Below are 56,102 nucleotides of genomic sequence, written 5' to 3' on the forward strand. Positions count from 1 at the left end.
CGGTCGGGTCGGCGCCCATCCGGCGGGCGAGTTCCTCCGGCGGGATCCCCCGGGCGAACACCACACCGCCGACCTCGCCGTCCGCGTCGGGCCCGCCCGTTCCCGGCAGTCCGGTGCCCGGCCGACCGACGTCCGGCCGACCGACGTCCGCGAGCCACTGGATGCCGTCGCCGTCCCTCCCGGCTCCCTCGCGCGTTCCGTCGGTCATGCCGCCCTCCCCTCGCGCCGGCCTGCGGTGGCCGGGCGCGCCGGTGGGCACCCTAACCGACACCGCCGACGGCCGGAGCCCGGTCGCCGGAACGGTGCCGGATCAGGGCCCGGCGTGGGCCGGCACCCGACGCCGACCGGGCGTCGGGGCGGTGGTCCGATCGCGGAACTCACCGGTCCGACAGGCCCGTTCGCCCCGACATGGGCGCCGTCCGGTTCACCCGGCGCCGTACGGCTCCTCCTGGGCGGCCGCGGCCTCGAACAGCAGCTTCGCGGCCACCGTCGCCCCGTCGGCGCGGATGGTCCCGGCCACGGCCAGTGCGCGGGTACGGGTCTCGGGGGCCAGGGCCGTGGCCAGCGCGGCGGACAGGGAATCGACGGTGGGCGCGGGGTCGAGGTGGGCCGCACCGATGCCCAGCTCGGCCACGCGGGCGGCCCAGTAGGGCTGGTCGGCGATCCGGGGGACGACCAGCTGGGGCGCGCCGGCCCGGGCGGCCGTGGTGGTGGTGCCCGCGCCGCCGTGGTGGACGACGGCGGCGACCCGGCGGAACAGCGCCTGCTGGTTGACCTCGCCGACGGCGAAGCAGTCGTCCCCGTCGTCGACCGGGGCCAGGCCGGCCCAGCCCCGGGCCAGGATCACCCGGCGGCCGTGGGCGCGGGCCGCGTCGATCGCGATCCGGGCGATGCCGTCTGGGGCGTGGGCGGCCATGCTGCCGAAGCCCACGTACACGGGCGGTTCGCCGGCCTCCAGGAACGCCTCCACGTCGGCCGGCAGCGGACGGTCGTCGGGCAGGATCCACGCCCCGGTCTGCACCGGGTCGAGCTCCGTCATGCCCTTCGACGGGCAGAGCACCGGGTCCGCCGCCAGCCACGGCCGGTCGGTGAGGACGTGGTCGCGGACGTTGTCGACCGGCGGCAGGCCGAGCGCCGCCCGGTGCCGGTTGAGCGCCTCGCCGTACAGCCCGTTCACCCGCTGGGCGTCCTGCTCCCACAGCACCCGGTGGTCGGTCTCGCCCTCGGGGGACGGCGTGCCGGGCCGGGCTCCGGGCCGGAAGTGCCGCGAGGGCAGTCCCAGGGTGTGGAAGCAGGCGAGCACGTAGCGGATGCCGAGGTGCTCGGCCACGTCCCGGGCGCCGGCCGGCATCAGACCGGTGGCCAGGATGACGTCGCAGCCCTCGGCCGCGGCGGTGAGCACCTCGAACCGCGCGGCGACCAGCTCGGGGGCGAGCCGGAACGCGTCCTGCATGGTCGGCGGCTTCGGGCCGGCGACCACCGAACGCACCGTCGGGCCGAGCGGCACCAGCGGCACCCCGATCCGGGCCAGCAGGTCCACGAACTCCTCGTCCGGCGGCGCGCACACCCGCACGTCCGCCCCGAGCCCCAGCAACGCTGCCGCCAGCCCCGCCAGCGGTTCGACATCTCCGCGCGAGCCCCACGTCGTCAACAACACACGCATCTCACGACTCCGTTTCCGCAGGTCATGGCCTTACAGCCGTCGATTCTGCGGGACGACCGGGGCCTTGCCGCAAGCCCCCTGGGGGGCGATAATCTGGTAGTGGCAGGGGGGGTTCCGCAGCGAGCACCACGACTTCGGCAGCCGCCTCGTCACACCCGGCGGCGCATCAGCCGACCGGCCACGCGGCTCTGAACACCGGGCAATCCCGCTCCGCACCCCTGAACGGGGGCGCGGGGCCGCCCGGTCCCGCGTACGTGCCCGACCGAGGAGGCACGATGCTTCGTACCGCAGCCACCGGGCTGCTCGCCGGACTCCTCTGCCTGGGTGGCGCGTCCGTCGCGTTCGCGAACCCGACCCCGAACCAGCCGGGGCCGCCGAACCAGACCTGCCAGGACTTCCTGGCGGTCGGCGGACACACTCCGGGACACACCAGTTCCTCCCCCGGCTCCCCCTTCGACGAGCCGGGCTTCGGCAGCCAACCGAACGGTGGCAAGGGTGGACAGGCCTACAGCAATGCGGGCGCGCCCTCCCAGTACGACGTCGCCTGCTACCAGCAGTTCGTCCACTCCACCTGAAACGCCGGCGACCGGCGTCAGGCGCCCGAGGTCTCGACTCCTGCCGCTTGACGCCTGACACCTGACGTCACGTCACATCCCTATCCGATCATCTGACAACCGCACAGCGGCCACGGGCCACGACAGCCCGGCCCTGGCCGCCGACCACCCGTGCGCCTCCACCTCTACCTCCACCCGCACCTGGCCCATGCGACCCGCCTTCGCCGCACTCCGGACCTTGTCAGTGGTCGCTGTTAGCGTCCCTCTCCATCAGCTACGGGTCGCGGAACGAGTGCCGCGCCACCGACGGGGAGGTAGCAGCAAGTGGTGGAAGTGACGTGCCACACGGTGGTCCACCAGCGGATCCGCGACGCGTTGGGGGACATCCGAGGGCGGATCCTCGGCCACTGGTACGACATCGAGGACGAGTTGACCATCGGGTCCGTCCGCTCGATGGGCGAGGAGCTGCTCGACCACCTCGGCGCCCTCACCCTGGAGGACCCGACGCTCGCCGGCGCCGACGCCCGCGCGGCCCTGCGGACGGCCGCGGAGTGCGCCCTCGGGGTGCTCCAGCTCGGCTGCTTCCCCCGGGGCGACTTCGACGTCCCCTTCCCGTACATCGGCACGACGCTGGACAGCGAGGACATCCGCTTCGGCGCCACCGTCGACTTCGCACCCACCGCCGCGACGTGGGTGGAGGCCTTCGCGATGTGCGTGATCAGCGGACTGATCCGGAACCGGGAGCGGATGCTCGGCCCGCTGCTCACCGACGACTACGCGCCCGCGGTCCGCGACGGCCTGCCGCACTCGGACCTCACCTCGGTCTCCGACCCCGCCGCCCTCGCCGAGATGGAGGCGCTCCGCTCGTACCTCTTCGTCGTCCCGACGGAGCGGTCGCCGTGGATCGCCCCCGGGCCCGTGCCACTGCGCAAGCCGGACGCCGACGGGCGCGCGGCCGCCGCCCGGGCCCTGGACGCCGCCGGCGAGGCGGCGCCGGAGGGGTTGAGCCCGGACCAGCAGTTGCTGCGGGTTCTGCTGGACGACGACCGGGCGGCCTTCGAGGAGGCGCTCACCGCCCGTCTGGCCCGGCACCGCAACAGCACGCCCTCGACGGCCTGGCCCCGGACACTGCTCCCGGTCGTCCCGATCGCCCTCGCCGCGCTCGCCGTCCAGGCCCACGGCTGGGAGCTGGGCATAACCTCCGGCTACCTCCCGACGACGCTGATCAGCGCGGGCTGACCCGGCGCGCCGGGGTCGCCCGGCGCGTACCGCCGGTGGGGGCAAGGCGACCCCGGTCGACTCGGTCGGGGCGATCTTGCCCACCAGGCAAAACATCCCACCTTTTCCTCAACAGTCTGTTTATCATCTCCGGGTCCGTATCCCCCATCCGGAGCACTCACGCATGCCCACGCCCTCGCCCGCCGCCACGCCCGGACCGCACCGGCTGCACGCCCTGCGGGCCACCGTCTTCGCCATCGGCGCCCTGCTCCTGCTCGTCGCGGTGGGTGTGCTGCTCCGCCAGCCCCTGCTGATCCCCCCGTTGGCGGCCAGCGCGGCACTGGTGCACGGCGCGCCCGGCCTGCCGATCTCGCAGCCCCGCAACCTGGTCGGCGGTCAGCTGATGTCGGCCCTGATCGGCTATGCCACCCTCGCCGTCACCGGCAGCACCGCCTGGGGCGCGGCCATCGCCGCCGGGCTCTCGCTGGGCGCGATGATGCTCACCCACCTTTCGCACTCCCCGGCGGCGGCCACCGCCGTGATCGTGGTCCTGCAGGCGCCGCATCCCGTGCCGTTCCTGCCCCTGCTGGCACTGGCGACCGGGCTGCTGGTCGTCATCGGCCTGCTGCCCGGCCGGATCGGCGGTCACCCGGTCCGCTACCCGCTGTCCTGGTGACCGCGACGGGCCCTCGCAAACCGCACGACCACCCGCCTGCACACCTGCACGACTACCCGCCCACGCTGTCGCGGTGATCGCCGACGGCCGGGTCATCCGATCGGATGACCCGGCCGTCCTCCGTTCCGCCCGACTCGACCGACCGCCCCGCCGACGCCGGAACGTGCCGCAGAGGTCAGGCTGGAAGCACCCGCCGACCGCCCACCCAGTGGAGGAACCCCCGCCATGACCGACCGCCCGCTCTCCCCCGCCGACCGGTCGCTGCTGGAGGCCGCCGAACGCGGCGACCTCGGCGCCGCCGGCGCGGCGCTGGCCGCGGGCGCGGCCGTCGACGCGCGGGACGCCGAGGGCCGCACCGCGCTGCTGCGGGCCGCCTTCGCCGACCGGGTCGCCGTCGCCCGGCTGCTGGTCGGGGCCGGCGCCGACGTCAACGCGCAGGACCGCGCGCTGAACAGCCCCTGGCTGGTCACCGGCATCACCGGCAGCGTCCCGATGATGCGCGCCCTGCTTCCCGGTCGGCCCGACCTCACCCGCCGCAACCGCTACGGCGGGGTGTCGGTCATCCCCGCCGCCGAACGCGGCCACGTCGCCTACGTCCGCGCGGTGCTCACCGAAACCGCGATCGACGTCGACCACGTCAACGACCTGGGCTGGACGGCCCTCCTGGAAGCCGTCCTGCTCGGCGACGGCGGTGCCGCCCACCGCGAGATCGTCGACATCCTCCTCACCCACGGCGCCGACCCGCTCCTTCCCGACGCCGACGGCACCACCGCCCGCGCCCACGCCGAGCGCCGCGGTTTCCACGCCATCGCTGCAGCGCTCGCACTCCGCGAGGCCGAGACCGAGGCCGAAGGAAAGCCTCGCAACCCCCGCCCGAGCAGCGGCCGCTGACCCCGCACGGGAAGGCCGGACGCCCCTTCAGGCCCCCAGGTACCGCAGCACCGCCAGCACCCGCCGGTGGTCGTCCGGCGCCTGGGGCAGGTCGAGCTTGGTGAAGATGCTCGCGATCCGCTTGGACACCGTGGCCTCCGTGACCACCAGGCGCCGGGCGATGGCCGCGTTGGAGCGGCCCTCGGCGATCAGCCCGAGCACCTCCTGCTCCTTGGGGCTCAGCCACTGCAGCGGGTCGTGAGCGGCCGACAGCGCGTCCGACAGCATGATCAACAACACCCTCTACGCGGCCATGGCGCTGATCGTCGGCCTCGCCCTGTTCCTGCCCGCGATAGTCCCGCCGGTCGTCCGCGCCGTCTGGTGGCCGCTGTCCGGGCTCCGCGGCGCCACCGGCCTGGTGGCCCGGGAGAGCGCGCTGACCGCCGTCCGGCGTACCGCCTCGACCGCCGCGCCGGTGCTGGTCACGGTCGGCTTCGCGGTGCTGATCGCGGGCCTGTTCCAGCTGCGGGCCACCGGCTACGCGCTGGAGGAGACCGTCCGTCAACAGGCCACCGCGGTGGTCACCCCGCACCATGCCCCCGGGCTCTCGGACGCCGCGCCGTCGCCGCGGTGCCGGGCGGCGCCTCACTGCTGCCCACCCGGCTCTACATCGGCGGCACCGACCACATCGGCGCGGTCGGGATGAGCGAGGCGGCCTTCCGCAGGGCGCGCACCGGGATGACCGTCACGGCCGGCGCGCTGGACGGCCTGACCGGCGAGAACACCGCGGTGGTCAAGGCCTCCACCGCGCGTTGGCTGGGCTGGTCCACCGGCCGCAGTGTCCCCCGGTCACCTTCGAGGACGGGCGGACCGTGGACCTCACGGTCGTCGCCGAGATCACCGACGACTCCGCCACCGCGAGCGTCCTGCTGACCACCGGCACCGTCCGGGCGCACGACCCCTCGTCACTGACCTGGCCGTCGCGCTGGTCACCCTGCTCGGGCTGCGCTCCGGCCTCGCCGCGCAGCTCGGCACCCGGGTCGACCTCGACCTGCCGTGGTCCACCGTGGCGCTGACCGTCGGCGTCTGCCTGGCCATCGCCCTGGCGGCCGGCCTGCTCCCGGCCCGGCCGGCGCTGCGCCGCACCGGCGCCCGGGTGAGCACCTGACGGCCGCTGCCGCCCCCGGGCCCGACCCGTCCGGGTCGGGCCCGCTGCTCCCGGTCGACCCCCTCGCTCCCGGGGCGTCGCCGCTGTTGCCGACCGGACCGGTCTCACACCCAGTCGTCGGTGCCGCCCAGCAGGGCGACGACGTCCAGTCCCGGATCGTCGGCCTCGGCCGCCCACAGGTCGTAGGTGGCCGCCCAGAACGGGGCCGACCGGATCGGCCACGGCAGCCGGTAGCGGAACTCGACCAGGGGCCGGCCGGGTTGCTGCACCACCAGGCGGTGGTGCAACAACCCGGTGCGGTGGTGGACGGCGGTCCGCTCGTCGACCACGGTGGACCAGTCGTCGACCTGGAGGATCCGCTGACCGTCCACCTCACCGCTCCTTCGGCGAACCCGCGCCCGTCTCACCCGGCCGGGGCGGCCCGGGCACCCGGATAGCCTCGACAGCCCGGGAGGCCCGGGGGCCCGGACAGCCCGGATCGATCGTCGGACGGGAACTACTCCCCCTGCTCGGCCAGCGACTTGATGCCTTCGAGGGCGGCCGTCATGGCCGTGCGCAGCTCGTCCAGCCGGAAGTCGACGACCTTCTCCTCGATCTCGGGCCTGGCGTCGATGATGCTGCTCATGCCGCTGCGGCCCGGGCCGATCACCACCGACTGGCGCAGCCGGGTGCCGCCGTCCTCGGGGGTCAGGTCGAAGCGCCAGCGCGCCAGCGCACCGGCCGGCTCGGACACCGGCTCGCCGTAGCAGCCGTCGGCGTCCATCACGGCCCAGGCGAAGGCGCGGGGGCGGGTGGGGTCGACGGAAACGGCCGGCTCGGCCGGCTCGGTTACCCCTGCCGGCTCGGTCAGCTCGGTCACCTCGGAGACCGTCCGCCAGTCGGGCAGGCCCTCACGGCGGTTGTGGCCCTCGAAGCGGGCGCCCGGCGCCGGTCCGTCCGCGCCGTCCAGCCAGGCGACGCGCTGGAGCTCCGGGCTGAGCCGGGTGGGCAGGTCGATGTCCGTCACCAGCTCCCACACCCGTTCCACCGGTGCCTGGACGAAGATCTCGCAGACCGTCCCCGGACCGTCGGCGTAGCGCATTCCGTTCCCCCTTCTGGTCATCCACGTGGTGCACGTCGTGCAGGTAGCGATTCGATGCGGGTCGACACCCGCCCGCTGCCCCCGCCTGTGCGTCCGGAACGCTACGGGGGCAGCGGGCGGGTTGCCGCCCTGGGCCCGGAATCGATGATCGAGCCCGCCGGACACCCAAGTCAATCCGCCGGTTTGCTGGGGCATCTCCAAGCGATACCTTGGGTCCCCGTGACCATCGACGATCTCCGCGTCTTCGCGGCGGTCTGCCGGGCCGGCTCGCTCAGCGCCGTCGCCCGCGACCTCCACTGCACCCAGTCCGCGGTCAGCCAGCACGTGAAGCGGCTCGAACGCGAGCTCGGTCTCGCCCTGATCGAGCGCCACTCGCGCGGGGTGGTGCCCACCAAGGCGGGCCGCCTGCTCCAGGCGGCCGTCTCCACCGGCCTCGGCAGCATCGACCACGCGCTGCACCGAGTGGCCGAACTCGCCCGCGGCGAGGGCGGATCCGTCCGGATCACCACCGGCGCCACCAGTATCCGCCACTTCATGTCGGCGGCCGTGGTGGCCTTCCGGCGGCGCTTCCCCCAGGTCAGCCTGGAGTTCCAGACGGAGGTCTCCAGCCGCAGCTGTCTGGAGGCGCTCACCGCCGGACGGGTCGACCTGGCCTGGATCACCCTCGGCACCCCGGTCCGCGGCATCGACCAGCGGCCGGTCGTCGACCTGCCGTGGGTCCTGGCCGTCGCCGCGGGCGACCCGCTCGCCACCAGGGCCCGCATCGAACCCGCCGACCTCCAGGACGCCCGGCTCATCGGGCTGCCGCAGAACTCCGTCGCCCGTTCCCAACTCGACGCCTGGCTCGGGAAGTCGGGCATCCGACCGGTCTTCGACACCAGCGTCGCGGACTGGGACACCGCGATCCTGCTCGCCGAACTCGGCCTCGGCCACGCCGTCGTCCCCGCCCTCCCCCAGTGGCAGGGACCCGGCCACCCCGGCCTGCGGCTGCTCCCGCTCCCCGACCTGCCCGCCCTCACCGCCGGCTGGGCCATCCGCGACTGGGCCAATCTGTGCCCCCTGGCCCGCGCCTTCGCCGACACGGTCGCCGCTCACTGCGGCGCCGGGCCCGCCCTCCCGGCGCGGCACCCGGGAACCGTCTGACCGCCACTGTCCGACCGCCCGCGCGCCAGGCTCCGCGACCACCGGCACGCCGCCGGCGGCCCCCGGCCCCTACGTTCTCCCGCGAGGTCCCCGTCCGGTGCCCGAGCAGATCCCGGGTTTGCCCGACGTCGCCCGATTCCTCTCCATTGCCCGCCCGTTGGCGCCTTCCACTCGTCCTGGCGACCCGGGCGGCCCCGGAAGCGCGACCCCGGGAGCGCGACCCCGGGAGCGCGACCCCGGGAGCGCGACCCCGGGAGCGCGGCGCCTGCCGAACCGCCGTCAGCGGGAGCCGGACGAACGATCCAGGAAACGCCGCAGTCCGTCCCGGACGCCCTCGGTCGGCACGGTCGCCGCGAAGGCCGCCGCCTCGACCGCGAGCCCCTCGTCGATCGGGAGGTTGATCCCGCGGGTCACCGCCCGGAGGCAGGCGGCCACCGCCGTCGGCGCGTGCCGGGTGATGCGGTCGGCCAGGTCCCGGGCCGCGTCGAGCAGTTCACCTGCCGGGACGACCGAGTTGACCAGGCCCAGCTCGGCGGCCCGGGCGGCCGGGATCGGGTCCCCGGTCAGGATCATCTCCAGGCCGCGCTTGCGCCCGACGTGACGAGGCAGCCGCTGCGAACCACCGAAGGGCGGCGGAAAGCCGAGCGAGATCTCCGGCTTGGCGAAGGTCGCGTGCTCGGCGGCGACGGCCAGCGGGGCCGCCTCGGTGATCTCGCAACCACCACCGTACGCAAGGCCGTTGACGGCCACGATGATCGGCTTGGGGAACTCCTCGATCCGCCGCGTGAGGGTGTGGCCGCGCCGGACGACCTCGCGCAGCGCCCGCTCGGGCCCGCCCGCGATGTCGGCCGCCAGGGACGGGATGTCGGCCCCCGCACTGAACGCCCGCCGCCCGGCGCCGGTGAGGATCACCGCGCGGACGGTGTCGTCCGCGTCGATCCGGTCGAACTCGGCGAGCAGCGCGTCGATCGTCGCGTGGTCGAGGGCGTTGAGCTTCTTCTCCCGGTCGATGGTGAGGGTGACGACGTGCTGGTCCCGCTCGCTGCGGACGGTCATGGGCGCGCTCCGTTCCCGGCTCGGCTTCCCCGCTCGGTTCCCCGGCTCGGTTTCCCGGCTCCACCGCCGGACGGATCGAGGCTAGGAACTCCACCCCATGACAATCCAGTTATTGTCCTGGATACACGTCCACGCGCATGACGCCCAGGAACGGCAGCTGACCGGTGCGACCGCCCTCCTACAAGGCCATCGTCGACGAGTACGCGACGGCCATCCGCTCCGGCGCGCTCCCCGCCGGCACGCGACTGCCGACCCACCGTGCCCTCGCCCGCGAACGACGGGTCGCCCTCGCCACCGCCACCCGGGTCTACGCCGAACTCGCCTCCGCCGGAATGGTGGTGGGCGAACAGGGCCGGGGCACCTTCGTCCGGCTGCGCCCGGGCCACGACGGCCTCGAACCCTCCCGCGCGCTCCCGGTGCCGCGGCTGGCGGACCTCTCCTTCAACCAGCCGCTCGCCCCCGGCCAGGGCGACCTGCTGCGGCAGGCCCTGCGAGCCCTCGCCTCCTCGGGCGACGCCGAAGCCCTGCTGCGCCAGCACCCCCCGGGCGGCCACCGGCACGACCGGGCGGCCGTCGCCGGGTACCTGCTCGACCGCGGCGTCGACACGGCACCGGAGAACGTGCTGGTCACCAGCGGGGCGCAGCAGGCGCTGGACTGCGTCCTGCGCACCCTCACCCGCCCCGGGGACGTCCTGGCCGTGGACGCGCTCAGCTACCCGGGCATCAAGCTGCTCGCCTCCGCGCACGGGCTCGACCTGGCGCCCGTCCCCGTCACCCCCGCCGGCCCGGACCTCGACGCGCTCGACCGGCTCTGCCACGCCCGACCGGTACGCGCGGTGTACACCATGCCGACCGTCCACAACCCGCTCGGCTGGGTGCTCGACCGGCAGCGGCGCGAACGCCTGGTCGACCTCGCCGCCGAACACGGCTGCACGCTGATCGAGGACGGCACGTACGCCTTCCTGGAGGCCGCGCCGCCACCACCCCTGCACGCCCTCGCGCCCGAACGCACCTGCTACGTGGCCGGACTGTCCAAGAACGTGGCGCCGGGCCTGCGGTTCGGCTTCGCCGTCCTGCCCGAGCACCTGCTGCGACCGGCGACCACCCAGCTGCGCACGGCGGCCTGGGGCGCACCCGGCCTGATCACCGCCCTCGCCACCGGCTGGCTCGCGGACGGCACGGTGGCCCGGCTGGAACGGGAGCGCCGGACGGACGCCGCGGCTCGCCAGACCATCGCCCGCGCCGCCCTCGACGGCGTCACCACGACCGCCCACCCCAGCTCCTACATCCTCTGGCTCACCCTCGAACCGCACCAGCGCCCCGACCACGCGGCCGCCGCGCTCGCGGCCGAGGGCATCCTGATCTCCACCGCCGATGCGTTCGCCACCACCGCCCACCACCCCAACGCCCTCCGCCTCGCCCTCGCCACCCCCCCACTCGCCGACCTCCCCACCGCCCTCACCCGCCTCCGCACCACCCTCGACACCATCGCCCCCTGACCCACCAAAAGTCGGCCCACCCGACTTCCCACGCGCGCTCCGCCCCCGGCCCCGGCCCCGGCCCCGGCCCGCCCCAGAAAATATGTAGACCGATCTGCATATTCCTACGCCCACCCAACTTCACCATCTGCGCAGGAAGTCGGCCCACCCGACTTCCTATGCGCCATCCCACCCACCCCACATCAATCAGTAGACCGATCTGCATAATTCGCCCCACCCCCACGCCCACCCCACATGAGAAGTCGACCACGCCGACTTCCTGCGCAGGCCACCTCAACCGCCAGGCCTCCACCGGGAGAATCAGTAGACCGGTCTGCATATTTCTCCCCGAGGCAACACCACGGCGGCGCGCCCCGCCCCTGAAGGCGCGCCAGAAGTCGGCCCGCCCGACTTCCTACTCCGATCGCCCCGCATCCTCCCCGGCCTCCCCGGCCTCCCCCACCTCCCCCGCCTCCCCCACCTCCCCCGGGGCGGCCATGGCGGCCATGGCGGCCGCGCGGCTGAAGCGGGTGCTCCAGTCCTCCAGCAGCGTTCGCAGGCCGGGTGGGCCGATCACCTCGAAGTCGGCTCCGAGTGATCCCAGGGCCATGGCGGGCCAGTCCAGGGAGTCGGCGGTCATCAGCAGCCGGCAGCGGCCGGTGGCGACGGGCTCGACGGTGCCCCAGCGGCCGACGCGCGCCCGGACGTAGTCGGCGGGCGCGCCGACCAGCGCCTCCACCCGGTGCGGCCGGGGCACGCCGTTGAGGCCCGCACGGACGAACTCCGCCGCGTCGGCGGCCGGGAGGGTGCGCGGGGCGAAGCGGGCGCCGCTGCCCTGCGGGACGCCCAGCCGGTCGAGGCGGAAGCTGCGCCAGTCGGCGCGGTCGAGGTCGTACGCGACCAGGTACCAGCGGCGGTTGAGGCAGACCAGCCGGTGCGGTTCGACGTGCCGCTCCGAACCGCGCCCGTCGGCGGCGGTGTACGCGAACCGCAGCCGTTCGTCGTCCCGGCAGGAGAGCGCCACCACCGTGAGGACGTCCGGGTCGACGCCCACGCCCCCGTGGGCGCCCCAGTCGACCGGGACGGTCATCGCGCGCAGCGCCTCCACCCGGCGGCGCAGCCGGGCCGGCATCACCTGGACGACCTTCGCCAGCACGCGCACCGAGGCCTCGGCGACGCCCTCGACCGGGCTCTCCGCCGCCGCCTGCAGGCCCACCGCCAGGGCCACCGCTTCCTCGTCGTCGATGACCAGCGGCGGCAGTGCCGCGCCGGCCGCCAGTTGGTAGCCGCCGTCGACGCCGCGCTGTGCCTCGACGGGGTAGCCGAGTTCGCGCAGGCGGTCGATGTCCCGGCGCAGGGTGCGGACGGAGACGCCGAGCCGGTCGGCCAGTTCATCGCCGGGCCAGTACCGGTGGGTCTGGAGCAGGGAGAGCAGCCGAAGCGTCCGGGTGCTGGTGTTCGCCATGGGTCCCATTCTTCCCGGGATTCAGGACAGGAAGTGGCCGCAATGGTCCGTAACGTTGTTCCTGTCCGAGGGAGCAGGAACCGAACGGAAGGCCAGAACCATGACCGCGACCACCAACGCGACCACCAGCACGACCGCCGAGACCACGACCGCGACCACCACCAACGCCGCGAGCAGCGTCACCACCGCCACCGCCGGCGCCGTGCCGGCGAACGTCACCGGCGAGCGCGCCGACTTCCTGGAGGCGCTGGCGAAGCACCGCTACTTCCTGCGCTTCACCACCCGCGACCTCACCGACGAGCAGGCGGGCCTGCGGACCACCGCGAGCGAGCTGTGCGTGGGCGGCCTGGTCAAGCACGTGACCTCGATGGAGCGGCTGTGGGCGGACTTCATCGTGGAGGGCCCGTCCGCGATGCCCGACTTCACCACCTGGACCGCGGAGGACATCGCCCGCCGGGCCGACGAGTACCGCATGCTGCCCGGGGAGACCCTGGCCGACGTCCTGGCCGCCTACGAGGAGGTGGCGCGCCGGACTGACGAGCTGGTGGTCACCCTCCCCGACCTGGATGTCGCCCACCCGCTGCCGAAGGCCCCCTGGTTCCAGGCGGACGCCTCGTGGTCGGCCCGCCGGGTGCTGCTGCACATCATCGCCGAGACCTCCCAGCACGCGGGGCACGCCGACATCATCCGCGAAGCCCTGGACGGCGCGAAGACGATGGGCTGAGCCGGACGTCGGCGGGGTCCGTCGGTCGCGACCGACGGACCCCGCTCCGTGCGAACCCGCCGTCAGGCCGGCCCGACCAGGGTGAACCCGGCCCCGTCGACCGCGCCGCGGACCACGTCCTCGTCCAACGGCTGCGCGGAGGCCACGGTGACCCGCCCGTTGGGCGCGTCGGCGACGACGTCGGTGACGCCCGGCAGCTCGGAGAGCCCGGCGCTGACCGTCCTCTCGCAGTGGCCGCAGCTCATCCCTTCGACGGCGAAAACAGCGGTGGTGGACATGACGGCGCCTCCCAAGACGTACCCGTGACGGACCGGTGGAACGGATCGACCCGCCCACCACACCCGAATCCGGGGCCCGGTCCCAGGGACACGCCGCACGGGTGACACCATCGAGCGGTTCCGGGAACCGACCGGGACGTACATCCGACAGGGCCCTGAACCACCGCCCCTCCCCTGCCCGTTCCTCCCAATACGACCCGAACACGCACGACCCGAACACGCACGACCCGAACACCCGAACACGAACGACCCGAACACGCACAACCCGAAGAAGCACGACCCGAACGCACTCACAACCCGAACACGCACGACCCGAACACGTGCCACCCGTACCGACCAGGCCGTGCCGGTCCCCGCACTGGAGCCGTTCCACCATGTCCACACTGGCCCCGATACCCGACCGACCGGAAGCCACCGCCGTACGCCCGCCGTCCCACACGGCGGCCCCGCACGCCGGGAGCAGCCGTTGAGCACCCCGGCCGAGCCGAACTCCCGCCGCCCCGGCTTCCGCCGCCCGGGCCCCCGACCCCCGAGGCCCCGCCGCCCGAGCCTGCGCCGGCTGCGCCCCCGCAAGCCCTGGCACGGCGCGCTCGCCCTCGCCCTGGTGGCCGCGGTGACGGCCGGCCTGCTGTGGTGGCAGCCGTGGAGCGACCGGAAGCGCGGGCCGGCCCCGCTCGCGTTCACCACCGCGCCCGGCGGCTCCGCCCGCTTCGGTACCGGCGAGCACTTGTACCGGTACAAGGTGCGGGTGGAGAACGGGATCGCGGAGAGCCCTGAGCAGTTCGCCGCCGAGGTGGACGCGGTCCTCGGTGACGTCCGGCACGGCTGGGCTGCCGGCGGCACGGCCTCCTTCCAGCGGATGCCCGCCGACCCGGTGGACTTCACGGTCTACCTGGCCACCCCGAAGTCCACCGACCGGATCTGCGGCCAGTACGGGCTGGACACCGGCGGCTGGGTGAACTGCGGCGTGACCCACCAGGTGGTCGTCAACCTCAAGCGCTGGACCGAGCTGTCCGAGTTCTACCAGGGCAAGCCCGAGCTCTACCACGCGCTCGCGATCAACCACGAGGTCGGCCACATCCTCGGCAACGGCCACGTCGACTGCCCGGGGCCGGGCGAGCCGGCACCGGTGATGATGCAGCAGATCAAGGGGCTGCACGGCTGCGTCCCCAACGGCTGGCCCTACTCCGACGCCGGCACCCTGCTCACCGGCCCGCCCGTCCTGGCCCCCACCAACGCCCCGTAGCCCGTCCCGGCGGCGCGACCCCCCACCCCCTGCCGAAACCGTCCTCCCGGAACACGGATAATCCTGGTCGGACCGGACGCCGCCCCCACCGCGCGCGCCCGGTCCGAGCCGCGGTCCGCCGCGAGCGGGCCGCCCGCACTGAGCAGGACACCGTCCCGAGCGCAGCCCAGCCCGGAGACCGCGTCCGTACCGACGCGGCGGCTCCGACGGCTGGTGAACGTGGCAGAGCATCGCAGAACGCGGCAGAACGTGGAGGACGAACGGTGAACGGTGTGCCCGGCGGGGAGAACCTGGACTGGCCGGTGCTGCTGGCGGCCGCGGAGACGGCCGCCCGGGCGACCCGCGGCCGGGGCAGGGTCGCCGACTACATCCCGGCCCTCGCCACCGCCGACCCGGAGTCCTTCGGCATGGCCGTCGCCACCGTCGACGGGGAGCTGCACGGCGTCGGGGACTGGGAGCAGCCGTTCTCCGTCCAGAGCGTGTCCAAGCTGTTCACCCTGGCGCTCGCGGTCGCCTACGGCGGTGACACGCTCTGGCGGGGCGTCGGCCGCGAGCCGTCCGGCAACCCCTTCAACTCCCTGGTGCAGCTGGAGACCGAGCACGGCATCCCGCGCAATCCGTTCATCAACGCGGGCGCCCTGGTGGTGACCGACCGCCTGCAGACCATGACCGGCGACGCATCCGGCGCGGTACGGGAGTTCCTGCGCCGCGAGTCCGGCAACCAGGAGCTCGACACCGACCCGGTGGTCGCCGCCTCCGAGGCCGAGCACGGCCACCGCAACGCCGCGCTGGCCCACTTCATCGCCAGCCACGGCAACCTGGAGAACCCGGTCGAGACCGTCCTGGAGCACTACTACGGCCACTGCGCCCTCACGACGAGCTGCCGGGACCTGGTCCTGGCCGGCTCCTTCCTCGCCCGCTACGGGGTGCGCGCCGACGGCACCCACCTGATGTCCCGCAGCGAGGCCAAGCGGATCAACGCGGTCCTGCTGACCTGCGGCACCTACGACGCCGCCGGCGAGTTCGCCTTCCGCGTCGGCCTTCCCGGCAAGAGCGGCGTCGGCGGCGGCATCCTCGCCATACTCCCCGGTCGCGCGGCCGTCTGCGCCTGGGGCCCGCGCCTCGACCAGGCCGGCAACTCGGTCGCCGCGGTCACCGCCCTGGACACCCTGACCACCCTGTCCGGCTGCTCGGTCTTCTGACCGGCCCGCCGTACCCCGCCGATCTCCCCGCCCGGTCGTCGGACCGGCCCACCGCACCCCGCCGACCCTCCCGCTCGTTCAACTGGCAGGCCCACGCACCCCGCCGATCTCCCCGCTCGGTAACCTGACTCCGGATCACGCCCGCAGGACCGGGCACACAGGCGGCGAGTTGGGGGACGGCCGGTGCAGCACCGTGCGCTCGTGGTGGGGGTCGAGGGCGAGGCGGGCGATCCGGCGGACGAGGTGCCGCCCGCGTGGCCGCGGCTCGCCTACGCGCCGGACCGCGCCGAGCGGCTGCGCGGCATCCTGACCGAGCGGTACCGCTACACGCCGGTGGAGACCACGGCCGATCCGGCCGCCACCGCGGCGGCCCTGTCGGAGGCGGTGCGGGCCGCGCTGCACAGCGGGCCGGGCTTCGTGGTCGTCCACCTCCTCGCGCACGGGAAGCCGTCCGACCGGATCACCAACGGCCTCCATGTGGTCGGCGGCGACGGGCTGCTCACGGACGAGCTGTCCACCTGGATCACCGGCGTGGAGTCCCGGGCGGGCGAGGACGGCCCGACCGTCCTGCTCCTCCTCGACCTCTGCTACTCCGGCCGGGTCGTGTGGGGCCACTTCGAGCGGCTGGTGCGGCCGGAGCTGCGCCGGGTCTGGGTGGTCGCCGCGAGCCTCCCCGAGGACCCGGCGTACGACGGCCGGCTGAGCTCCGCCGTGGCCGAGGTGCTCGGCGGGTTCGCGGACGGGACGCTGCCGCTGGACGAGTCCCTGGAGTACATCCCGATCGACCGTTTCTGCCGCGAACTCGCCCGCCGGGTCGAGGAGCTCGGCCGGGGCGGGCCGGAGCAGCGGATCGAGCGCCCGCTGGCGGCGCTCGGCGCCGACCTCGGCCACCTGCGGTTCTTCCGCAATCCCCGCCACCGCGCCGGCGGCGGCGGGACGCACCCCGAGCTGGCCGCCCTGCTCGACGAGACCGCCGACGCCGGACACTTCGTCAGCCGCGCGCTCGGCCACCAACAGGCCTACGGCACACAGGGATTGACTTCCTTCACCGGCCGCACCGAGGAGCTGAACCGGCTCTGCGGCTGGCTCGACGGGCAGGGCCCGGCGCTGCAGGTCGTCACCGGCAAGCCCGGCGTGGGGAAGTCCGCCCTGCTGGGCATGCTCGCCTGCGCGGCGCACCCCGCGCTGCGCACGCCCACCCAGCACGTCTGGGGCACCCTGCGGAGGTCGGCGCCGCGGAAGGTCCCCGGCCTGGCCGTGGTCCACGCCCGCCGACGCCGCCTGGCCGCCGTCGTGGCGTCGCTCGCCGCCCAGTGGGAGCTGCCCCTGCCGCCGGGCAACAGCGGCAGCAGCGGCAGCAGCAGCCACTGGACGGCCGATCGACTGATCGACGCCCTGCGCGCCCGGCCGACCGCGCCGGTGCTGCTGCTCGACGCGCTCGACGAGGCCGAGCATCCCGCCGACCTGCTCACCGCACTGCTGTCGCCACTCATCTCCCGCCGTCGGACGGACGGTTCACCGCTGTGCCGGGTGCTGGTCGCGACCCGCCCGGAGCCCGGGCTGAAGCTGCTCCTCGACACCGCCCGCGGCCAGGACGGCCTGCTCGACCTCGGCGAGGTGCCCGGGGACCGCCTGCGGGAGGAGCTGGCCGACTTCGTCGCCGACCTGCTGGGCCGCGCGGAGCCGTACGACGCCCACGAACGCGGCCTGGTCGACCGGCTGGCCCGCACCGTCGCCGACACCCTGGTGTCGGCGGAGCCGGAGTGGGGCGAGTTCCTGGTCGCCGGCCTCTACACCCGGTATCTACTGGAGCAGCGACCGCCCCTGCAGACCCCGGCCGATGCGGAGGCGCTGGGCCGGGCCGTCCCCCGCACCCTCGACGCGATCCTCGACCTGGACCTCGGCCACCAGCCGGACCAGCGCCTGCGGTCGGTGCTGACCGCCCTCGCCCGGGCCGAGGGCACCGGCATGCCCGAACGCCTGGTGGGCGTGGTGGCCGACACCGACGCGACCGACGCGCTCCTGGACACCGCCCGCTTCTACCTGCGCCGCTCCCCCGACGGGGACGGCACCCCGCTGTACCGGATCTTCCACCAGGGCCTCGCCGACCGGCTGCGCGCCCGCCCCGACCTGGACGCCCGGACGCTCTGGGACCGCCTGCTCGCCGATGTCCGGCCCGTCCCCGACCGCCCCGCGCAGTGGGCCACCGCCGAGCACTACCTGCTCCGGCACGCCGCCCGCCACGCCGCCGACGCGGGCGCGCTCGCCGAGTTGCTGGACGATCCGGAGTTCCTCGTCCACGCCGATCCGGCGGCCCTGTCGGCCGAGCTGTACCACAGCGGTGAACAGCACCCCCACGGCGTCGTCTACCGCGCCTCCCTCGGCGCCCACAGCGCCGCCGCCCCGGACGAACGCCGCCAGATCCTCGCCCTCGACGCCGCCCGCTACCAGCTGGGTGAACTGTCCGCCGCGCTGTCCGCCGACGGTCCGTGGACCGTCACCTGGACGGCCGGACGTCCGTTGGCCACCCGGCTGCTCACCACCCTGATCGGGCACCGGGGCAAGATCTGGGACCTGACCACCCTGGAGATCAACGGCCGGGCCCACGCGCTCACCGCGGGCCAGGACGGAACGGCCCGCCTCTGGGACCTGCGAACGGCCACCACCGTGCTCCAACTTCCCGACCACGGCGCCGCGGTGGGCTGCGTGGCCGCGGCCGAGCTGCCCGGCGGGCCGATCGCCGTCACCGGCGACGACAACGGCAGGCTGCACGGCTGGGACCTGACCAGTGGTCGCCCGCTGTGGACCGCCGAAGCGCACAACGGCCCGGTCTGGGCGGTCGTCACGCTGTCGGTCGACGGCGTACCACGGGTCGTCAGCGCCGGGGAGGACGAACGGCTCCGCCACTGGGACGCGGAGACCGGGCACGCGCTCGCCACCGTCGCGCTGCCCAGGTACGGCGGCACCGTTCGGCGGCTCGCGCGGTACCGGGACACCGGTGTTCTCGTCCACCAGGAGAACGGAGGCGTCACGGCCTGGGACGCGGACGGCACGCGGATCGCGGTCCGCCACGTCGACGGCCGGGAGGATCCGGTCACCGCGGCCGCCGCCCTGGACGAGGACGGACCGGACGTCGCCACGGCCCACGAGTCCGGAGCCGTGAGCCTGTTCGGACGCACCGTCCGGCCGAGGAGCAGGGAGTCCGGGCACGCGGGTGAGATCACCGTGCTCTCCGCGACGCGCCGACACGGCGGCGCTCCGAACCGCCGGCTCCTCACCGGGAGCAACGACGGCACCGTCCGGATGGCGCACGTCGACCACGTCTTCGTGTACGGCGCGGCCAAGGAGCGCTGGCGGATGGTCGCGACCCACACCACGGCGATCACCGCAGTCACCGACGCCACCGTGGACGGCCGTTGGTGCCTCCTCACGGCCGGCGAGGGCGGTACCGTCCGGATCTGGAACCCGGACGGCGAGTTCGCGCTGCGCCAGCGCCGGGGCCACCGGCACGCGGTCACCGCGCTGGCGGTGCTGCCGGACGGCCGTCTGGTGTCGGCCAGCCGCGAGGGCGAGATCGGCGTGATCGATGCGCAGCGCGCCGACGACCGCGACCGGTTCTTCGTCCTCACCGGAGCCTGGCCGAACAGCATCGCGGTGAGTCCCGGCTCCGACGGAACGCTCGTCCTGGTGGCCGGTCAGGCCCATGGAGTCCTCGGCGTCGATCCGGACGGCAGGAACCTCTGGCTCTCACCGGCCCAGCCCAGGTCGAACACCGCGATCGCCGCGCTCTCCCTCGGTGGGGGATCCCGGCACGCGGTCACCGGCGACGAGGACGGCCACGTGTGGCTCCACCGCCACGACCGGCCCGGCATCACCCGCCTCATGCGGGCCTCGGCCGAGGTCACGAGCCTCACGACCGTGGGCGGCACCGTGCTCGTCGGGGACCGGCGCGGGGTCGTCTGGAAGGTGGCCCCGGGCCGCCGGACCCGGCCGGAGCGCGTGTTCCAGAACGCCGCTTGGGACGTCCACGCGCTCGCGGTGTGCACCGTCGACGGCCGTCCCCACGTCCTCAGCGGCCACGAGGACGGCAGCGTCCACCTCACCGACCTCGACGGCACCCACCGCCGTGAACTCCTCGGCCACACCGAGGCCGTCTTCGCCGTCGCCCCCGCCGTCCTCGACGGCCGCCCCTGCGCCCTGACCGGCGGCTTCGACCGCACGCTGCGCCTCTGGGACCTGACCACCGGCACCCAGCTCCACCGGCTCTGGTTCCCGGACAGCATCTTCGCCGTCGCCGTCGGCCCGGACGGCGGTGTCTTCGTCGGCATGGGCCCGGACGTCATCCGCCTCGACCTCGACCCGAACGGCCCCGTCCTGCGCCCGACCCCGCCAACCCCAGGAGGTACCCCGTGACCCCGATCGTCGCCGTCCACGGCGTGGGCCACCACGCCCCCGACCACGCCCCGCAGGACGTCGTCACCGCCCGCTCCCGCCGCTGGGCGGAGGACCTCGCCCGGGGCCTCGCCCTCTCCCCCGAGCACATCGACCTCACCTACGCCTACTACGCCCACCACCTGCACGCGGACCGGCCGACCGCCCAGGGCGGCGGGGACGAGGACGCCGCCCTCGACCGCCTGGAGCGGGAGGACCCCGCCGCCGCGGCCCTGGCCGCCGACTGGGCCGAGGCCCTCGGCCTCCCGCAGGCGACGGCGCAGGGACGGCTGACCGTACCGCTGCGCCACCTCGCCGGCATGGTCGCCGAGCACCTGAGCCTGGACGGCAGACTGACCCGGGCCTTCGTCGCGGCGCTGTTCCGCGACGTCGCCCGCTACCTCGGCGGCGCCGGGGCCCGCGAAGCCGCCCGGGAGGGCGTGGCCGACGCCATCGCCGGCCGCAAGGCGCGGATCGTGATCGCGCACTCCCTCGGCAGCGTCGTCACCTACGAGGCGCTGCACGCCCACCCCGAGATCGAGGTCGACCTGCTGCTGACGCTCGGGTCCCCGCTGGCCCTGCCCCACGGTGTCTTCCACCGGCTGTCGCCCGCCCCCGAGGACGGCATCGGGCGGCGCCCGCCGGGTGTGCGCCGCTGGGTCAACATCAGCGACCACGGCGACCCGGTGGCCGTCCCCCGTCCGCTGACCCGTCGCTTCCCGGAGGTCGACCGGGACCTCACCGAGAGCATCGCGCTGTTCGACTTCCACACCGCGGCCCGCTACCTGCGCTCCGCAGCGGTGGCGGCAGCCGTGCGCGAGCACCTCTGAACCGCGGGCACCTCTGAACCGCGGGCACCTCTGAGCGCGAACACCCCCGGAACCGGACGGGCCCCGGTCGTCCGCACAGCGACCGGGGCCCGACGACTTCACGCGCCGACTGCGCCGGCTGCCACGACGGCGCCGACTGCAATGACGGCGCCGACCGTGACGGCTACTCCACCGTCACGCTCTTCGCCAGGTTGCGCGGCCTGTCCACGTCGCGGCCGAGGGCGACGGCGGCGTGGTAGGCGAGCAGCTGCAGCGGGATGTTGAGCAGCAGCGGGTCCAGCTCGGGCTCGCTCTTGGGCACCAGGATGCAGTGGTCCGCGAGCTTCTCCTCCGGGCGGCGGTGCGCGACGGCGATGACGCGCCCCGACCGGGCCTTGATCTCGCCCAGCGTGGTGAGGTTCTTCTCCAGAAGCTCGTCGTCCGGGACGAGGGCCACGGTGGGCAGTTCGGGGCTGATCAGCGCCAACGGGCCGTGCTTCAGCTCGCTCGCCGGGTAGGCCTCGGCGTGCACGTAGGAGATCTCCTTGAGCTTCTGCGCGCCCTCCCGGGCCACCGGGTAGCCGCGCACCCGGCCGATGAACATCATGCCCGCGGACTCGGCGTACTCGGCGGCGAGTTCGGCGATCGACTCGCTCTGCTCCAGCACCTCGCGGATCTGGTCCGGCAGCGCCTGCAGGGCCGAGACGATCCGGCGGCCGTCGGCGGGCGAGAGGTCGTGGATGCGGCCGAAGTGCAGGGCCAGCAGCGCGAAGGCGACCACGGTGGAGGTGAACGCCTTGGTGGAGGCGACCGAGACCTCCGGCCCGGCGTGCAGGTAGATGCCGCCGTCGCACTCGCGGGCGATCGCGCTGCCCACGGTGTTGACGACGCCGAGCACCCGGCCGCCCTTGCGCTTGATCTCCTGGACGGCGGCCAGCGTGTCGTACGTCTCGCCGGACTGGCTGACCGCGACGTACAGGGTGTCCGCCTCGATCACCGGGTTGCGGTAGCGGAACTCCGAGGCCGGCTCGCTGTGCGCGGGGATCCGGGACAGCTCCTCGATCAGCTGCGCGCCCATCTCGCCCGCGTAGTAGGCGGATCCGCAGCCGAGGATCTTGACCCGGCGGATCTCGCGCAGCTCCCGGGCGTCCAGGTTGAGGCCGCCGAGGTGGGCGGTGGCGAAGCGCTCGTCGAGCCGGCCGCTCAGCGTGCGCTCGACCGAGCCGGGCTGCTCGTGGATCTCCTTGAGCAGGTAGTGCTCGTAGCCGGCGGTGTCGAAGGAGTCGATCTCCCAGTCCACGGTGGACGGCTGACGGTGGGTGGTGCGGGCGTCCGCGGTGAAGGTGCGGAAGCCGTCGGCCCGGACGGTGGCCAGCTCGCCGTCCTCCAGGTGGACGACCTGGCGGGTGTAGCGGACCAGCGCGGAGACGTCGGAGGCGGCGAACATCTCCTTCTCGCCGATGCCCAGCACGATCGGGCTGCCGTTGCGGGCGACCACGATCCGGTCGGGCTGGTCGGCGTCGAGCACCGCGATGCCGTACGTGCCGACCACCCGGCCGAGCGCGGCGCGCACCGCGTCCTCCAGTTCGACGCCCTCGGTGAGGTGGGCGGCGATCAGGTGGGACAGCACCTCGGTGTCGGTCTCGGAGCGGAACACGGCGCCGTCGGCGGTCAGCTTGGCGCGCAGTTCGTCGGCGTTCTCGATGATGCCGTTGTGGACGACGGCGATGCGCTCGGCGTTGTCCAGGTGCGGGTGCGCGTTGGCGTCGCTGGGCACGCCGTGGGTGGCCCAGCGGGTGTGGCCGATGCCGGTGGTGCCCTTGAACCGGGCCGGTACGGCGGCGGCGAGGTCGGCGACCCGGCCCTTCACCTTGCGCAGCTTGATGCCGCCGGTGCGCCCGGTGACGGCGACGCCCGCCGAGTCGTAGCCGCGGTACTCCAGCCGGGCCAGTCCCTCCAGCAGGAAGGGGGTCGCGTCCTTGGGGCCGATGTAGGCCACGATTCCGCACATGCGTGGACTCCTCGTTGGTAGTGACGGGGGCGTGGGCGGCGTCGCCCGGCCATGGGCGGCGTCGCCCGGCCGTGGGCGGTCCGCGCTCAGCCGTAGACGATCCGCCGCAGCTGGCGGGCCGAGAGCTCCGGCGCCGCGACGCGGCGCTGCGGGAGCTCCTCGGCGAGGCGGGCGAAGATCCGCTCGTTGGTCAGACCGCGTGCCTGCAGCTCGGTGTGGCGTCGGCGCACGTACTCCTCGGTGCTCTCGGAGAAGTACGCCAGCACCTCCGCCACGACCCGCGCCGCCTCCCCGGGCCCGAGCGGGCTGGTCCGGGTCAGGTGGGCGAGAAGGTCTTCATGAGGGTGGGATGAGCTCGGCACGAGTGAGCAGCCTAGGTCGCACCGCCCGTCGAAGCCAAAGATCCTGCCCGAAATCGGGCAGGGATGACGGCTATCGGCCCAGTCTCACCCCCGCAGCACCCCCACAGCACCCCCGCCACCCTCCCCACACCCACCCCCGCGCGCACCCTCGACGCCCCCCGGCGACACCCCGGCGACACCCCCGGCGATCACCCGCTCCCCGTTCGTTCGTCTTCCGCCGAACCCTTGAAGCGCCACCGGCTCCACACGTAGCGTGATCCCCTGAACACGAAGCGGAAGACCGGAGGCTTGCTGATGTGCGGGATCACCGGATGGGTCGCCTTCGACCGCGACCTCACCGCCGAACCGAGGGCCCGGCACGTCCTCGACGCGATGACGGCCACCCAGCTCTGCCGCGGCCCGGACGCGGGCGGCGTCCTCCTCGAACCGCACGCCGCGATCGGCCACCGCCGCCTCGCGGTGATCGACATCGAGGGCGGCACCCAGCCGATGACGGTCGAGCAGGACGGCCGGCTGCTGGCCGCGCTCACCTACAGCGGCGAGGTCTACAACCACCGCGAGCTGCGCGCGGAGCTGGAGGCGGCCGGCCACCGCTTCCGCACCCGCAGCGACACCGAGGTCGTGCTGCACGCCTACCTGGAGTGGGGCGCGGGGCTCGCCGAGCGACTCAACGGCATGTTCGCCTTCGCCGTCTGGGACGCCCGGCGCGAGGAGCTGCTGCTGGTCCGCGACCGGATGGGCGTCAAACCGCTGCACTACCACCCCACCCCCGACGGCGTGGTCTTCGGCGCCGAGCCCAAGGCGCTGCTCGCCCACCCCGCCGTCCGCCCGGTGGTCGACCTGGACGGACTGCGGGAACTGCTCGGCCACACCCGCACCCCCGGCCTGACGCCGTACCGCGACATCCGCGAGGTCCGGCCCGGCCACGTCGTCCGGGTGCGCCGGGAGGGCGTCTCGGTCCACCGATACTGGGCGCTGGAGGCGCGCGAGCACCGCGACGGCCTGGAGAACACCGTCGCCACCGTCCGGGCCCTGCTGGACGACATCGTGCACCGCCAGCTCGACGCCGACGTCCCGCTCTGCTCACTGCTCTCCGGCGGCCTCGACTCCAGCGCCATCACCGCCCTCGCCGCCCGGACGCTGCGCGCGGCCGGGGCCGGCCCGGTGCGCTCCTTCTCCGTGGGCTTCACCGGCCAGGGCGAGTTCCACGCCAGTGAGGTCCGGCAGACCCCGGACGGCCCGTTCGCCCGGCTGCTCGCCGACCACGTCGGAGCCGACCACAGCGTGATCGAGCTGGACGCCGCCGAGCTGACCGACCTCGCCCGGCGCTCCGCCGCGCTGCGCGCCCGCGACCTGCCGGGCGGCGTCGGCGACATGGACGTCTCGCTGCTGCTGCTCTTCCGCGGCGTGCGCCGGCACTCCACCGTCGCACTGTCCGGCGAGTCCGCGGACGAGCTCTTCGGCGGGTACCGCTGGTTCCACGACCCGCGGACCGTCGCCGCCGAGGACTTCCCCTGGGCCGCCGGCCTCACCCACATCGCCGGCCTGGGCTCCGGCCCGCGCGAACAGCTGCTCGACGCCGAGCTGCTGCGCAAGCTCGACCTGGACGGGTACCGCCGGGCCCGCTACCGCGAGGCGATCGCCGAGGTCCCGCACCTGCCCGCGGCCGACCCGCTGGAACGGCGGATGCGCGAGATCTCCTACCTCAACCTGACCCGCTTCGTGCGGATCCTGCTCGACCGCAAGGACCGGATGAGCATGGCCAACGGCCTGGAGGTACGGGTGCCGTTCTGCGACCACCGACTGGTCCAGTACGTCTTCAACACGCCGTGGGCGATGAAGTGCTTCGACGGACGGGAGAAGAGCCTGCTCCGCGCCGCCGTCCGGGACCTCCTGCCCGCGGCGATCGCCGACCGGGCGAAGAGCCCGTACCCGGTGACCAGCGACCCGCACTACCCGGCCCAGCTGCGCGCCGAGCTCACCCGACTGGCCGTCGAGCGGAAGTCCCCGGCGCTCGACCTGCTCGACCCGCGGCGCCTCGCCGACGCGCTCGCCCCGGAGACCGACCCGCAGTCCGTCCGGCTGGGCGTCGACCTCGCGCTGGACCTGGACGCCTGGCTGACGGAGTACCAGGTCACCCTGGAGCTCTGACGCACCGGCACCAGCGCGCCCGCCCGGCGCGTCGGGCCGGCTGCCCGGCCGCTGCGCCGTCCGGGTGATCTCCGGGAACCATCCCGGCGAGCCCGGGCGTCGCACGGTGCGGTAGCGTCGCCGACATCTCCCGAATGGCGGGCGAAATCACGGATTCCCGCCCCCGTGCCGTCAGGATGGGAGCGAACCGTTCACCTCGATCCGCCGGGGGATCCCGTCATGCAGCCGCGAGTCTTCGCGATTCTCACCGCCCTGCTCCTGGGCGTCCTGGGCCTCGGGTCGGTGGCCGTCACCGACTGGTCGCCCGCGGCGGCCACCGCGACCCCGGCCGGCCCGGCCGCCGGGGCACCCGCCGGCGGCGCCCAGCCGGCCTCGGCGGGCGCGGCGAGCGCCACCCCGACCGGCGACCCGGCGGTGTGGACCCGCTCGACGCTGCGCAACAAGCTGATGGCCGAGATGGACGCCACCGACCCCGGTGTCGCCCTCGCCGACCTCGACAGGATCACCAAGGAGAAGCCGTACACCGTGCGCTTCTGCCACCCGATCGCGCACGAGCTCGGCCACGCGGCGGTCAAGCGGTTCAACGCCGACTTCCAGAAGGTCATCTCCTATCCGCACGAGACCTGCGCGGCCGGGTACCTGCACGGCGCCGTCGAGGAGATGCTCAACGCCTCCACCCAGCCCGAGGTGGACCTGCTCAAGCTCTGCGCGCCCAAGAACAGCGGCCCCTGCATCCACGGCGTCGGCCACGGCACGATGTTCGTCGCCAAGCAGGACGTCGCCAAGGCCCGCGACCTGTGCAACAAGTTCACCAGCGACCAGAACCGGATCCGCTGCTCCGAGGGCCTGTTCATGCAGCTCTTCGGCCCGGACGAGGAGGACGAGCAGGCCAAGGCCAACCTGCCCGCCGACAAGCTCGCCCAGGACCCGCTCTACCCGTGCAAGGACCAGCCGGCCCTGTTCCAGTCCGCGTGCTACTTCTACGCGCCGACGTTCTACCTCTCCTCGCACGACTACCCGAACCACCCCGAGGTCTACGCCGACGCCCTCAAGTGGTGCCTCAACGGCAAGGCCGGCGGCGGGGCGGTGGACTGCAGCCGCGGGGTCGGCTCGCGGACCATGAAGTACAACCTGGACCGCGAGGACTGGGCCGCCCAGCAGTGCGCCACCGCCGCCGACGGCTGGCAGCGCAAGGCCTGCGCGGAGGGACTGGTCAGCTACTACACGGTCAACTACACCGACGGCGGTGCGGCCGGCCGGCTCTGCGCCAAGATCACCGACAAGGAGATGCAGGGGTACTGCCGCTCCGCGGGCGGCCTGTCCGGCTCGCTGGACTGACCCCCGATCTCAGCATGAGGGCCCGCGCCGCACGGCGCGGGCCCTTTCCGTAAGATCACCGGACCATCGCCTGATCAGGGTGCGCCGAGGACGCCGCGCCTGCCCTCCCCGGCCTCCCTGGAGTGTCCCGCATGGCCACCGCCGACTTCCGCGCCGCCACCCACCCGGGCGACGACTTCCGTGCCGCCGCCCACGCCACCGCCGACCTGGTCTCCGACTACCTCGCCGAACTGCCGGACCGCCCGGTCTGGCAGCCCATGGACGAGACCGCGCGCCGGGCCCTGCTCGACGCCCCGCTGCCCGCCGACGGCCGCCCGCTCGCCGAGCTGCTCGACGCCATCGGGCGCGAGGTGATGCCGTACCCCATGGGCAACGGCAACCCGCGCTTCTTCGGCTGGGTCAACTCCGCACCCGCACCCGCCGGAGTGCTCGCCACCCTCGCCGCCTCCGCGATGAACCCCAGCTCGGCCGGCGGCGACCACGCCGACGTCCACCTGGAGCGCGCCGTCGTCCGCTGGATCGCCGAGCTCGTCGGCTTCCCGCACCCGGCCGGCGGCGGCCTGCTCACCTCCGGCACCTCGATGGCGACCATCATCTGCCTCACCGCCGCCCGCAACCGCGCCGCCCGCCTGGCCGGCCGGGACGTCCGCGAGGACGGCCTGGCGGGCCTGCCCCCGCTGGTCGGCTACGTCACCGGCGAGACCCACTCCTGCGTCCGCAAGGCCGCCGAACTCCTCGGCCTCGGCAGCAGGCACCTGCGCACCGTCGCCACCGGCCCCGACGGCCGCCTGGACACCGCGGCGCTGCGGGCGGCCGTCGAGGCCGACCGGGCCGCCGGGCTGCTGCCGTTCCTCGTCGTCGCCTCGGCCGGCACCGTCGGCACCGGCGCGGTCGACGCCTTCGGCCCGATCGCCGACCTGTGCGAGGAGCAGCGGCTCTGGCTGCACGTGGACGGCGCGTACGGCGCCTTCGGCCGGCTCGACCCCGCCATCGCGCACCGCTACGACGGCCTGGAGCGCGCCGACTCGCTCGCCCTCGACCCGCACAAGTGGCTGGGCGTCCCGGTCGACTGCGGCTGCGCCCTGGTCCGCGACACCGAGGAGCTGCGCGGCGCCTTCAGCCTCGTCCCGTCCTACCTGCGCGACGAGGCGGCCGGCGCGCTCGGCTGGTTCTCCGAGTACGGCACCGAGCAGACCCGTCCGTTCCGTGCCCTCAAGGTCTGGGCCACCATCGCCCACCGGGGCCGCGCCGGTCTCACCCGGGACATCGCCCGGTGCACCGAGCTGGCCCGACGCCTCGGCGAACTCGTCCGGGAGGACGAGGAGTTGGAGCTCCTCGCCGAGGTCCAGACCTCCATCGTGGCGTTCCGCCACCGCGCGCCCGGCCTGGACCCCGCCGCCCGCGACGCCCTCAACCGCGAGCTGCCCGTCGCCGTCCAGCAGCGCGGCCGGGTCTTCGTCACCGGCGCCCGCCTCGGCGGCGACGAGATGCTCCGCGCCTGCCTCCTCAACGCCACGACGACGGAGGCGGACCTGCGCCTCCTGCTCGCCGAGGTCAAGGCCGCCGCCCGCGACCTGCTCCCGTAACAGCCCCGCGCGGACCGTAACCGCCTGGTCACGACGGACGCCCGGCCGGGAAACACCGGTCGGGCACCGTGGTGGCATGGAGCACTCGAAGCCCTCTCCCCGCCGTGCCGCCGGCGCTCTCCGCACCCACCGCTGGCGCCGGGACACCGTCGAACTCGCCGCCGTCTTCCTCTCCGTCACGGCGGCCGACCTCATCGCGAAGATCGTCGTCCACGGCCCGGACGGCCCGGTCGTGGTCGCCGCCTCCGCGCTGGCCCTGCTCACCACCGCCCTGCTCCACAGCTGGTGGTCACCGCACGCCCCGCCACCGGCCACGCTCTGGCGGGTGCGCACCACGGCCCTCGCCCACACCCCCACGACGCTGGCCGACCACCGGATCACCCTGCTCTCCGTCCACCCCCACCCCACCACCGACGAGCTCTACCTCCGCACCGAGCCCTCGGTCACCCCGGCCGTGCTGACGGCGCTGCTGACCACCACCGGCCACACCCTCCAGGACGTACCGACCCGCATCGCCTGAGTTGGCCCCGCCGCCCCGCCGCCCCGCCGCCCCGGGCCCTGGGCGCCGGGCCCGGGCCTCAGGCCGGGCCGGGGTCGTTGGGGTGCGGTTCGAGCGGCGTCACCACGGCGGTCATCCACGGCCACAGCGGGAGGCTGCCCAGCACCTCCGCCCGCAGCTCCGTCTCGTCGGCCGCCCGCCAGACGCCGATGCTGCGCCGCTCGCCGACCGGGCGCCACAGCCGCGCCAGCCGGCCGTCGGCGGCCAGCTCGCGGGCCCGGACGGCCTCGGCGGCCCGCCGCCGGTCGACCTCCTCCTCGGCGGTGCCCTCGGGGATGGCGGTGGTGATCTCGACCAGGAACTCCTGCACGGCCCTGCTCCCTTCTCGCCCCGGCCCCCGCCCCCTCATCGTCGGCCCGGCCCCCGCCCGCCGCCACGACGGGTCGGCCCCCGGTGGGCCGGTCGGACGAATCCGGAACCGACTTCGGGCGGCCCTGCGCCCGCTGGGAGGCGGGGCACTCCCCCGCGGCGGCATCCTCCCCGTAGGCAGCCGGACGAGCACCGGGCGCCGTTCCCCCGCCGCACACCCCGGGAGCACCCGCCATGCAGCACACCACCGAGGCCGACGAAGCGATCCTGCGCAACGTCCTCGACAGCTGGAAGGCCGACGTCGACCGGCACCGGCCCGAGCGGGTCGCCGACCTCTTCACCGAGGACGCGATCTTCCAGGGCCTGCACCCGTACAGCGTCGGACGCCCCGGCATCGCCGCCTACTACGACGCGCAGCCCCTCGGCATGACCGCCGACTACCGCGTCCTGGAGACCAGGCGCCCGGCCGAGGACCTCGTCCTCGGCTACCTGGGCGTCGACTTCTCCTTCACCGACCGGCCCACCGTCGCCGTCAAGCTCGGCGTCCTGCTGCGCCGCACCGAGCAGGGCTGGGCCATCGCCCACTACCAGGTCTCCCGGCTGGACGGCACGCCCTGACAGCCCGGGGCGGGCCCGGCGCCGGGCCTCGGTCCCCGGCCTTCACCTCGACCGCGACGCGGATCGCCGGCGTGCGCGCGGCGAGTCCGTCAGGCGTCATGGCGCCGGATGCCACGTCAGCGCACGGACATTCCTTCCGGGGAGGGTCCGTGCGCTGACGGGTCGTATGCCGCTCAGCCCTTGTCGGCCGGCTGCACGACGCACAGGGCGTTGCCGAGCATGGAGCCGAAGCCGCCGAGCAGGGTGCCGGTGACGGCCTTGCAGGCGGCGGCCTCCTGCGGGGTCTTGGGGCCGTTGTGGCTGTTGTCGGCCGCCGCGGCCGACTGGGCGAAGGCCAGCGGTACGGCCAGCAGCAGGGCGGCACAGGCCGTGGCCGGTGCGAAGGTCTTGGAGAACACGGGGAGCCCCTTCGGGTCGAGGTGGGATCGGCGGAAAGCCGAGCCATCCCTATCCGAAGGGGCTCCCCCGCTCGCGGATCCTGGGCCATCCGTGAGCGTGTCCGCCTCAGCGGGTGTCGCCCGTCCGCTCCAGCGCCCGGATCGCGGCGACGAGTTCACCGACGCCGTGCTCCTTCAGCACCCCGTAGTGGTCCCCGGCCAGGTCGACCACGGCGGGCGGGGCCGCGGAGTAGCCGCTGCTGCCCTCGATGAAGGAGTAGTCGTCGCCGGCGGCCTTGAAGACGGTCACCGGGGCGTCCAGCCGCCGCTCGGCCAGCTCGCGGAAGCTGTACTCGAACTCGTAGGTCTCGCCGACGATTCCGGTGATCCGGCGGATCAGCTCCTCGTCCAGCTCCGGCAGCACCCGGTGCACGGAGGCGACGAAGCCGTCCTCGTCCGCCGTCTCGGCCAGGCAGCGGGCCAGCTCGGGGCCGCTGATCCGGCCGGTGAACACCCCGAACAGGATGGTCACGTACGCGGGGTTGGCGTACGAGGCCTCACGGCCCCACCGGTGGCCGTCGTCCTGGCGCACCTCCGGGTTGCCGGGGCAGATCAGCAGCAGGTTCTCCACCCGCTGACCGGCCTGTTCCAGCTGCCAGGCGGCCTCGAAGGCGACCCGGGCGCCGAAGGAGAAGCCCCACAGGGTGTACGGGCCCTCGGGCTGCACCCGGCGCAGTTCGGCGACGTCGGCGGCGGCCATCTCCCGGATGGTCGGGTACGGCGTCTCGCCCTCGTTGATGCCGTGCGCCTGGATGCCGTAGAAGGCGCGGCCGTCGCTCGCCTCCCGGCCGAGCAGGCGCAGGTTCATCGGGTAGCCGCCCAGCCCGGGCCAGCAGAACACCGGCCGGCCGGACTCGCCCGGGTGCAGCGGGATCAGCCGGGAGCTCGCGCCCCCGGCGGACGCCCCGCCGTCCGCCGCGCCGGCCGCCCCGCGGGCCCGCTCGATCCGCGCGGCCAGGTCGCCCAGCCGGGGGCACTCGAACAGCACCTGCAGCGGCAGGGCGACGTCGAACTCGCGGTTGATCCGGTTGACCAGGGCCACGGCGATCAGCGAGTTGCCGCCGACGGCGAAGAACTCGTCCGTCACCGAGACGTCCTCGTACTTCAGCGCCTGCCCCCAGGCCTCGGCCAGCCACCGCTCGTGCTCGGTGCCCGGGGCGACGTACTCGCCGCGGACGTCCGCCGTGCGGACGGCGTCGGAGGCGGCGAGCGCCTTGAGGTCGACCTTGCCGTTCGCGGTGAGCGGCAGGGCGTCCACGATCAGCACCCGGTTGGGCAGCATGTAGTCGGGCAGCAGGTTGGCCAATTCGTCCTTGATGATCTCGGCCGGTCCCTTCATGTGGACGGCGTCCTCCTGCATGCCCTCGCTGCGGATCTGCTCCTCGCTCACCTTGCCGCCGAGGAAGAAGTACGACGCGCCGCCGGCGATGCCGCGGCCGGCCAGGACCTCGTCGATGCGGCGGGCGGCGGGCAGCGGGTGGCCGGACTTGGAGCTGTAACCGGAGGACATGAAGCCCAGGCCCAGGCCGTTGCGCTGCAGGTGGTGCAGCCTGGTGCCGAGCGCGACGTACTCCAGCCACTCCTCCTCGGCGCGGCTCACGGCGGTGATGCCGAACGCGGCGCGGGCGTAGACGGACTGGTTGATCGCTATCACGTGCCGGGACTCCACCACCGCGTCCGAGATCCGCGCCAACTCGCCGTCGGCGTACCGGTAGAGGCCGCCCGGCAGGCCGTCCACCCGGCCCTCGTGGGCCTGGAGGTACAACTCGGTGCGGTCGGCGCGGGCCGTGCCGTCGTTGCGGACGACCGCGAAGCCGCCCAGGTAGTGGTCCTCCTCGGCGACGTCCAGCCGCTCCTTGGCCTGCGGGTCGAGGCCGAGCGGGCGCACGTCCAGCCCGTACTCGGGCAGCACCTCCTCGAAGACGCCGAGCATGTGGCCGGCCTCGAACTCCAGCACCTCGCGGATGTTGTTCTTGTACACCGGCTCGATGGCGCCGTGCTTCCCGGAGAAGTGCAGCGTCAGGTACGCCTCCTCGCGGGCCTCGGCGGGACCGATCCGCACCAGGCCGTGCTCGACCGGGTGGTAGTAGTACAGCCCGGCCGCGAGCCCGTCCAGGCCGCCGGTCTCCAGGTACAGCTGGGTGGCGTAGAGCGCGCCCGGCGAGGCGTACGCGTACTTGGGCAGCAGCCGCTCCTCGCTGTGGAACTGGCCGAACCACCGCAGGACGCGGCCGAGTTCGGGGAAGCTCAGCAGTTCCAGGTCCCGGCCGAAGGCGCCGGCCGGGCGCGGGGCGAGCAGCGCGGTGAGGTCCTCGCGGGTGACCGGGCCGCCGTCGTAGAAGCGGTAGGTCTTGCGGGCGAAGGTCTCCCGGCGCTGGGCCTCGCTCTCCCGCCGCCCGGGCAGCTCGACCCGTTCGCGGCCGGCGAGCCGGGCCGGCTCGCGCACGCCCGGGTCGGAGAGCTGCGCCTTGACCTGCAGCTTGCTGGCCTTGGACTGGTGGTGGCCGCCGTGGTTGCCCTGGTCCATCAGGGCGGCCTCGCGCGGGTTGAGTTCGACGCAGGCGACCAGGCTCCGGTGGCCGGTGCGGTCGTCGCCGGTGACGATCGCGGCCGATCGGCGCACCCAGGTGTGCTCCTCGATCGCGCGGGCGATCTCGTCCAGCTCGACCCGGTAGCCGCGCAGCTTGACCTGGTTGTCGACCCGGCCGGCGAACTGGATGGTGCCGTCCGGGTTCCACCGGGCGAGGTCGCCGGTGCGGTACAGCCGCTTGCCCCGGGCGAACGGGGAGGGGACGAACCGCTCCTCGGTCAGCTCCGGCCGGTGCAGGTAGCCGCGGGCCAGCTGCACGCCGCCGATGTACAGCTCGCCGACGCCGTCGGCGTCGACCGGCACCAGCTGCTCGTCCAGGATGTAGCACTGGGTGTCGGCGACCGGCCGGCCGATCGGCACCGAACCGGCGCCGTCGCCCAGCTCGGCCGGGTCGACCACGTGGGCGGTGGCGTTGATGGTGCACTCGGTCGGACCGTACAGGTTGACCAGCGACACCCCGGGCAGCGCCCGGCCCAGGTCGCGGGCGAGCCGCCGGGACAGCGCCTCGCCGCCGGAGAACAGCCGGGCCAGGCCGGTGCAGTCGGTGAAGCCCTCGGTGTCCAGCAGCGCCTGGAGCAGGGTGGGCACGCACTGCAGCGCGGTGACGCCGTGCCGCCGCACGGTGGCGACCAGCGCCTCCGGGTCGCGGTAGAGGCCGGGCGTGCCGGCCACCACGCGGGCGCCGACGGCCGGGGCGAGGATCTCCCACTGGGCGGCGTCGAAGCTCATCGGGGTCTTCTGCAGCACGGTGACCGCGGGGTCGAGGTGCCCGGCGTCGCGCATCCAGCGCAGCTGGGAGACCACCGCCCGGTGCTCGATCATCACGCCCTTGGGGCGGCCGGTGGAGCCGGAGGTGTAGATGACGTAGGCCAGCGACTCCGGCCGGGCGGCGTCCTCGGCTGTGGCGTCCTCGGCTGTGGCGTCCTCGGCTGTGGCGTCCTCGGCTGTGGCGTCCTCGGCCACGTCGGCGACCTCAGCCCCGGCCTCGACGGCTACGGCTTCCGCGGCCCCCGGACGGCCCTCCGGGGCCCCCTCGACGGTGACGATCGCGGTCCCGGCCGGGGCGAGCGCGGCCAGCCGCCCGCGCAGGTGCTCCTGGGTGAGCACGATCCGGGTGCCGCTGTCCTCGATCATGTAGCGGAGCCGGTCATCGGGGTACTCCGGCGACAGCGGCAGGTAGCCGGCCCCGGCGTACAGGACGCCCCAGGCCCCGGCGACCAGCTCCACCGACGGCTCGACGTACAGGCCGACGCAGGTGTCGGGGCCGGCGCCCAGGCGGCGCAGCTCGGCGGCCAGCCGGCGGGCCGTCCCGGACAGCTCCGGGAAGGTCAGGCCGCGGCCCTCGCCGATCACGGCCGGGGCGTCCGGCCGGATGCGCGCCTGGCGGTCGAGCAGGGCGGTGAGCGCGGTGCCGACCGGGGCGCGGCGGGCGTGCGGGACGGCGGTGGTGGGGGTGGTGGCGGTGACGGAGGCGGACGGGGTGTTGCGCATGGGAAGTGCCTTCGGTACTCGGGGGAAGGGATCCCGGCGGCCTGCTCTCCAGGAGCGCCGGGCACGGATCCACCGTCGGCCGCCCGCCGTCCCGCCCGCCTGAGGCACCGGTCTGGACCTGTGCCGGCTCCGTCCCGGCCCCGGAATGGGCGGTCCCGAGCGCGTCCCGGGCGCGGTCCGGGGTCGTCCCGGGGACGCTCCGGGCATTCGGGCGTTCACGATCACGTAACCGAACGGAAGCGAAGCGTAGGTAGCGTCGGCCCCATGACGGCATCGCGCACTCGACCCGAACGGCTCTGGCACCGACCCTTCCGCAGGTCGGACCGCAGGTGCGCGGTGCCCGAGGGGCAGGCCGGCCGCCCGCCCGTGCTCACCGAGGGCCCGTTCCGGGTCGCCCGGCAGCACCCGCACCAGCCGTCGCGCCCGCAGCCACAGCCGCACCCCCACCACGGTCCGACCGACCGGGCCCCGGAGGCCCCGTCCCGGCTGTCCCTGCCGGACGGGACCGAGCTGCTGCTGCGCCCCGCCGACCCGGCCGACAAGGCCGCGGCCCTGGCGATGCACGACCGCTGCTCCCCCGCCGCGCTGCGCCTGCGCTACCACGGCCCGGTCCGCGACGCCGACCGCTACCTCGACCACCTGCTGGACCCCCGGCACGGCCACAGCCTCGCGGTGACCGCCCCGGACGGCCGGATCGTCGCCCTCGGGCACCTGATGTGGGACGACGACGAAGCGGAGCTGGCCGTCCTGGTCGAGGACGCCTGGCAGCGCCGCGGTCTGGGCGTGGCGCTGCTGCGGCGGCTGTCGGACACGGCCCGGGCGGCCGGGATCGGGACGGCGTACGCGGTGACCCACGCCGCCAACACCGGCCTGATCGCCGCGATGCGCCGGCTGGAGGCGCCGCTGGACGTCCGGGCCGAGGACGGCACCCTGGTGATCACCGCCGTCCTGGGGGCCGGGGATCCGGCCGCTTGCACCCCCTGACCGGGCCTCCGATCATTTCTTCACCAGATCCTTACCGGAGCGTCCCGGGAACCCGACGGAGCCGGTGGGCGTCCTGAAGCGGAAGAGACTCCGTCCGTACACGGCTCTCCTTGACGGGCCGTCAGCAGCCCCGGTCGGCGCGTCGCAGCAGGCGGCGCGGGGTCCGGATCGTCCGGTCGGGCGACGGAGTCGGTAGGCTGACCCCCGTCCCCGCCGCCCGACGGCCCGTTGTCCGGTCCAGGGCGGTGCCGCAGCAAGGAGGAACCACTGAGCATGGCAGGCACCGAATCGGAGCCCACAGGCGCACGCGACGCCTCGCTGCCGGCCCGCGCCAAGATCGCGGTCACGGCCGGCCGGGTCGCCGCCGCCGTGTCGCGCAAGGCCGGACGCGGGAGCGGCTCGGTGATCGGCGGCAAGGTCGCCCTCAAGCTCGACCCCGACCTGCTGGCCACCCTCGCCGACCACCTCGACGTCGTCCTGGTCAGCGCGACCAACGGCAAGACCACGACCACCCGACTGATCGCCGAGGCGCTGCGCGCCGCCGGCCCGGTGGTCTCCAACGCCCTCGGCGCCAACATGCCGGCCGGCATCACGTCCGCCCTGGCGGGCGGCACGGAGGCCCGCTTCGGCGTGATCGAGGTCGACGAGAAGTATCTGGCGATGGTCGCCCGCGACACCCGCCCCAAGGCGATCGCGCTGCTCAACCTCTCCCGCGACCAGCTCGACCGCGCCGCCGAGACCCGGATGATGGCCGAGAAGTGGCGCGAGGGCCTGCAGGACACCGAGGCCGTGGTCATCGCCAACGCCGACGACCCGCTGGTCACCTGGGCCGCGTCCTCCTGCAAGAAGGTGGTCTGGGTGGCCGCCGGGCAGGCCTGGAAGGAAGACGCCTGGTCCTGCCCCGCCTGCGGCGGTGTGATGCAGCGCCCCGGCGAGGACTGGTTCTGCCAGGAGTGCGGCTTCCGTCGCCCCAACCCGCACTGGGCGCTCCAGGGCACCCACGTGATCGACCCTCAGCGCGGCGCCTGGCCGATCCAGCTGCAGCTGCCCGGCCGGGCCAACCTGGCCAACGCCACCAGCTCGGCCGCCGTCGCCGCCGTGTTCGGCGTCTCCCCGCAGGTCGCCCTGGAGCGGATGCGCTCGGTGACCGCCGTGGCCGGCCGCTACGACGTGGTCCAGTACCAGGGCCGGGACATCCGGCTGCTGCTGGCGAAGAACCCGGCCGGCTGGCTGGAGACCTTCTCGCTGATCGACGGCCCGCCGGCCCCGGTGATCCTCTCCGTCAACGCCCTCGACGCCGACGGCACCGACACCTCCTGGCTGTGGGACGTCGACTACGAGCGCCTCGCCGGGCACCCCGTCTTCGTGATGGGCCAGCGCAAGCTGGACCTGGCCGTCCGCCTGGAGGTCGCCGGGCTGCAGTTCCACGTGGTGGACACCCTGGAGCAGGCCGTCCGGATGGCGCCGCCCGGCCGGATCGAGGCCATCGCCAACTACACCGCCTTCCAGCAGCTGCGGAAGGTCGTGGCCGGCTGATGCCGCGCCCGCACACCAGTCTTTACGTGACGGAAGGCCTTCGAGGATGAGTGAGAGCAGCCTGCGCGTGGTCTGGGTCTACCCGGACCTGCTCAGCACCTACGGCGACCGCGGCAACGCCCTGGTCGTGGAGCGCCGGGCCCGCCAGCGCCACCTCAACGTGACCCGGATCGACGTCCGCTCCGACCAGGCGATCCCCACCAGCGGGGACATCTACCTGATCGGCGGCGGCGAGGACCGCCCGCAGCGCCTGGCCGCCGAGCGGCTGCGCGCCGACAGCGGCCTGGTGCGGGCCGCCGAGAACGGCGCGATCATCTTCGGCGTCTGCGCCGGTTTCCAGATCATGGGCCACGAGTTCATCAACGACCTCGGCGAGCGGGAGCCGGGTCTGGGCCTGCTCGACGTCTGGACCCAGCGCGGCGAGGGCGCCCGCTGCGTCGGCGACGTGCTCGCCGACGTCGACCCCCGCCTCGGCCTGCCGCAGCTGACCGGCTTCGAGAACCACCAGGGCGTCACCCACCTCGGCCAGGGCGTCCAGCCCTTCGCCACCGTCTCCGTCGGCCGGGGCAACGGCACCGGTGACGGCTCCGAGGGCGCCTGGCGGGACACCGTCTTCGGCACCTACCTGCACGGCCCGGTGCTGGCCCGCAACCCCGCCGTGGCCGACATGCTGATCAAGCTGGCGCTGGACGTCAACGCCCTGCCGCCGGCCGACACCACCTGGTACGACGCGTTGCGCGCCGAGCGCATCGCCGCGGCCACGCGCCCCGCGTAGTACGCCGGTACGCCCCGGCCGGGTGCCCGCGATGCGGTCACCCGGCCCGCGGGCGGCCCCGGACGTACGACAATGGGGCTGCCTACTGCACACCCTCCTCGGCAGCAGGCTGCACTTCCGCGCGGGGGCGCCGACGGCGCCGCTCCCGCGTCGGCTCCTGCCCGGCCGGACCAGGGGCCGTATGCTCGACATCACGGTCGGTTCAGGACGTTCTGTCCGGATCGCCCGGTCCTTCACCCCACGGCCACCTCCCCGCCAGCGCGGTGCGGGAGCGCCCCGTCGCGGTGACGGCTCGTCGTCCCAGCCTGTAGTCCGGCCGTACCTCGGTTCTGCTCGGGAGTTGCAAAGCTAATGCGTATCGGAGTGCTGACCAGCGGCGGTGACTGCCCCGGCCTGAACGCGGTGATCCGTTCCGTGGTGCACCGTGGGGTGGTCGACCACGGCGACGAGATCATCGGGTTCGAGGACGGCTGGCGCGGATTCCTGGAGGGCCACCACCGCCCCCTCACGCTGGACTCGGTGAGCGGCATCCTGGCCCAGGGCGGCACCATCCTCGGTTCCTCCCGGGTCCAGCCCAGCCACCTGCGGGACGGCGTCGAGCGCGCCAAGAAGTACTGCTCGGACCTCGGCCTGGACGCGGTCATCCCGATCGGCGGCGAGGGCACCCTCAAGGCCGCCAAGCTGATGAGCGACGCGGGCCTGCCGATCGTCGGCGTGCCGAAGACGATTGACAACGACATCGCCGCCACCGACGTGACCTTCGGCTTCGACACCGCCGTCTCGGTCGCCACCGAGGCGCTGGACCGGCTGAAGACCACCGCCGAGTCCCACCAGCGGGTCATGGTCGTCGAGGTCATGGGCCGGCACACCGGGTGGATCGCCCTCAACGCGGGCATGGCGGCCGGTGCGCACGCCATCGTCGTCCCTGAGCGCGCGTTCCACATCGAGAAGCTCACCGCCGTCGTCCGCGAGCGCTTCGACCGCCAGAAGAAGTTCGCCATCGTGGTCTGCGCCGAGGGCGCCAAGCCCGAGCCCGGCACCATGCACTGGGAAGAGGGCAGCAAGGACATCTACGGCCACGAGCGCTTCACCGGCATCGCCACCCAGCTCTCCCGCGAGCTGGAGCACCGCCTCGGCAAGGAGGCCCGTCCGGTCATCCTCGGCCACACCCAGCGCGGCGGCACCCCGACCGCCTACGACCGGGTGCTCGCCACCCGCTTCGGCTGGCACGCCGTCGAGGCCGTCCACAAGGGCGCGTTCGGGCACATCACCGCGCTGCAGGGCACCAACATCAACCTGGTGCCGCTCGCCGAGGCCGTCGCCGAGCTGAAGACCGTCCCGCAGGAGCGCTACCTGGAGGCCGAGACGGTCATCTGACCCGACCGGCCCCGCGAAGGCCCCCGGATCCGCCGTGGCGGGTTCCGGGGGCCTTCGCGCACCCGGCGGGCGTCCGTGCGTCCCGCCCGCTAGCGTGGCCGCAGACCCCGGCCCGGCCGCAGACCCGGGCGCGGGAGCCGACTGGAGGGACCGCGCATGGACATCCTCGCGTACGGGGTGCAGGCCGACGAACGGCCGCTGCTGGAGGCCGCCTTCGCGGGCCGGCACGGGCTGCGCTGCCTGGACGTGTTCCTGAACCGGGACACCGCGCCGCTGGCCGCCGGCTACCCGGTCGTCAGCAGCAGCGTCAACGCCGTCCTGGACGCCGAAACGCTCGCGGCGCTGGCCGACGGCGGCACCAAGCTGATCGCCCAGCGCTCCACCGGCTTCAACAACATCGACCTGGACGCCGCCGCCGAACTCGGCCTCACCGTCGCCCGGGTGTCCCACTACAGCCCGAACTCCGTCGCCGAGCACGCCTGGGCGCTCGCCCTGGCCGTCAACCGCCGCCTCACCCGCGCCGCCAACCGAACCCGCGAGTTCGACTTCCGCCTCGACGGCCTGCTCGGCCGGGACGTCCACGGGATGACCGTCGGCGTCATCGGCACCGGCAAGATCGGCGAGTGCTTCGCCCGGATCGCCGCCGGCTTCGGCACCGAGCTGCTCGGCTGGGACATCGCCGAGAACCCGGCCTGCCGCGAACTCGGCATGCGGTACACCGAACTTCCCGAACTCCTCACCCGCGCCGACCTGGTGAGCCTGCACGTGCCCCTGCTGCCGGCCACCCACCACCTGATCGACGCGGCCGCGCTGGCCCGGATGAAGGACGACGCGATCCTCGTCAACTCCAGCCGCGGCGGCCTGATCGACAGCGCCGCCCTGGTCGAGACGCTGCGCGCCGGACGCCTGTCGGGCGTCGGCCTGGACGTGTACGAGGAGGAGACCGGCGTCTTCTTCACCGACCGCTCCATCCACGGCATCACCGACGACGTCCTCGCCCGGCTGGTCACCTTCCCGCAGGTGCTGGTCACCAGCCACCAGGCCTACTTCACCCGCACCGCGGTCGGCCAGATCATCGACGCCACCGCCCGCAACGTGGACGACTTCGCCGCCGGGCGGCGCAGCGAGAACACGCTGGTCCCGGCCGGGCGGCGGACCGCCTGACGGGCGGTCGGACACCGGTGCGCAGGCACCGGCGTCCGACCGGGTCGGGCCGGGAGGCGGCTCAGAAGGCCGCGTTGACGCAGGCCAGACGGTTGCCGGCCTTGCCCGCCGAGCCCGCGGCCGTCTCGGTCTTCATCGCGTGCAGGACGACCGACTTGGGCGCGCGGCCGTCGGAGAAGTCCCAGGGCTGCTTCGACCAGACCACGGCGTGGCCCTGCTCGTCGGTCCGGAAGTCCAGCCAGATCTCGTTGGTGGGGTTGGCGAACTGCGGGTCCGTCGAGGCGCCCTTCGGGTCGGGGGTGTGCTCGAAGTGACCGCCGGCCGCGTCGCCGTCGGCACCACAGGCGTTGACGTGCGCGTGCGAGCCGTAGACCGTGTTCGGCAACAGGCCGGCGAGCTCCATCTTCACCAGCGTGCTGCCGCCCGCCGCGAGGACCTGCACGGTGGCCTTGGCGCCCGCCGGGACCTTGGTGGCGTCGTAGGTGACCGCCGCCGGGTTCGCCGCGAAGTCGCCGAAGACGCCGTCGGTCCTGTGCGCCGCGCCGAGGTCGGTCCTGGTGTCGCCGTCGGTCATCGCACCGTGCATCGCCGTCCCGGGGCTCAGGTGGCCGTCGGCGGACGTGTCCATCGCCATGGTCGACGGGGCCGCGGCGGTGGTCGGCGCCGCCGGGGCGGAGGTGCCGGACGCCGCCGGGGAGGTCGAGGAGGAGCTGCAGGCGGCGAGCAGCGGAGCGGCCACGAGGGCGGCGGCGAGGGTGATGAGGGAGCGCTTCATGATCAGATGACCTCGTATGTCGGTGCAGGAGTCGGCGGCCAAGCGCGGCGTGACCGCCTCGACGGGCAGCCGTCCGGTCCGTCCGGCGGCTGCCCGACAGGCTGCACGGAGCGCCCTTGCGCACGGGTTCATCCTGGGAAACGCCACCGGGGCGACGGCGTCACCACATCGCCGCTTCAACGCGTCGGCGCATCGGCGCATCGGCGCATCGGCGCATCAAGCTTCGCCGCAGCACCGCGTCGCCGCAGCACCCACGTCATCCGCGTCGAGGCGTCACGGCGCGAGCGCCGAGCGGTACCACGCGGCGGCCTCGGGGAGGCGGGCGAGCGGGCCGGGGCCGGGCGGGCAGGCGGCCAGCTGCCAGATCTCCTCGCTGCGGTACCAGTGGTCGCGGGCGACCAGGGAGAACTGGCGCTCGGAGACCCGGCCGGGCGCGGCGGCCAGCAGCCGGCAGCACTCGTCCCACGGGACGTCCGGCACGTCCGGACCGTCCAGGGCGGGCAGCAGGCCGAGCGCGGCCAGACCGGCGAGCAGGTCGCCGGCGCGGACCGGGTCGGGGTGGGAGGCGTGGTGGACGCCGGGCGGGGCGGCGTGGTCGTCCAGGGCGAGCACGGTGATCAGCCGGGCCAGGTCGGTGCGGTCCACGACCGAGAGCCGGGCCTCGCCGCCGTCCCAGCGGACCGGCACCCGGCGGACCAGCTCGGCCAGGGCGGGCACCACCCAGCGGTCGCCCGTCCCGGTGACCAGCCCCGGGCGCAGCACGTGCGCTCCGGCGTCCAGGGCGTGGCGCTCGCCGAGCAGCCGGGTGCGGCTGGCCTCGGACAACGGGGCGGGCGTCACCCCGTCCACCGCGATGCCCGCGTGCGGGCCCTCGCCGTACACCGCCGCCGTGGAGAGGTGGACGATCCGGCGGACCCCGGCGCCGGTGCCGGCCGCCATCACGGCGGCCGTGCCGCGGACGTTCGCCGCCTCGCACTCCTCGGTGCCGCCGGAGACCCGGGAGGCCAGGTGCACCAGCACGTCGGCGCCCTCGCAGAGCTTCGCGAGCGCCGCCCCGTCGGCGAGGTCGCCAGGCACCCAGGTGGCGCCCGGGTCTGCGGCCTCCGGCACCCGGCGGGCCAGTGCGCGGACCCGTACGCCGCGCGCCGTGAGGGCCGCCAGGACGCCGGAGCCGATGAAGCCGGTCGCCCCGGTCAGTGCGACCGTGGTCGCCTCGGCGGCGCCCCGTTCCGCCGCCGTACGCGGTTCCGTCGCCGTACGCGGTTCCGTCGTTCGTGATTGTGTCGCCATGTCCGGGCCCCTCCCTGCCGACCGGCCGATCAGTCTAGCCAGCCGGCCGTCGGGCGGGGGTCACCACCCGTACGGAGGGGGCGGCGGACGGCCCGAGGTAAGGCCCACCTAGGCTGTGTGTGCCAGCAAAACGGGCGAACCGGACCCGCACCGGGGACCACGAGGACGGAAAGCAGGACCCGCCGATGGGCGACGGAATGTCAGGAATGCACCACCACGGCGGGATGACCCAGCTAGGACCGTTCACCTTCTCGAATGTGTGGACCTGGTCCCCGGACTGGGTGTTCCTGATCGCCGGCCTGGTCGTCCTGGGGCTCTACGCGGCGGGCGTGGTCCGGCTGTACCGGCGCGGCGACCGCTGGCCGATCGGCCGGATGGTCGGCTGGGCGGCCGGCGTCGGCACCCTGCTGCTGGTGACCTGCAGCGGGCTGAACGACTACGGGATGGTGCTGTTCAGCGCGCACATGATCCAGCACATGGTGCTCTCCATGCTGACGCCGATCCTGCTGCTGCTGGGCGCCCCGATCACACTGGCGCTGCGCGCCCTGCGCCCGGCCGGCAAGGGCCGCCCGCGCGGGCCGCGTGAGCTGCTGGTGGCGCTGCTGCACAGCCGGTACGTCCGGATCGTCTCGCACCCGGCGTTCACCATCCCGATGTTCATCGCGAGCCTGTACGGGGTCTACTTCACCCCGGCGTTCGACTTCCTGATGCAGTACCGCCTCGGGCACATCTTCATGATGGTGCACTTCCTGTTCACCGGTCTGGCCTTCTTCTGGCCGATCATGGGCGTGGACCCGGGCCCGCACCGGCCCGGCCACGTGATGCGGATCATCGAGCTGTTCATGGGGATGCCGTTCCACGCCTTCTTCGGCGTGGCGGTGATGATGGCCGCCCACCCGCTGGTCACCACGTTCACCGTGGAGGGCTCCCCGCCCGGGACGAACCTGCTGGAGGACCAGAAGCTGGCGGGCGGCATCACCTGGGCCTTCGGCGAGATCCCGACCGCGATCGTGCTGATCGCCCTGGTGTACCAGTGGATGGGCTCCGAACAGCGGCAGGCCCGCCGCCGCGACCGTGCCGAGGACCGCTCGGGCGACGCCGAGCTGGAGGCGTACAACGCCTACCTGGCCTCACTGCACCGGAACGACCGGCGCCCCGGGGCGGGCGCCGCACCCTCCGCTCCCGCCGCACCCGCCGTTCCTGCCGCCGAGGCGGGCTGAGCCCGGCGCCGGCCCCGCTCCGGATCCCCCTGGTCCCGAGAACCCCCGTTCCGCCTCCGGAGCGGGGGTTCCGCGGTTCCGGAGCGGCGCCCGGGACGGGTGCCGGGGCCGGTGCCGGGCCAGGACCGGGGGCGGCGCCGGAACGGTGGTTCCGCCGAACGCGTTCGAACGGGTATGCACGTCCTGCTGATCGTCGCCGCCCTGCTCTGCGGGTACGCCCTGCTCTGGCTGCTCGGCTTCCTCGGCTTCGCGCTGCTGTACCGGCGCCGCCGGCCCGCGCCGGTCGGCTCCGACTACCTGGTCGTCCTGGGCGCCGCGCTGGACGGCTGCGAGCCCGGCCGCACGCTGGCGGGCCGGCTGGACGCCGCGCTGGCCCGGCTCGCCGCCGAGGAGGCCGCGGGGTACGCCCCGCTGGTCGTGGTGACCGGCGGCAAGGGTCCGCACGAGCAGTGCACCGAGGCCGCCGCGATGGCCCGCTACCTGATCGACCGGGGCGTCCCGGCCGAGCGGATCCGGCGCGAGGAGCGGGCCGCGAACACCACCGAGAACCTCCGCTTCAGCGCCGCCCTGATGGCCTCGGAGCGGCCCGGCTACCGGTGCACCGTGGTCACCAGCGGCTTCCACACCGTCCGCTCCGCGCTCGCCGCCCGCCGGGCCGGCGCCCCCGCGGAGGTGCTCGGGGCGGACGGCCCGCTGGCGCACGGCCCGTACCTGCTCCTCCGGGAGGCCGTCGGTACCGCACTCGCCGTGTTCGGCCGGGTCTGAGCCCCACCCCCCACGGGCCTCCGGACCGGGCCGAGAGCCGACCGAGGAGCCCGCCCGCGGCCCGGGAGACGCGGGGAGGCCCCCGGGTCCGCTGTCACGGACCCGGGGGCCTCCCGGTGGTTCGGCTCGGCTGGGCTCGGTCCGGGCTCGCGCCCGGTTCGGCCCGGCCTGGTTCAGCCGAGGTTGGCGAGCGCCTCGTTGAAGGTCTTCGAGGGGCGCATCACGGCCGCGGCCTTGGCCGGGTCCGGCTGGTAGTAGCCGCCGAGGTCGACCGCCGAACCCTGCACGGCGATCAGCTCCTCCACGATGGCCTGCTCCTGCTCGGTGAGCGTCTTGGCCAGGCCCGCGAAGGCCTCGGCCAGCTCGGCGTCGGCGGTCTGCTTGGCCAGCTCCTGGGCCCAGTAGGTGGCCAGGTAGAAGTGGCTGCCGCGGTTGTCGATGCCACCGAGGCGGCGGCTCGGCGACTTGTCCTCGTTGAGGAAGGTGCCGGTGGCGCGGTCCAGGGTGTCGGCCAGCACCTGGGCGCGGGCGTTGCCGGTGCTGCTGGCCAGGTGCTCGAAGCTGGCGGCCAGCGCGAAGAACTCGCCCAGGCTGTCCCAGCGCAGGTAGTTCTCCTTGACCAGCTGCTGGACGTGCTTCGGGGCGGAGCCGCCGGCGCCGGTCTCGAACAGGCCGCCGCCCGCCATCAGCGGGACGACCGACAGCATCTTGGCGCTGGTGCCCAGCTCCAGGATCGGGAACAGGTCGGTCAGGTAGTCACGCAGCACGTTGCCGGTCACCGAGATGGTGTTCTCGCCGCGGCGGATGCGCTCCAGCGAGAACTTGGTGGCCTCGACCGGGGACTTGATCTCGATCTGCAGGCCGGTGGTGTCGTGCTCCGGCAGGTAGGTCTTGATCTTCTCGATCAGCACCGCGTCGTGGGCGCGGGTCTCGTCCAGCCAGAACACGGCCGGGTCGCCGGTGGCGCGGGCGCGGGTGACGGCCAGCTTGACCCAGTCCTGGATCGGCAGGTCCTTGGTCTGGCAGGCGCGGAAGATGTCGCCCGGCTGGACGGCCTGCTCCAGCACCACGTTGCCCTCGGCGTCGACCAGGCGGACGGTGCCGGCGGCCTCGATCTCGAAGGTCTTGTCGTGGGAGCCGTACTCCTCGGCCTTCTGCGCCATCAGGCCGACGTTCGGCACCGAGCCGATGGTGGCCGGGTCGAGGGCGCCGTTGGCGCGGCAGTCGTCGATGACGGCCTGGTACACGCCGGAGTAGCTGCTGTCGGGCAGCACGGCGAGGGTGTCGGCCTCCTGGCCGTCCGGGCCCCACATGTGGCCGGAGGTGCGGATCATGGCCGGCATCGAGGCGTCGACGATGACGTCGCTCGGCACGTGCAGGTTGGTGATGCCCTTGTCGGAGTCGACCATGGCCAGGGCCGGGCCCTCGGCCAGCTCGGCCTCGAAGGAGGCCTTGATCTCGGCGCCGTTCGCCAGGGCGTCCAGGCCGGCGAGGATGCCGCCGAGGCCGTTGTTCGGGTTCAGACCGGCGGCGGCCAGCGTCGCGCCGTGGGCGGCGAAGGTCTTCGGGAAGAAGGCGCGCACGACGTGGCCGAAGACGATCGGGTCGGAGACCTTCATCATGGTGGCCTTGAGGTGCACCGAGAACAGCACGCCCTCGGCCTTGGCGCGGGCGACCTGGGCGGCCAGGAAGGTGTTCAGGGCGGCGGCGCGCATCACGGAGGCGTCGACGACCTCGCCGGCCAGCACCGGCACCTTCTCGCGCAGCACGGTGGTGGTGCCGTCCTCGGCGACCAGCTCGATGCGCAGGGCGCCGTCGGCCGCGACCACGGCGGACTTCTCGGTGGAGCGGAAGTCGTTCTCGCCCATGGTGGCGACGTTGGTCTTGGACTCGGCGGTCCAGGCACCCATGCGGTGCGGGTGGGTCTTGGCGTAGTTCTTGACCGACTGCGGGGCGCGGCGGTCCGAGTTGCCCTCGCGCAGGACCGGGTTGACGGCGCTGCCCTTGACCTTGTCGTAACGGGCGCGGACGTCCTTGTCCTCGTCGGTCTGCGGGTCGTCCGGGTAGTCCGGCAGGGCGTAGCCCTGGGCCTGCAGCTCGGCGACGGCGGCCTTCAGCTGCGGCACGGAGGCCGAGATGTTCGGCAGCTTGATGATGTTGGCACTGGGGGTCTTGGCCAGCTCGCCCAGCTCGGCGAGGGCGTCGCCGATCCGCTGGGCCTCGGTCAGACGCTCCGGGAAGCTCGCGATGATCCGCCCGGCCAGGGAGATGTCGCGGGTCTCCACCCGCACACCCGCGGTCGAGGCGTAAGCCTGGACCACCGGCAGGAACGAGTAGGTCGCCAGGGCCGGAGCCTCGTCGGTGTGCGTATAGATGATGGTCGAGTCAGTCATCGGTACTCCGCTTCACGTCTCCAACGTCTTGACGTCAAGATATCTCGTCACGGGCCCCTCGCTCCACCTCCCCCCGCCCCGGAGTGCGCGCCGGTCTCCCCGGGGGCGTCCGACGGCTGTGCCGAGCGACACGATCCACGGTGGTCCGAGCCGGGACGCGAGGCAAACGGAGCGGCCCCGACCACCGGTGTGGTCCACCCGGGTGAGTCGAACGTCAGGAGTGCGTCAACGCACCACCCCATTCGGTCAACGCTGCGTCAGGACCGGGGCCGCCCGGGGCCGGCCGCCCTAGCGTCGTGGAAGCAGTTCCGGCAGGCACCACCACCCCCTTCGGGAGCGTTCGCATGGCCCGCGTCGTCTGGCACGTACCGGTCACCACCTCCGGCCCCGGCAGCACCACCGCACTCCGCCTCTTCCGCCTGCGCGACGGCCGCCGCTGCGCGGTCGGATTCTCCAGCCCCGCGGCCCTCGCCGCACTCCTCGGGCCGGACCAGGCCCACACCGAGCTCGGCGAGCCCGCCCTGCACGCCCTCACCACCCCGCTCGGCGTGGACGTCCTGGTGCTGGACCCGAGGCTGGTCGCCCCGCCCGTCACCGCCCCCGCCACGCCGGCCGCCCCGGCCCCGACCGCACTGCTCCAGCACCGGTGACGGCCCCGCTCCGGCTCGTCCCGGCCGGGCCGGACGGGCCGGACGGGCCGGACGCCGAGGCCCACCAGCGGCCGAGCCGGCCGCTGCACGCGATCGCCCGGGTCAGTCACGGCCCGGTCGCGCTCGACTTCGACCGGATCGCGGCCGAGTTCCCGGCCGTCCGGAGCGGCCTCGCCCTGGCCGGCGAGGCCGACCTGGAGCTCCGGCTCGTCTGCACCGGCCCGGAGGAGTTACGGACGATCTCCGCGGCCCTGTACCGCGCGGGCGCCGCCAGGGTCCACATCGACCTGGTCCTGCGCACCCTCACCCCGGCCCCGGTCACCCTGCGGCCGGTCCCGCGAGGGACGTGAGGTGGCTCACTCCTCGCCGGGGCGGGGGTCCGGGTTGATCGCCTGGCCGTCGACGGGCTGGCCCCAGGCGTCGTCACCGAACGCGTCGACGCAGTAACCACTGCCCTCGACGTGCCCGCCCGAGCCCCGGCACTGCTCAGAGGTGACGTCCCGGAGCCCGGTCGCCACCGCCCGGGCAGTGGCGGCGGCGGCCGCGGCACCGGCGCCGGTGGCGGTGGCGGTGAGCAGGAGGACGGAGGCGGTCGCGGCGGCCACCCGGGCCAGGCGTGAGCGGTTCATGCGGACCACCCCAGCACGGCCGCGCGCCCCGGGCGACCACTGGACGCCCGCCCGGGTGGCCGGCGGCGGGAGCGAGGGGGGAGCCGTCGAACTGACGGCCCGTCAACATCCTTGCGGGGCAGTGGATTCGGCGAAGATCAACAACCCCGGCGCATCACTATGCGGAGATCTTCAATTCCATGAATCGCCCGAGGCGTCAATATTGCAGGCTCGCGGCCCAAACCTCAATCGCAGCTCAGATCCCGGACTTACCCACAGGTAACGTAACAGACAACTGAACAGAATGCCTCCTACCAGCACGGATATCCGGCAAAGAAAGTAAACATTCAGTAATGAAATCTGTGCAGAGGTCTATGAATAGCCCTACTGTGTGGCAACTCTCCGCGCTCCGCCCATGCGGAGCCCCCACACACAGAGAGATCGCCCATGGCTTCCCTCAACCAGATCTCGCCGCCCGGACAGAGCACCGGCGCCGAATCCGGCACCACCACCCGGTCGCTCAAGCGCCACGTGGGCCTCATCGGCCTCATGTGGGCCTCGGTCGGCTCGATCATCGGCTCCGGCTGGCTGTTCGGCGCCAAGAACGCCGTCGTCGCCGCCGGGCCTGCGGCCCTCCTCTCCTGGGGCATCGGCGCAGTCGCGATCGTGCTGCTCGCCTTCGTGCACGCCGAGCTCGGCGGAATGTTCCCGGTCGCCGGTGGCACCGCGCGCTACCCGCACTACGCCTTCGGTGGCCTGGCCGGCATGTCCTTCGGCTGGTTCTCCTGGCTCCAGGCCGCAACCGTCGCCCCGATCGAGGTCGAGGCGATGATCGGCTACGCGGGCCACTGGCAGTTCGCCAAGAGCTTCCTCAACGCCAACGGCACCCTCACCACCAGCGGCTTCATCGTCGCCGTGCTGCTGATGGGCGTCTTCGTCGCGGTCAACTTCCTCGGTGTGCGAGTCCTGGCGGCCACCAACTCGATCGCGACCTGGCTCAAGATCGGCGTCCCGCTGCTCACGATCCTGGCGCTGTCGATCACCAACTTCCACGCCTCGAACTTCACCTCGCACGGCTTCGCGCCGTTCGGTGCCAAGGGCGTGCTCGCCGCGATCAGCTCCAGCGGCATCATCTTCGCGCTGCTCGGCTTCGAGCAGGCCATCCAGATCTCCGGTGAGAGCCGCAACCCCAAGCGCGACATCCCCCGCGCCGTCCTGGGCTCGGTCGCCATCGGCACCCTGATCTACGTCCTGCTGCAGGTCGCCTTCATCGGCTCGCTGCCGGTCAGCTCCTTCATCAACGGCTGGGACAAGCTCGACTTCCCGGGCATCGAGGGTCCGTTCGCCGGCCTCGCCACCCTGGTCGGCCTCGGCTGGCTCTCCTGGGTGCTGTACTTCGACGCCATCGTCTCCCCCGGCGGCACCGGCCTGATCTACACCACCTCCACCTCCCGCATCTCCTACGGCCTGAGCAAGAACGGCTACGCGCCGCAGAAGTTCGAGAAGCTGGACAAGAACGGCGTGCCGTGGTTCGGCCTGGTCATGTCGTTCATCACCGGTGTGATCTGCTTCCTGCCCTTCCCGAGCTGGCAGGAGCTGGTCGGCTTCATCACCTCCGCCAGCGTGCTGATGTACGCCGGCGCCCCGCTCGCCTTCGGTGCCCTGCGTCGCCGGCTGCCGAACCACGAGCGCTCCTACCGGCTGCCCTTCGGCGCGGTCATCTCCCCGGCCGCGTTCGTGGTCTCCAGCCTGATCATCTACTGGTCCGGCTGGCACACCCTGTCCCGCCTGGGCATGGCCATCGTGCTCGGCTACCTCCTGCTCGGCGGCTACGCGGCCTACGCGATCAAGAAGGGCCTGCCGAACGCGCCGCGCCTGAGCTGGAAGTCCGCCCAGTGGCTGCCCGTCTACCTGCTGGGCCTCGGCCTGATCTCCTGGCAGGGCGGCTTCGGCGACGGCACCGGCCGGATCCCGATGTGGTACGACATGGGCATGGTCGCGGTCTTCGCCCTGGGCATCTACTTCTGGGCGATCCGGGTGGCCCTGCCGGCCGAGGCGATCGAGCGTGAGGTCGCCGACGTCGAGGTGGTGGACGCGGGCGGTCACTGACCCCCACCCACCCCACCCACTGACGCGGAAGGGCCCGCCGGTCGAGCGACCGGCGGGCCCTTCCGCGTGTGCTCAGAGGCCCAGCACCGTCCGCAGCACCGTGCCCAGCTCGGCCTCCGGGTCCAGCGCCGGGCCGGGTGAGCGCCAGGCGACGAAGCCGTCCGGGCGGACCAGCACCGCGCCCTGCGGGCCGATGCCGTGCAGGGCGGCGAAGTCCGAGCCCGGCTCCGGGGCCAGGTCGTCCTCGGCGCCGTCGCCGATCCGGTAGGCGTCCAGCGGAACGGCCAGCCGGTCCGCGACCCGCCGGGCGCCCGCCTGCCAGGCGCCGCCCTCGGGGCCGGTGAGCAGCACCATCGCCTGCTCGTACAGGTCCAGCGTGGAGAGCCTGACGCCCGCCCTGAGCAGCCACTGGTGCGGGGCCCGGCTGCCCGGCTCGCCCGCCACCTCGAACTGCTCGGGGACGACGGCGCCCGCCCGGTCCGTGCCGACCACCGCGCCGACCGGGTAGCGGTAGCCGAGCGCCACGGCCAGCACCCCGGCCTGCCGCCCGACGCCCGGCACCACCGCGTAGCCCGGGTGGCTGTGCTCGGCGGAGCGGGCCGAGGCGCGCTCGCCGGTCACCTGGGCGACCGGCCGCCGCTCCTGCCCGTACGTCTCCAGCAGCCGCGGCCCGGCCCAGCCGCACAGCACGGCGGCGAGCTTCCAGGCCAGGTTGTGGGCGTCCTGGATGCCGGTGTTGGAGCCGAAGGCGCCGGTCGGGGACATCTCGTGCGCGGAGTCCCCGGCGAGGAAGACCCGCCCGGAGCCGTACCGCTCGGCCACCCGCTCGGCGGCGTGCCAGGGCGCCCGGCCGGTCACCTCGACGTCCAGCTCCGGCATGCCGACGGCGGTGCGGATGTGCCGCTCGCAGCGCTCGTCGGTGAAGGCCTCCAGCGGCTCGCCGTGCTCGGGGTGCCACGGGGCGTGGAAGACCCACTCCTCCTGGTTGTCCACCGGCAGCAGCGCGCCGTCCGCCTCCGGGTTGGTCAGGTAGCAGGCGATGAAGTGCCGGTCGCCGACCACCTCGGCCAGCCGCTTGGCGCGGAAGGTGATGCTCACGTTGTGGAAGAGCTCGCCCTTGCCGCTCTGGCCGATGCCCAGCCGCTCGCGGACCGGGCTGCGCGGGCCGTCCGCCGCGATCAGGAAGTCCGAGCGCACCACCCGCTCCTCGCCGTTCTCCCTGCTGCGCAGCACCGACGTCACGCCGTCGGCGTCCTGCTCGAAGGAGATCAGCTCGGTGCTGAACCGGACGTCCCCGCCCAGGTCGCGGGCCGCCCGCAGCAGCACCGGCTCCAGGTCGTTCTGGCTGCACAGGCACCACGAGCTGGGGCTGAACCGGGCCAGCCGGCCGCCGGGGTCGATCTCGCGGAACAGCCACTCCTGCTCGGCGCCGGTCAGCGAGGGCGCCTGGAGGATGCCGTGGTTGGGGGCGAGGATCGAGGCCGCCTCGCGGATCGCCGGCTCGATCCCGGCCACCCGGTACAGCTCCATGGTGCGGACGTTGTTGCCTCGGCCGCGCGGGTGATGCGAGGTGTCGGCGTGCTTCTCGACCAGCAGGTGTCTGACCCCGAGTCGGCCCAGGAAGAGCGAGGCCGACAGCCCGACCAGCGAGCCGCCCACGATCAGGACCGGCACCCGGTCGTCGATCTTCGGATTCATCAATTGCTCCGCCCTGTAACGGGATTCCGCGGCCCGGCTACTGGGCTCGGCGCCGCCCTCGACGGGCCCGCTCAGCCGGGGGCCCCGCTCTTCCATCCCCCGCCCGAGGCCGGCTGTGCCGCCCCTTCGCCCGGATGGCCCGCAAATCTCGCGCCGCGCCCGGTGCGCCGCCCACGATCGACCTCAGGCCTGGAGCCGACCGCTCGGGCCCGACCGCCGTCGCACCGCCCTTCCCAGGCCGGGAAGCACCCGCCGGGCGCGGCCGACACGGCCGACACGGCCCGCAGCGTGCGACCCAGAGCAGAAAGTGGATCATGACAACTCTGTCCGAACCCCAGCCGAAGCAGCAGGACGAGTCCGACTCCCGGTTGCGGGTGGTGCTGATGCTGGAGATCCAGGACGGCGCCCAGCAGCGCTTCCTCGACGTCTACGAGCAGCTGCGCCACCAGGTGGCCTCGGTCCCCGGCCACGTCAGCGACCAGCTGTGCCAGTCGATCAACGACCCGCGCCAGTGGCTGATCACCAGCGAGTGGCGGGACCAGGAGACCTTCCTGGAGTGGGTGGACAGCCCGGCCCACCGCGAGATGGTCAAGCCGATGCACGGCTGCGTCAGCGACAACTTCCGCTCGCTGCGCTACGCCGTCCTGCGCGAGACCTCGGCGGCCGGCTCGACCGGCACCCGCGCCCCGATGGAGGTGCCGCCCGGCCTGCCGCGCACCTCACCGGCCGGCCACGTCGGCCCGCCGAAGGCCGAACCGGGCCCGGACGGCGTGGTCCGCCACGCGCTGACCTTCACCGTCAAGCCCGGCAGCGAGCCCGAGGTGGCCAGAATCCTGTCCGGCTACGCCTCCCCCCGGGCCGAGGTGGACGAGCACACCCGGCTGCAGCGGACCTCGCTGTTCATGCACGGCAACCGGGTGGTACGGGCCGTCGAGGTCGTCGGCAACCTGGGCGACGCCCTGCGGCACGTGGCGATGCAGCCCGAGGTGCGGGCCGTCGAGGAGGCGATCAACCCGTACCTGGAGGAGGCCCGCCAGCTGGGCGACCCGCAGGCCGCCCGCGCCTTCTTCGCCAGGGCCGCGCTGCCCGCCAAGCACCAGGCGATCGCCGGCTCCCCCGCCTCCGGCCGCCTGCACCGGCACGCCGTGCTCTACCCCGTTCGCCCGGGCAACGGGCAGGCCGTGGCCGAGCTGCTGGCCCGGCACGACAACCTGGCCACCGCCGACCCGACCGGGCCGGTCGCGGCGGGCACCGTCTTCCAGCGCGAGGACGTGGTGGTGCGCCTGGTCGACCTGCGGGTGCCGGCCGAAGCCGACCCGGCCGCCGCCCTCGGCGTGGCGGACGACCTGGAGGCGGCCGCGCTGGCCCGGTTGCTCGACCTCGGCCCGCAGGGCGACCTGCGCACCGTCACCGGGCTCGGCGCCTTCCTCGCCGCCCGCGCCATGAACCCCGTCACCGACCGCAGCTCCGCCGACCCCCACGCCAACTGACGCTCCGTCACCCCACGTCAACTCCACGTCGATTCCACGGAGGAAGACCATCATGACCACGCAGTACCCACGGATCGTCAACGTCGACGAGGCTCCGGAGAACCGCCGCCACGGCGCCGAGCTCCGCACCATGCTCACCCCGACCACGTGCGGGGCGACCAGCGGCTTCATGGGCCTGGCGATCGTCCGGCCCGGCGAGCGGATCGGTGAGCACTACCACCCGTACTCCGAGGAGTTCGTGTTCGTCGTCTGCGGCGAGCTGGAGGTCGACCTGGACGGGGAGACCCGGCCGCTCAAGGCCGACCAGGGCCTCATGATCCCGATCAACATGCGCCACCGCTTCCGCAACGTCGGCGACACCGAGGCCCGGATGGTCTTCCACCTCGGCCCGCTCGCCCCGCGCCCCGACCTCGGCCACGTGACCACCGAGGAGTCCGCCGCCTCCGGCCCGCCGGAACACGCCAAGGTGGCCTCGTGACCCGGCGCGTCGCCGTCACGGGGATCGGTGTGGTCGCGCCCGGCGGGGTCGGCGTCCCGGCGTTCTGGGAGCTCCTCACGGCCGGCCGCACCGCGACCCGGGGCATCACGCTCTTCGACCCCACCGGGTTCCGCTCCCGGATCGCCGCCGAGGTCGACTTCGACCCGGCGGCCCACGGGCTGGGCCCGGAGGACGTCCAGCGGGCCGACCGCTACGTCCAGTTCGCGATGGTCGCGGCCGACGAGGCGATCGCCGACGCCGGCCTGGACCTCGCCGCCGAGAACCCCTGGCGGATCGCCGTCTCGCTCGGCACCGCCGTCGGCGGCACCACCCGGCTGGAACACGACTACGCCCTGGTCAGCTCCGCCGGCGCACGCTGGGACGTGGACCACCGGCAGGCGGAGCCGCAGCTGCACCGGGCCTTCGCGCCCAGCACGCTCGCCTCCGCGGTGGCCGAGCGGACCGGCGCCCGCGGCCCGGTGCAGACCGTCTCCACGGGCTGCACCTCCGGCCTGGACGCGATCGGCTACGGCTTCCAGGCGGTCGAGGAGGGCCGCGCCGACATCTGCGTCGCCGGCGCCTCCGACTCCCCGATCTCGCCGATCACCGTCGCCTGCTTCGACGCCATCAAGGCCACCAGCGAGCGCAACGACGACCCGCAGCACGCCTCCCGTCCCTTCGACGCCGAGCGCGACGGCTTCGTCCTCGGCGAGGGCGGCGCCGTCCTGGTGCTGGAGGAACTGGAGCACGCCCGGCGCCGCGGCGCCCGGATCTACGGCGAGGTCGGCGGCTTCGCCACCTTCGGCAACGCCTACCACATGACCGGCCTCACCAAGGAGGGGCTGGAGATGTCCCGGGCGATCGACCACGCGCTCGCCCACGCCCGGGTCGACCGCACCGACGTCGACTACGTCAACGCGCACGGCTCGGGCACCAAGCAGAACGACCGGCACGAGACCGCCGCGGTCAAGCGCTCGCTGGGCGGACACGCCTTCGGGACCCCGATGAGCTCGATCAAGTCGATGGTCGGCCACTCGCTCGGCGCGATCGGCGCGATCGAGGTCGTCGCCTGCACCCTGGCGCTCGCCCACGGCGTCGTGCCGCCGACCGCCAACTACGAGACTCCGGACCCGGAGTGCGACCTCGACTACGTGCCGCGCACCGCGCGCGAGCTGCCGCTGAGCCACATCCTCTCGGTCGGCAGCGGATTCGGCGGATTCCAGTCCGCCGTCGTGCTCAACAGAACGGGGTGAGTTCCATGACGTCACGTCAGCAGGGCCGCCGGGCGGTGGTCACCGGCCTCGGCGTGGTGGCGCCGAACGGCGTCGGGGCCGACGCCTTCTGGAAGGCCACCAGGCAGGGCGTGAGCGTCCTCGACCGGATATCCCGCGAGGGCTGCACCGAGCTGCCGCTCAGGATCGCGGGCCAGGTAAGGGACTTCGAGCCGCAGGCGGCGATCGACAACCGCTACCTGGTGCAGACCGACCGCTTCACGCACTACGCGATGGCCGCCGCCGACCTGGCGGTGGCGGACGCCGGCTTCCGGCCCGACCCCGAACAGCCCTTCGCGGTCGGCGTGGTGACCGCGGCCGGCTCCGGCGGCGGCGAGTTCGGCCAGCGTGAACTCCAGCAACTCTGGGGCCAGGGACCGAGGTTCGTCGGACCGTACCAGTCCATCGCCTGGTTCTACGCGGCCAGCACCGGCCAGATCTCGATCCGTGGCGGCTACAAGGGCCCCTGCGGGGTCGTCGCCAGCGACGAGGCCGGCGGCCTGGACGCCCTCGCGCACGCGGCCCGCTCGATCGAGCGCGGCACCGACGCGGTGGTGGTCGGCGCCGCCGAGGCCCCCCTGGCCCCCTACTCGATGGTCTGCCAGCTCGGCTACCCCGAGCTCAGCCTGGCCGAACGGGCCGAGGCGGCCTACCTGCCGTTCACCGCGCGGGCCTGCGGCTTCGCCCCCGCCGAGGGCGGCGCGATGCTGATGCTGGAGGACGAGCGGACGGCCCGGCGCCGCGGCGCCAACGTCCGGGCGCACCTGGCCGGGCACGGCGCCACCTTCACCGGGGCCTCCCGCTGGGAGGAGTCCCGCGAGGGGCTGGCCGCCGCGATCCGGATCGCGCTGGACGAGGCCCGGGTCGCGCCCGAGGAGATCGACGTGGTCTTCGCGGACGCCCTCGGCGTCCCGGCCGCCGACCGGGCGGAGGCGCTGGCGCTGGCCGACGCGCTCGGCCCGGCCGCCGAGCGCGTCCCGGTCACCGCGCCCAAGACCGGCACCG

50 protein-coding genes and 1 pseudogene (2 of these 51 only partly in view) are annotated in these 56,102 nt (G+C 74.0%); 32 read left to right on the forward strand and 19 right to left on the reverse strand.

Annotated elements, in window-relative coordinates; translation table 11 throughout:
• Together ACIGG8_RS05970 and ACIGG8_RS05975 are read right to left on the reverse strand one after the other, a co-directional pair.
• Positions 1-208: the 5' end (the start) of a DUF6461 domain-containing protein gene (locus tag ACIGG8_RS05970; RefSeq protein WP_396546040.1), read on the reverse strand. Its footprint begins 512 nt before the window's first position; only the first 208 of its 720 coding nucleotides appear in the window; it begins with the start codon at positions 206-208; the stop codon falls past the left edge of the window.
• Positions 209-424: 216 nt separating this feature from the next.
• On the reverse strand, positions 425-1,663 hold the full coding sequence (locus ACIGG8_RS05975) for a glycosyltransferase (protein WP_396546041.1): 1,239 nt from the start codon (positions 1,661-1,663) through the stop codon (positions 425-427).
• A 275-nt stretch (positions 1,664-1,938) separates the two neighbouring features.
• Between ACIGG8_RS05975 and ACIGG8_RS05980 the strand changes: the two genes are divergently transcribed.
• The 4 genes from ACIGG8_RS05980 to ACIGG8_RS05995 all read left to right on the forward strand — a co-directional run bounded on the left by ACIGG8_RS05980 (position 1,939) and on the right by ACIGG8_RS05995 (position 5,002).
• Positions 1,939-2,238 carry a hypothetical protein gene (locus tag ACIGG8_RS05980; RefSeq protein WP_396546042.1) on the forward strand — a complete coding sequence of 100 codons (300 nt, stop codon included), beginning with the start codon at positions 1,939-1,941 and terminating at the stop codon, positions 2,236-2,238.
• A 303-nt stretch (positions 2,239-2,541) separates the two neighbouring features.
• On the forward strand, positions 2,542-3,456 hold the full coding sequence (locus tag ACIGG8_RS05985) for an immunity 49 family protein (RefSeq protein ID WP_396546043.1): 915 nt from the start codon (positions 2,542-2,544) through the stop codon (positions 3,454-3,456).
• A gap of 163 nt (positions 3,457-3,619) precedes the next feature.
• Positions 3,620-4,111, forward strand: a complete 492-nt coding sequence (locus ACIGG8_RS05990; protein WP_396546044.1) for an HPP family protein — start codon at positions 3,620-3,622, stop codon at positions 4,109-4,111.
• A gap of 225 nt (positions 4,112-4,336) precedes the next feature.
• Positions 4,337-5,002 carry an ankyrin repeat domain-containing protein gene (locus tag ACIGG8_RS05995; RefSeq protein WP_396546045.1) on the forward strand — a complete coding sequence of 222 codons (666 nt, stop codon included), beginning with the start codon at positions 4,337-4,339 and terminating at the stop codon, positions 5,000-5,002.
• A gap of 27 nt (positions 5,003-5,029) precedes the next feature.
• Here ACIGG8_RS05995 and ACIGG8_RS06000 read toward each other — a convergent pair.
• A pseudogene (locus ACIGG8_RS06000) lies at positions 5,030-5,254 on the reverse strand (response regulator transcription factor); the annotation flags it as partial.
• Positions 5,255-5,267: 13 nt separating this feature from the next.
• Between ACIGG8_RS06000 and ACIGG8_RS06005 the strand changes: the two are divergent.
• The gene (locus tag ACIGG8_RS06005) at positions 5,268-5,687 is read left to right on the forward strand and encodes a hypothetical protein (protein WP_396546046.1); all 420 of its coding nucleotides are present in this window, start codon (positions 5,268-5,270) and stop codon (positions 5,685-5,687) included.
• Here ACIGG8_RS06005 and ACIGG8_RS06010 read toward each other — a convergent pair.
• Positions 5,647-5,811: a hypothetical protein gene (locus ACIGG8_RS06010; RefSeq protein WP_396546047.1), complete on the reverse strand. Its 165-nt coding sequence runs from the start codon at positions 5,809-5,811 to the stop codon at positions 5,647-5,649. The two genes, ACIGG8_RS06005 and ACIGG8_RS06010, sit on opposite strands and share 41 nt — an antisense overlap.
• A 42-nt stretch (positions 5,812-5,853) precedes the next feature.
• On the opposite strand from ACIGG8_RS06010, the gene ACIGG8_RS06015 reads away from it, so the two are divergent.
• A complete protein-coding gene (locus tag ACIGG8_RS06015) occupies positions 5,854-6,057 on the forward strand; it encodes a hypothetical protein (protein ID WP_396546048.1) in 204 nt (67 codons plus the stop codon).
• A 196-nt stretch (positions 6,058-6,253) separates the two neighbouring features.
• Here ACIGG8_RS06015 and ACIGG8_RS06020 read toward each other — a convergent pair whose 3' ends face one another.
• Positions 6,254-6,520: a hypothetical protein gene (locus ACIGG8_RS06020; protein ID WP_396546049.1), complete on the reverse strand. Its 267-nt coding sequence runs from the start codon at positions 6,518-6,520 to the stop codon at positions 6,254-6,256.
• A 125-nt stretch (positions 6,521-6,645) separates the two neighbouring features.
• Positions 6,646-7,230, reverse strand: a complete 585-nt coding sequence (locus ACIGG8_RS06025) for an SRPBCC family protein (RefSeq protein ID WP_396546050.1) — start codon at positions 7,228-7,230, stop codon at positions 6,646-6,648.
• 219 nt (positions 7,231-7,449) lie between these two features.
• Here ACIGG8_RS06025 and ACIGG8_RS06030 point away from each other — a divergent pair, with 219 nt between their 5' ends.
• A complete protein-coding gene (locus ACIGG8_RS06030; protein ID WP_396546051.1) occupies positions 7,450-8,373 on the forward strand; it encodes a LysR family transcriptional regulator in 924 nt (307 codons plus the stop codon).
• 279 nt (positions 8,374-8,652) lie between these two features.
• Here ACIGG8_RS06030 and ACIGG8_RS06035 read toward each other — a convergent pair whose 3' ends face one another.
• Positions 8,653-9,429, reverse strand: coding sequence for an enoyl-CoA hydratase-related protein (locus tag ACIGG8_RS06035; protein ID WP_396546052.1), 777 nt, complete (start codon positions 9,427-9,429; stop codon positions 8,653-8,655).
• A gap of 164 nt (positions 9,430-9,593) precedes the next feature.
• On the opposite strand from ACIGG8_RS06035, the gene ACIGG8_RS06040 reads away from it, so the two are divergent.
• The gene (locus ACIGG8_RS06040; protein WP_396546053.1) at positions 9,594-10,928 is read left to right on the forward strand and encodes a PLP-dependent aminotransferase family protein; all 1,335 of its coding nucleotides are present in this window, start codon (positions 9,594-9,596) and stop codon (positions 10,926-10,928) included.
• A 394-nt stretch (positions 10,929-11,322) separates the two neighbouring features.
• Here ACIGG8_RS06040 and ACIGG8_RS06045 read toward each other — a convergent pair whose 3' ends face one another.
• Positions 11,323-12,372, reverse strand: a complete 1,050-nt coding sequence (locus tag ACIGG8_RS06045; RefSeq protein WP_396546054.1) for a helix-turn-helix transcriptional regulator — start codon at positions 12,370-12,372, stop codon at positions 11,323-11,325.
• A 100-nt stretch (positions 12,373-12,472) separates the two neighbouring features.
• Between ACIGG8_RS06045 and ACIGG8_RS06050 the strand changes: the two genes are divergently transcribed.
• Positions 12,473-13,096 carry a DinB family protein gene (locus ACIGG8_RS06050; protein WP_396546055.1) on the forward strand — a complete coding sequence of 208 codons (624 nt, stop codon included), beginning with the start codon at positions 12,473-12,475 and terminating at the stop codon, positions 13,094-13,096.
• A 62-nt stretch (positions 13,097-13,158) separates the two neighbouring features.
• Here the strand turns inward: ACIGG8_RS06050 and ACIGG8_RS06055 are convergent, their stop codons facing one another.
• Positions 13,159-13,374 carry a heavy-metal-associated domain-containing protein gene (locus ACIGG8_RS06055; RefSeq protein ID WP_396546056.1) on the reverse strand — a complete coding sequence of 72 codons (216 nt, stop codon included), beginning with the start codon at positions 13,372-13,374 and terminating at the stop codon, positions 13,159-13,161.
• 466 nt (positions 13,375-13,840) lie between these two features.
• On the opposite strand from ACIGG8_RS06055, the gene ACIGG8_RS06060 reads away from it, so the two are divergent.
• The 4 genes from ACIGG8_RS06060 (at position 13,841) to ACIGG8_RS06075 (ending at position 21,083) form a co-directional block, all read left to right on the forward strand.
• On the forward strand, positions 13,841-14,620 hold the full coding sequence (locus ACIGG8_RS06060; protein WP_396546057.1) for a DUF3152 domain-containing protein: 780 nt from the start codon (positions 13,841-13,843) through the stop codon (positions 14,618-14,620).
• 290 nt (positions 14,621-14,910) lie between these two features.
• Positions 14,911-15,822, forward strand: a complete 912-nt coding sequence (locus ACIGG8_RS06065; RefSeq protein WP_396546184.1) for a glutaminase — start codon at positions 14,911-14,913, stop codon at positions 15,820-15,822.
• A gap of 183 nt (positions 15,823-16,005) precedes the next feature.
• Complete coding sequence (locus ACIGG8_RS06070) at positions 16,006-20,235, forward strand: NACHT and WD repeat domain-containing protein (protein ID WP_396546058.1); 4,230 nt, start codon at positions 16,006-16,008, stop codon at positions 20,233-20,235.
• Positions 20,232-21,083: a hypothetical protein gene (locus ACIGG8_RS06075; RefSeq protein ID WP_396546059.1), complete on the forward strand. Its 852-nt coding sequence runs from the start codon at positions 20,232-20,234 to the stop codon at positions 21,081-21,083. Before ACIGG8_RS06070 ends, ACIGG8_RS06075 begins: the two co-directional genes overlap by 4 nt.
• A gap of 163 nt (positions 21,084-21,246) precedes the next feature.
• On the opposite strand, the gene glmS is transcribed toward ACIGG8_RS06075, so the two are convergent.
• A complete protein-coding gene (gene glmS / locus ACIGG8_RS06080; protein WP_350520143.1) occupies positions 21,247-23,073 on the reverse strand; it encodes a glutamine--fructose-6-phosphate transaminase (isomerizing) in 1,827 nt (608 codons plus the stop codon).
• 86 nt (positions 23,074-23,159) lie between these two features.
• Complete coding sequence (locus ACIGG8_RS06085; protein WP_350520144.1) at positions 23,160-23,435, reverse strand: hypothetical protein; 276 nt, start codon at positions 23,433-23,435, stop codon at positions 23,160-23,162.
• 294 nt (positions 23,436-23,729) lie between these two features.
• Between ACIGG8_RS06085 and asnB the strand changes: the two genes are divergently transcribed.
• The 4 genes from asnB to ACIGG8_RS06105 all read left to right on the forward strand — a co-directional run bounded on the left by asnB (position 23,730) and on the right by ACIGG8_RS06105 (position 29,030).
• Positions 23,730-25,586 carry an asparagine synthase (glutamine-hydrolyzing) gene (gene asnB / locus ACIGG8_RS06090; protein WP_396546060.1) on the forward strand — a complete coding sequence of 619 codons (1,857 nt, stop codon included), beginning with the start codon at positions 23,730-23,732 and terminating at the stop codon, positions 25,584-25,586.
• Positions 25,587-25,805: 219 nt separating this feature from the next.
• Entirely contained in the window at positions 25,806-26,924 is a 1,119-nt protein-coding gene (locus ACIGG8_RS06095) for a hypothetical protein (RefSeq protein ID WP_396546061.1), read from the forward strand.
• 131 nt (positions 26,925-27,055) lie between these two features.
• Positions 27,056-28,510, forward strand: a complete 1,455-nt coding sequence (locus tag ACIGG8_RS06100) for a pyridoxal phosphate-dependent decarboxylase family protein (protein ID WP_396546062.1) — start codon at positions 27,056-27,058, stop codon at positions 28,508-28,510.
• A gap of 76 nt (positions 28,511-28,586) precedes the next feature.
• Positions 28,587-29,030 carry a hypothetical protein gene (locus ACIGG8_RS06105; protein WP_396546063.1) on the forward strand — a complete coding sequence of 148 codons (444 nt, stop codon included), beginning with the start codon at positions 28,587-28,589 and terminating at the stop codon, positions 29,028-29,030.
• 58 nt (positions 29,031-29,088) lie between these two features.
• On the opposite strand, the gene ACIGG8_RS06110 is transcribed toward ACIGG8_RS06105, so the two are convergent.
• Entirely contained in the window at positions 29,089-29,379 is a 291-nt protein-coding gene (locus ACIGG8_RS06110) for a muconolactone Delta-isomerase family protein (RefSeq protein ID WP_350520149.1), read from the reverse strand.
• Between the two features lie 233 nt (positions 29,380-29,612).
• Between ACIGG8_RS06110 and ACIGG8_RS06115 the strand changes: the two genes are divergently transcribed.
• On the forward strand, positions 29,613-29,996 hold the full coding sequence (locus ACIGG8_RS06115; protein WP_396546064.1) for a nuclear transport factor 2 family protein: 384 nt from the start codon (positions 29,613-29,615) through the stop codon (positions 29,994-29,996).
• A gap of 173 nt (positions 29,997-30,169) precedes the next feature.
• Here the strand turns inward: ACIGG8_RS06115 and ACIGG8_RS06120 are convergent, their stop codons facing one another.
• Positions 30,170-30,394, reverse strand: coding sequence for a hypothetical protein (locus ACIGG8_RS06120; RefSeq protein ID WP_350520151.1), 225 nt, complete (start codon positions 30,392-30,394; stop codon positions 30,170-30,172).
• A 106-nt stretch (positions 30,395-30,500) separates the two neighbouring features.
• Positions 30,501-34,514: an amino acid adenylation domain-containing protein gene (locus ACIGG8_RS06125; protein ID WP_396546065.1), complete on the reverse strand. Its 4,014-nt coding sequence runs from the start codon at positions 34,512-34,514 to the stop codon at positions 30,501-30,503.
• A 336-nt stretch (positions 34,515-34,850) separates the two neighbouring features.
• Between ACIGG8_RS06125 and ACIGG8_RS06130 the strand changes: the two genes are divergently transcribed.
• The 5 genes from ACIGG8_RS06130 to ACIGG8_RS06150 all read left to right on the forward strand — a co-directional run bounded on the left by ACIGG8_RS06130 (position 34,851) and on the right by ACIGG8_RS06150 (position 40,350).
• Positions 34,851-35,498 (forward strand): GNAT family N-acetyltransferase, encoded by a 648-nt coding sequence (locus ACIGG8_RS06130; protein WP_396546066.1) that lies wholly within the window; start codon positions 34,851-34,853, stop codon positions 35,496-35,498.
• A 273-nt stretch (positions 35,499-35,771) separates the two neighbouring features.
• Positions 35,772-37,034, forward strand: a complete 1,263-nt coding sequence (locus tag ACIGG8_RS06135) for a MurT ligase domain-containing protein (RefSeq protein WP_350520154.1) — start codon at positions 35,772-35,774, stop codon at positions 37,032-37,034.
• A gap of 46 nt (positions 37,035-37,080) precedes the next feature.
• The gene (locus ACIGG8_RS06140) at positions 37,081-37,809 is read left to right on the forward strand and encodes a glutamine amidotransferase (protein ID WP_350520155.1); all 729 of its coding nucleotides are present in this window, start codon (positions 37,081-37,083) and stop codon (positions 37,807-37,809) included.
• Positions 37,810-38,160: 351 nt separating this feature from the next.
• On the forward strand, positions 38,161-39,186 hold the full coding sequence (locus tag ACIGG8_RS06145; protein WP_350520156.1) for a 6-phosphofructokinase: 1,026 nt from the start codon (positions 38,161-38,163) through the stop codon (positions 39,184-39,186).
• Between the two features lie 156 nt (positions 39,187-39,342).
• Positions 39,343-40,350: a 2-hydroxyacid dehydrogenase gene (locus ACIGG8_RS06150; RefSeq protein ID WP_396546067.1), complete on the forward strand. Its 1,008-nt coding sequence runs from the start codon at positions 39,343-39,345 to the stop codon at positions 40,348-40,350.
• A 61-nt stretch (positions 40,351-40,411) separates the two neighbouring features.
• Here ACIGG8_RS06150 and ACIGG8_RS06155 read toward each other — a convergent pair whose 3' ends face one another.
• Both ACIGG8_RS06155 and ACIGG8_RS06160 read right to left on the reverse strand, forming a co-directional pair.
• On the reverse strand, positions 40,412-41,125 hold the full coding sequence (locus ACIGG8_RS06155) for a superoxide dismutase (RefSeq protein WP_396546068.1): 714 nt from the start codon (positions 41,123-41,125) through the stop codon (positions 40,412-40,414).
• A 273-nt stretch (positions 41,126-41,398) separates the two neighbouring features.
• On the reverse strand, positions 41,399-42,415 hold the full coding sequence (locus ACIGG8_RS06160) for an NAD-dependent epimerase/dehydratase family protein (RefSeq protein WP_396546069.1): 1,017 nt from the start codon (positions 42,413-42,415) through the stop codon (positions 41,399-41,401).
• Positions 42,416-42,621: 206 nt separating this feature from the next.
• Here ACIGG8_RS06160 and ACIGG8_RS06165 point away from each other — a divergent pair, with 206 nt between their 5' ends.
• Both ACIGG8_RS06165 and ACIGG8_RS06170 read left to right on the forward strand, forming a co-directional pair.
• Positions 42,622-43,635 carry a cytochrome c oxidase assembly protein gene (locus ACIGG8_RS06165; RefSeq protein WP_396546185.1) on the forward strand — a complete coding sequence of 338 codons (1,014 nt, stop codon included), beginning with the start codon at positions 42,622-42,624 and terminating at the stop codon, positions 43,633-43,635.
• Positions 43,636-43,809: 174 nt separating this feature from the next.
• Positions 43,810-44,400, forward strand: a complete 591-nt coding sequence (locus ACIGG8_RS06170; RefSeq protein WP_396546070.1) for a YdcF family protein — start codon at positions 43,810-43,812, stop codon at positions 44,398-44,400.
• Between the two features lie 173 nt (positions 44,401-44,573).
• Here the strand turns inward: ACIGG8_RS06170 and ACIGG8_RS06175 are convergent, their stop codons facing one another.
• A complete protein-coding gene (locus tag ACIGG8_RS06175; RefSeq protein ID WP_396546071.1) occupies positions 44,574-46,793 on the reverse strand; it encodes an NADP-dependent isocitrate dehydrogenase in 2,220 nt (739 codons plus the stop codon).
• A 344-nt stretch (positions 46,794-47,137) separates the two neighbouring features.
• Between ACIGG8_RS06175 and ACIGG8_RS06180 the strand changes: the two genes are divergently transcribed.
• Positions 47,138-47,443 (forward strand): SAV_915 family protein, encoded by a 306-nt coding sequence (locus ACIGG8_RS06180; protein ID WP_396546072.1) that lies wholly within the window; start codon positions 47,138-47,140, stop codon positions 47,441-47,443.
• Positions 47,440-47,793 carry a hypothetical protein gene (locus tag ACIGG8_RS06185; RefSeq protein ID WP_396546073.1) on the forward strand — a complete coding sequence of 118 codons (354 nt, stop codon included), beginning with the start codon at positions 47,440-47,442 and terminating at the stop codon, positions 47,791-47,793. Before ACIGG8_RS06180 ends, ACIGG8_RS06185 begins: the two co-directional genes overlap by 4 nt.
• A gap of 6 nt (positions 47,794-47,799) precedes the next feature.
• Here the strand turns inward: ACIGG8_RS06185 and ACIGG8_RS06190 are convergent, their stop codons facing one another.
• Positions 47,800-48,072 carry a hypothetical protein gene (locus tag ACIGG8_RS06190; protein WP_396546074.1) on the reverse strand — a complete coding sequence of 91 codons (273 nt, stop codon included), beginning with the start codon at positions 48,070-48,072 and terminating at the stop codon, positions 47,800-47,802.
• A 426-nt stretch (positions 48,073-48,498) separates the two neighbouring features.
• Here ACIGG8_RS06190 and ACIGG8_RS06195 point away from each other — a divergent pair, with 426 nt between their 5' ends.
• Positions 48,499-50,160, forward strand: a complete 1,662-nt coding sequence (locus ACIGG8_RS06195; RefSeq protein ID WP_396546075.1) for an APC family permease — start codon at positions 48,499-48,501, stop codon at positions 50,158-50,160.
• A 72-nt stretch (positions 50,161-50,232) separates the two neighbouring features.
• Here the strand turns inward: ACIGG8_RS06195 and ACIGG8_RS06200 are convergent, their stop codons facing one another.
• Positions 50,233-51,858, reverse strand: coding sequence for an FAD-dependent monooxygenase (locus tag ACIGG8_RS06200; protein ID WP_350520166.1), 1,626 nt, complete (start codon positions 51,856-51,858; stop codon positions 50,233-50,235).
• 314 nt (positions 51,859-52,172) lie between these two features.
• On the opposite strand from ACIGG8_RS06200, the gene ACIGG8_RS06205 reads away from it, so the two are divergent.
• The 4 genes in view from ACIGG8_RS06205 to ACIGG8_RS06220 are tightly spaced (at most 52 nt apart) and all read left to right on the forward strand, a layout consistent with a single transcriptional unit that may run on beyond the window.
• Positions 52,173-53,348: a SchA/CurD-like domain-containing protein gene (locus tag ACIGG8_RS06205; protein WP_396546076.1), complete on the forward strand. Its 1,176-nt coding sequence runs from the start codon at positions 52,173-52,175 to the stop codon at positions 53,346-53,348.
• A gap of 52 nt (positions 53,349-53,400) precedes the next feature.
• Entirely contained in the window at positions 53,401-53,826 is a 426-nt protein-coding gene (locus ACIGG8_RS06210; RefSeq protein WP_350520168.1) for a cupin domain-containing protein, read from the forward strand.
• The gene (locus tag ACIGG8_RS06215; protein WP_350520169.1) at positions 53,823-55,079 is read left to right on the forward strand and encodes a beta-ketoacyl-[acyl-carrier-protein] synthase family protein; all 1,257 of its coding nucleotides are present in this window, start codon (positions 53,823-53,825) and stop codon (positions 55,077-55,079) included. The genes ACIGG8_RS06210 and ACIGG8_RS06215 overlap by 4 nt, the downstream gene beginning before the upstream one ends.
• Positions 55,080-55,084: 5 nt before the next feature.
• Positions 55,085-56,102 carry the 5' portion of a beta-ketoacyl synthase N-terminal-like domain-containing protein gene (locus tag ACIGG8_RS06220; protein ID WP_396546077.1) on the forward strand. 224 nt of this gene lie beyond the right edge of the window, so only the first 1,018 of its 1,242 coding nucleotides appear in the window; it begins with the start codon at positions 55,085-55,087; the stop codon falls past the right edge of the window.

Origin of the sequence: Kitasatospora sp. NPDC085464 (genome assembly GCF_044541955.1) — a bacterium.
Lineage (GTDB): Bacteria > Actinomycetota > Actinomycetes > Streptomycetales > Streptomycetaceae > Kitasatospora.

Excerpts from the sequence above, each read along its gene's own strand:
- ACIGG8_RS05975 (WP_396546041.1), bottom strand. The coding sequence starts at position 1,663 with ATGCGTGTGTTGTTGACGACGTGGGGCTCGCGCGGAGATGTCGAACCG.
- ACIGG8_RS05980 (WP_396546042.1), top strand. The coding sequence starts at position 1,939 with ATGCTTCGTACCGCAGCCACCGGGCTGCTCGCCGGACTCCTCTGCCTG.
- ACIGG8_RS05990 (WP_396546044.1), top strand. The coding sequence starts at position 3,620 with ATGCCCACGCCCTCGCCCGCCGCCACGCCCGGACCGCACCGGCTGCAC.
- ACIGG8_RS05995 (WP_396546045.1), top strand. The coding sequence starts at position 4,337 with ATGACCGACCGCCCGCTCTCCCCCGCCGACCGGTCGCTGCTGGAGGCC.
- ACIGG8_RS06005 (WP_396546046.1), top strand. The coding sequence starts at position 5,268 with ATGATCAACAACACCCTCTACGCGGCCATGGCGCTGATCGTCGGCCTC.
- ACIGG8_RS06025 (WP_396546050.1), bottom strand. The coding sequence starts at position 7,230 with ATGCGCTACGCCGACGGTCCGGGGACGGTCTGCGAGATCTTCGTCCAG.
- ACIGG8_RS06035 (WP_396546052.1), bottom strand. The coding sequence starts at position 9,429 with ATGACCGTCCGCAGCGAGCGGGACCAGCACGTCGTCACCCTCACCATC.
- ACIGG8_RS06045 (WP_396546054.1), bottom strand. The coding sequence starts at position 12,372 with ATGGCGAACACCAGCACCCGGACGCTTCGGCTGCTCTCCCTGCTCCAG.
- ACIGG8_RS06050 (WP_396546055.1), top strand. The coding sequence starts at position 12,473 with ATGACCGCGACCACCAACGCGACCACCAGCACGACCGCCGAGACCACG.
- ACIGG8_RS06055 (WP_396546056.1), bottom strand. The coding sequence starts at position 13,374 with ATGTCCACCACCGCTGTTTTCGCCGTCGAAGGGATGAGCTGCGGCCAC.
- glmS (WP_350520143.1), bottom strand. The coding sequence starts at position 23,073 with ATGTGCGGAATCGTGGCCTACATCGGCCCCAAGGACGCGACCCCCTTC.
- asnB (WP_396546060.1), top strand. The coding sequence starts at position 23,730 with ATGTGCGGGATCACCGGATGGGTCGCCTTCGACCGCGACCTCACCGCC.
- ACIGG8_RS06095 (WP_396546061.1), top strand. The coding sequence starts at position 25,806 with ATGCAGCCGCGAGTCTTCGCGATTCTCACCGCCCTGCTCCTGGGCGTC.
- ACIGG8_RS06100 (WP_396546062.1), top strand. The coding sequence starts at position 27,056 with ATGGCCACCGCCGACTTCCGCGCCGCCACCCACCCGGGCGACGACTTC.
- ACIGG8_RS06105 (WP_396546063.1), top strand. The coding sequence starts at position 28,587 with ATGGAGCACTCGAAGCCCTCTCCCCGCCGTGCCGCCGGCGCTCTCCGC.
- ACIGG8_RS06115 (WP_396546064.1), top strand. The coding sequence starts at position 29,613 with ATGCAGCACACCACCGAGGCCGACGAAGCGATCCTGCGCAACGTCCTC.
- ACIGG8_RS06125 (WP_396546065.1), bottom strand. The coding sequence starts at position 34,514 with ATGCGCAACACCCCGTCCGCCTCCGTCACCGCCACCACCCCCACCACC.
- ACIGG8_RS06135 (WP_350520154.1), top strand. The coding sequence starts at position 35,772 with ATGGCAGGCACCGAATCGGAGCCCACAGGCGCACGCGACGCCTCGCTG.
- ACIGG8_RS06140 (WP_350520155.1), top strand. The coding sequence starts at position 37,081 with ATGAGTGAGAGCAGCCTGCGCGTGGTCTGGGTCTACCCGGACCTGCTC.
- ACIGG8_RS06145 (WP_350520156.1), top strand. The coding sequence starts at position 38,161 with ATGCGTATCGGAGTGCTGACCAGCGGCGGTGACTGCCCCGGCCTGAAC.
- ACIGG8_RS06150 (WP_396546067.1), top strand. The coding sequence starts at position 39,343 with ATGGACATCCTCGCGTACGGGGTGCAGGCCGACGAACGGCCGCTGCTG.
- ACIGG8_RS06155 (WP_396546068.1), bottom strand. The coding sequence starts at position 41,125 with ATGAAGCGCTCCCTCATCACCCTCGCCGCCGCCCTCGTGGCCGCTCCG.
- ACIGG8_RS06160 (WP_396546069.1), bottom strand. The coding sequence starts at position 42,415 with ATGGCGACACAATCACGAACGACGGAACCGCGTACGGCGACGGAACCG.
- ACIGG8_RS06165 (WP_396546185.1), top strand. The coding sequence starts at position 42,622 with ATGCACCACCACGGCGGGATGACCCAGCTAGGACCGTTCACCTTCTCG.
- ACIGG8_RS06170 (WP_396546070.1), top strand. The coding sequence starts at position 43,810 with ATGCACGTCCTGCTGATCGTCGCCGCCCTGCTCTGCGGGTACGCCCTG.
- ACIGG8_RS06175 (WP_396546071.1), bottom strand. The coding sequence starts at position 46,793 with ATGACTGACTCGACCATCATCTATACGCACACCGACGAGGCTCCGGCC.
- ACIGG8_RS06180 (WP_396546072.1), top strand. The coding sequence starts at position 47,138 with ATGGCCCGCGTCGTCTGGCACGTACCGGTCACCACCTCCGGCCCCGGC.
- ACIGG8_RS06190 (WP_396546074.1), bottom strand. The coding sequence starts at position 48,072 with ATGAACCGCTCACGCCTGGCCCGGGTGGCCGCCGCGACCGCCTCCGTC.
- ACIGG8_RS06195 (WP_396546075.1), top strand. The coding sequence starts at position 48,499 with ATGGCTTCCCTCAACCAGATCTCGCCGCCCGGACAGAGCACCGGCGCC.
- ACIGG8_RS06200 (WP_350520166.1), bottom strand. The coding sequence starts at position 51,858 with ATGAATCCGAAGATCGACGACCGGGTGCCGGTCCTGATCGTGGGCGGC.
- ACIGG8_RS06205 (WP_396546076.1), top strand. The coding sequence starts at position 52,173 with ATGACAACTCTGTCCGAACCCCAGCCGAAGCAGCAGGACGAGTCCGAC.
- ACIGG8_RS06210 (WP_350520168.1), top strand. The coding sequence starts at position 53,401 with ATGACCACGCAGTACCCACGGATCGTCAACGTCGACGAGGCTCCGGAG.